This window comes from Senegalimassilia anaerobia JC110 (assembly GCF_000236865.1).
In the GTDB taxonomy this organism is placed as follows: Bacteria; Actinomycetota; Coriobacteriia; order Coriobacteriales; family Eggerthellaceae; genus Senegalimassilia; species Senegalimassilia anaerobia.
In genome coordinates this window covers 378212-435882 of the sequence record NZ_HE611015.1, presented here as the reverse complement: position 1 = coordinate 435882, position 57671 = coordinate 378212, and the positions used below count along the sequence as shown (strand labels likewise).

General features: G+C 63.8%; 49 protein-coding genes and 1 pseudogene (1 of these 50 cut by a window edge). 43 read left to right on the top strand and 7 right to left on the bottom strand.

Features of this window, described 5'->3' with window-relative positions; translation table 11 throughout:
* The 7 genes from SFHG_RS05195 to SFHG_RS05165 all read left to right on the top strand — a co-directional run.
* Positions 1–23 carry the end of an ABC transporter ATP-binding protein gene (locus SFHG_RS05195; protein WP_042434586.1) on the top strand. The gene continues 2143 nt to the left of window position 1, outside the view, so only the last 23 of its 2166 coding nucleotides appear in the window; its start codon lies off the left edge, out of view; its stop codon occupies positions 21–23.
* The gene (locus SFHG_RS05190) at positions 20–1885 is read left to right on the top strand and encodes an ABC transporter ATP-binding protein (RefSeq protein WP_042434583.1); all 1866 of its coding nucleotides are present in this window, start codon (positions 20–22) and stop codon (positions 1883–1885) included. Before SFHG_RS05195 ends, SFHG_RS05190 begins: the two co-directional genes overlap by 4 nt.
* Positions 1886–1936: 51 nt before the next feature.
* A complete protein-coding gene (locus SFHG_RS05185; protein ID WP_052297810.1) occupies positions 1937–2650 on the top strand; it encodes an HAD family hydrolase in 714 nt (237 codons plus the stop codon).
* Between the two features lie 282 nt (positions 2651–2932).
* A complete protein-coding gene (locus SFHG_RS05180; protein ID WP_042434580.1) occupies positions 2933–4495 on the top strand; it encodes an ATP-binding protein in 1563 nt (520 codons plus the stop codon).
* Positions 4495–5016 carry an RrF2 family transcriptional regulator gene (locus tag SFHG_RS05175; RefSeq protein ID WP_042434577.1) on the top strand — a complete coding sequence of 174 codons (522 nt, stop codon included), beginning with the start codon at positions 4495–4497 and terminating at the stop codon, positions 5014–5016. Before SFHG_RS05180 ends, SFHG_RS05175 begins: the two co-directional genes overlap by 1 nt.
* A gap of 2 nt (positions 5017–5018) precedes the next feature.
* Positions 5019–5912: an adenine glycosylase gene (locus tag SFHG_RS05170; RefSeq protein ID WP_316244715.1), complete on the top strand. Its 894-nt coding sequence runs from the start codon at positions 5019–5021 to the stop codon at positions 5910–5912.
* Between the two features lie 125 nt (positions 5913–6037).
* Positions 6038–6640, top strand: a complete 603-nt coding sequence (locus SFHG_RS05165; protein ID WP_202898104.1) for a manganese efflux pump MntP — start codon at positions 6038–6040, stop codon at positions 6638–6640.
* Between the two features lie 188 nt (positions 6641–6828).
* Here the strand turns inward: SFHG_RS05165 and pheA are convergent, their stop codons facing one another.
* The gene (pheA, locus tag SFHG_RS05160; protein ID WP_042434574.1) at positions 6829–7683 is read right to left on the bottom strand and encodes a prephenate dehydratase; all 855 of its coding nucleotides are present in this window, start codon (positions 7681–7683) and stop codon (positions 6829–6831) included.
* A 369-nt stretch (positions 7684–8052) separates the two neighbouring features.
* Here pheA and SFHG_RS05155 point away from each other — a divergent pair, with 369 nt between their 5' ends.
* From SFHG_RS05155 to SFHG_RS05135, 5 genes are all read left to right on the top strand, one after another.
* Positions 8053–9315, top strand: a complete 1263-nt coding sequence (locus SFHG_RS05155; protein ID WP_238318273.1) for a hydrogenase small subunit — start codon at positions 8053–8055, stop codon at positions 9313–9315.
* A 3-nt stretch (positions 9316–9318) separates the two neighbouring features.
* Entirely contained in the window at positions 9319–10965 is a 1647-nt protein-coding gene (locus SFHG_RS05150; protein WP_042434570.1) for a nickel-dependent hydrogenase large subunit, read from the top strand.
* Between the two features lies 1 nt (position 10966).
* Positions 10967–11665, top strand: a complete 699-nt coding sequence (locus SFHG_RS05145) for a cytochrome b/b6 domain-containing protein (protein WP_042434567.1) — start codon at positions 10967–10969, stop codon at positions 11663–11665.
* Positions 11666–11756: 91 nt separating this feature from the next.
* On the top strand, positions 11757–12296 hold the full coding sequence (locus tag SFHG_RS05140) for a hypothetical protein (protein ID WP_202898103.1): 540 nt from the start codon (positions 11757–11759) through the stop codon (positions 12294–12296).
* 3 nt (positions 12297–12299) lie between these two features.
* Entirely contained in the window at positions 12300–12875 is a 576-nt protein-coding gene (locus SFHG_RS05135; RefSeq protein WP_081468943.1) for a hydrogenase maturation protease, read from the top strand.
* 292 nt (positions 12876–13167) lie between these two features.
* Here SFHG_RS05135 and nth read toward each other — a convergent pair whose 3' ends face one another.
* Complete coding sequence (gene nth / locus SFHG_RS05130; protein ID WP_042434561.1) at positions 13168–13827, bottom strand: endonuclease III; 660 nt, start codon at positions 13825–13827, stop codon at positions 13168–13170.
* 428 nt (positions 13828–14255) lie between these two features.
* Here nth and mfd point away from each other — a divergent pair, with 428 nt between their 5' ends.
* Positions 14256–17801, top strand: a complete 3546-nt coding sequence (gene mfd / locus SFHG_RS05125) for a transcription-repair coupling factor (RefSeq protein ID WP_202898102.1) — start codon at positions 14256–14258, stop codon at positions 17799–17801.
* 119 nt (positions 17802–17920) lie between these two features.
* On the opposite strand, the gene SFHG_RS05120 is transcribed toward mfd, so the two are convergent.
* On the bottom strand, positions 17921–19924 hold the full coding sequence (locus SFHG_RS05120) for an NAD(P)H-hydrate epimerase (RefSeq protein ID WP_042434558.1): 2004 nt from the start codon (positions 19922–19924) through the stop codon (positions 17921–17923).
* A gap of 133 nt (positions 19925–20057) precedes the next feature.
* A complete protein-coding gene (locus SFHG_RS05115) occupies positions 20058–20528 on the bottom strand; it encodes a methylated-DNA--[protein]-cysteine S-methyltransferase (protein ID WP_042434555.1) in 471 nt (156 codons plus the stop codon).
* Between the two features lie 122 nt (positions 20529–20650).
* Between SFHG_RS05115 and rpe the strand changes: the two genes are divergently transcribed.
* From rpe to SFHG_RS05090, 5 genes are all read left to right on the top strand, one after another.
* The gene (gene rpe / locus SFHG_RS05110; RefSeq protein ID WP_042434552.1) at positions 20651–21355 is read left to right on the top strand and encodes a ribulose-phosphate 3-epimerase; all 705 of its coding nucleotides are present in this window, start codon (positions 20651–20653) and stop codon (positions 21353–21355) included.
* Between the two features lie 7 nt (positions 21356–21362).
* Positions 21363–22571: a cysteine desulfurase family protein gene (locus SFHG_RS05105; protein WP_202898100.1), complete on the top strand. Its 1209-nt coding sequence runs from the start codon at positions 21363–21365 to the stop codon at positions 22569–22571.
* Between the two features lie 198 nt (positions 22572–22769).
* Positions 22770–23582, top strand: coding sequence for a histidinol-phosphatase HisJ family protein (locus SFHG_RS05100; RefSeq protein WP_042434549.1), 813 nt, complete (start codon positions 22770–22772; stop codon positions 23580–23582).
* A 100-nt stretch (positions 23583–23682) separates the two neighbouring features.
* Positions 23683–24603: a Nif3-like dinuclear metal center hexameric protein gene (locus SFHG_RS05095; protein WP_081468969.1), complete on the top strand. Its 921-nt coding sequence runs from the start codon at positions 23683–23685 to the stop codon at positions 24601–24603.
* A 65-nt stretch (positions 24604–24668) separates the two neighbouring features.
* Positions 24669–25394, top strand: a complete 726-nt coding sequence (locus tag SFHG_RS05090) for a zinc ribbon domain-containing protein (RefSeq protein ID WP_042434545.1) — start codon at positions 24669–24671, stop codon at positions 25392–25394.
* 88 nt (positions 25395–25482) lie between these two features.
* Here SFHG_RS05090 and rpmB read toward each other — a convergent pair whose 3' ends face one another.
* The gene (rpmB, locus tag SFHG_RS05085; RefSeq protein WP_042434542.1) at positions 25483–25674 is read right to left on the bottom strand and encodes a 50S ribosomal protein L28; all 192 of its coding nucleotides are present in this window, start codon (positions 25672–25674) and stop codon (positions 25483–25485) included.
* 217 nt (positions 25675–25891) lie between these two features.
* Here rpmB and SFHG_RS05080 point away from each other — a divergent pair, with 217 nt between their 5' ends.
* The 24 genes and pseudogenes from SFHG_RS05080 (at position 25892) to ppdK (ending at position 52884) form a co-directional block, all read left to right on the top strand.
* Positions 25892–26239 (top strand): Asp23/Gls24 family envelope stress response protein, encoded by a 348-nt coding sequence (locus tag SFHG_RS05080; protein ID WP_042434539.1) that lies wholly within the window; start codon positions 25892–25894, stop codon positions 26237–26239.
* Between the two features lie 50 nt (positions 26240–26289).
* Positions 26290–27921 carry a DAK2 domain-containing protein gene (locus tag SFHG_RS05075; protein WP_042434536.1) on the top strand — a complete coding sequence of 544 codons (1632 nt, stop codon included), beginning with the start codon at positions 26290–26292 and terminating at the stop codon, positions 27919–27921.
* 9 nt (positions 27922–27930) lie between these two features.
* Positions 27931–30102: an ATP-dependent DNA helicase RecG gene (gene recG / locus SFHG_RS05070; protein WP_042434533.1), complete on the top strand. Its 2172-nt coding sequence runs from the start codon at positions 27931–27933 to the stop codon at positions 30100–30102.
* Positions 30103–30156: 54 nt separating this feature from the next.
* Complete coding sequence (rsmD, locus tag SFHG_RS05065; RefSeq protein WP_042434530.1) at positions 30157–30756, top strand: 16S rRNA (guanine(966)-N(2))-methyltransferase RsmD; 600 nt, start codon at positions 30157–30159, stop codon at positions 30754–30756.
* A gap of 14 nt (positions 30757–30770) precedes the next feature.
* Entirely contained in the window at positions 30771–31256 is a 486-nt protein-coding gene (gene coaD / locus SFHG_RS05060) for a pantetheine-phosphate adenylyltransferase (RefSeq protein ID WP_042434527.1), read from the top strand.
* 299 nt (positions 31257–31555) lie between these two features.
* Positions 31556–32032 carry an ATP synthase subunit B family protein gene (locus SFHG_RS05055; protein ID WP_042434524.1) on the top strand — a complete coding sequence of 159 codons (477 nt, stop codon included), beginning with the start codon at positions 31556–31558 and terminating at the stop codon, positions 32030–32032.
* Positions 32032–32592 carry a YceD family protein gene (locus SFHG_RS05050; protein WP_042434521.1) on the top strand — a complete coding sequence of 187 codons (561 nt, stop codon included), beginning with the start codon at positions 32032–32034 and terminating at the stop codon, positions 32590–32592. Before SFHG_RS05055 ends, SFHG_RS05050 begins: the two co-directional genes overlap by 1 nt.
* 153 nt (positions 32593–32745) lie before the next feature.
* On the top strand, positions 32746–32925 hold the full coding sequence (gene rpmF, locus SFHG_RS05045) for a 50S ribosomal protein L32 (RefSeq protein WP_042434518.1): 180 nt from the start codon (positions 32746–32748) through the stop codon (positions 32923–32925).
* Positions 32926–33050: 125 nt separating this feature from the next.
* The gene (gene plsX, locus SFHG_RS05040; RefSeq protein ID WP_042434515.1) at positions 33051–34064 is read left to right on the top strand and encodes a phosphate acyltransferase PlsX; all 1014 of its coding nucleotides are present in this window, start codon (positions 33051–33053) and stop codon (positions 34062–34064) included.
* Positions 34065–34141: 77 nt separating this feature from the next.
* Positions 34142–34987, top strand: a complete 846-nt coding sequence (gene rnc, locus SFHG_RS05035) for a ribonuclease III (protein ID WP_042434513.1) — start codon at positions 34142–34144, stop codon at positions 34985–34987.
* Positions 34988–34990: 3 nt separating this feature from the next.
* Positions 34991–38560, top strand: coding sequence for a chromosome segregation protein SMC (gene smc / locus SFHG_RS05030; RefSeq protein ID WP_042434511.1), 3570 nt, complete (start codon positions 34991–34993; stop codon positions 38558–38560).
* Positions 38561–38902: 342 nt separating this feature from the next.
* Entirely contained in the window at positions 38903–39826 is a 924-nt protein-coding gene (ftsY, locus tag SFHG_RS05025; RefSeq protein WP_042434509.1) for a signal recognition particle-docking protein FtsY, read from the top strand.
* A gap of 5 nt (positions 39827–39831) precedes the next feature.
* A complete protein-coding gene (locus SFHG_RS05020) occupies positions 39832–40839 on the top strand; it encodes an MBL fold metallo-hydrolase (RefSeq protein WP_042434507.1) in 1008 nt (335 codons plus the stop codon).
* A gap of 123 nt (positions 40840–40962) precedes the next feature.
* Positions 40963–42375, top strand: coding sequence for a signal recognition particle protein (gene ffh / locus SFHG_RS05015; RefSeq protein ID WP_042434504.1), 1413 nt, complete (start codon positions 40963–40965; stop codon positions 42373–42375).
* Between the two features lie 280 nt (positions 42376–42655).
* Positions 42656–43162 (top strand): GNAT family N-acetyltransferase, encoded by a 507-nt coding sequence (locus SFHG_RS05010; protein ID WP_042434501.1) that lies wholly within the window; start codon positions 42656–42658, stop codon positions 43160–43162.
* 221 nt (positions 43163–43383) lie between these two features.
* A pseudogene (gene rpsP / locus SFHG_RS05005) lies at positions 43384–43623 on the top strand (30S ribosomal protein S16); the annotation flags it as partial.
* Positions 43624–43630: 7 nt separating this feature from the next.
* Entirely contained in the window at positions 43631–43885 is a 255-nt protein-coding gene (locus SFHG_RS05000; protein WP_042434496.1) for a KH domain-containing protein, read from the top strand.
* 158 nt (positions 43886–44043) lie between these two features.
* On the top strand, positions 44044–44406 hold the full coding sequence (locus SFHG_RS04995) for a ribosome maturation factor RimM (protein ID WP_148514758.1): 363 nt from the start codon (positions 44044–44046) through the stop codon (positions 44404–44406).
* Between the two features lie 15 nt (positions 44407–44421).
* Positions 44422–45303, top strand: a complete 882-nt coding sequence (trmD, locus tag SFHG_RS04990) for a tRNA (guanosine(37)-N1)-methyltransferase TrmD (protein ID WP_042434490.1) — start codon at positions 44422–44424, stop codon at positions 45301–45303.
* 84 nt (positions 45304–45387) lie between these two features.
* Positions 45388–45954 (top strand): signal peptidase I, encoded by a 567-nt coding sequence (gene lepB, locus SFHG_RS04985; protein ID WP_042434487.1) that lies wholly within the window; start codon positions 45388–45390, stop codon positions 45952–45954.
* 65 nt (positions 45955–46019) lie between these two features.
* Positions 46020–46970: a glycine--tRNA ligase subunit alpha gene (gene glyQ, locus SFHG_RS04980; protein WP_042434484.1), complete on the top strand. Its 951-nt coding sequence runs from the start codon at positions 46020–46022 to the stop codon at positions 46968–46970.
* A gap of 2 nt (positions 46971–46972) precedes the next feature.
* Positions 46973–49060 carry a glycine--tRNA ligase subunit beta gene (gene glyS, locus SFHG_RS04975; protein WP_042434481.1) on the top strand — a complete coding sequence of 696 codons (2088 nt, stop codon included), beginning with the start codon at positions 46973–46975 and terminating at the stop codon, positions 49058–49060.
* 156 nt (positions 49061–49216) lie between these two features.
* Positions 49217–50110, top strand: coding sequence for a pyruvate, water dikinase regulatory protein (locus SFHG_RS04970; protein ID WP_042434477.1), 894 nt, complete (start codon positions 49217–49219; stop codon positions 50108–50110).
* A gap of 47 nt (positions 50111–50157) precedes the next feature.
* Positions 50158–52884: a pyruvate, phosphate dikinase gene (gene ppdK / locus SFHG_RS04965; RefSeq protein WP_042434474.1), complete on the top strand. Its 2727-nt coding sequence runs from the start codon at positions 50158–50160 to the stop codon at positions 52882–52884.
* Between the two features lie 341 nt (positions 52885–53225).
* On the opposite strand, the gene SFHG_RS04955 is transcribed toward ppdK, so the two are convergent.
* Both SFHG_RS04955 and SFHG_RS04950 read right to left on the bottom strand, forming a co-directional pair.
* Positions 53226–53912 (bottom strand): cytochrome c3 family protein, encoded by a 687-nt coding sequence (locus SFHG_RS04955; protein ID WP_042434469.1) that lies wholly within the window; start codon positions 53910–53912, stop codon positions 53226–53228.
* Between the two features lie 142 nt (positions 53913–54054).
* Complete coding sequence (locus SFHG_RS04950; protein ID WP_042434466.1) at positions 54055–55707, bottom strand: FAD-binding protein; 1653 nt, start codon at positions 55705–55707, stop codon at positions 54055–54057.
* A gap of 643 nt (positions 55708–56350) precedes the next feature.
* On the opposite strand from SFHG_RS04950, the gene SFHG_RS04945 reads away from it, so the two are divergent.
* The gene (locus tag SFHG_RS04945; RefSeq protein ID WP_202898099.1) at positions 56351–57559 is read left to right on the top strand and encodes a response regulator transcription factor; all 1209 of its coding nucleotides are present in this window, start codon (positions 56351–56353) and stop codon (positions 57557–57559) included.
* Positions 57560–57671 lie beyond the last annotated feature (112 nt).

Sequence of the window (57671 nt, the reverse complement as noted above, 5' to 3'; positions counted from 1 at the left end):
TGAAAGGAGGTGATGCGAGATGAGCGCGAACAACGAGGATCTGAAGAAGGTCACGCAGCGCCGCCGGCCGCACGGGCCGGGCGCGCGCATGATGCCCGGTGAGAAGGCCAAGGACTTCAAGGGCTCCATCGGCAAGCTCGTGCGTTTCATGGGCCAGTTCAAGGCGGCGCTCGTGCTCGCCATCATCTTCGCCATCGGGTCGGCGGCGTTCAACATCGTGGGCCCGAAGGTGCTCTCGCAGGCCACCACGGAGCTGTTCGAGGGCTTGGTGGCGAAGGTGGGCGGCACCGGCGGCATCGACTTCGACGCCATCGCCGGAATCATCGCGGCGACGCTGGTGCTGTACCTGGTCAGCGCGGCGTGCAGCTTCGTGCAAGGCTGGATGATGACGAGCGTCTCGCAGCGCACCTGCTACGGGCTGCGCGGCGCCATCGCCGAGAAGATCGACCGCATGCCCGTGGGGTACTTCGAGCGCAACTCCACCGGCGACACGCTCTCGCGCATCACCAACGACGTGGACACGCTCGGCCAAAGCCTGAACCAGGGCGTGACGCAGCTCATCACCTCGGCAACCACCATCGTGGGCGTGGTGATCATGATGCTGACCATCAACCCGCTGCTCACGGGCATCACCGTGCTCATCCTGCCCGTGTCCTTGGCGCTCATCTTCACCGTGGTGAAGGCCTCGCAGAAGCACTTCAGGGCCCAGCAGGCCATGCTCGGCGCCATCAACGGCCAGGTTGAGGAGACGTTTTCCGGCCATGCCATCGTGCGCGCGTTCAATCGCGAGCAGGCGGTTGCCGAGACGTTCGGCAAGACCAATGCGAAACTCTATGAAAGCGCTTGGAAATCGCAGTTCCTGTCGGGCTTGATGCAGCCCATCATGAACTTTGTGGGCAACCTGGGCTACGTGGGCGTTGCGCTGGCGGGCAGCGTGCTGGCCGTGCAGGGCGTCATCACCGTCGGCGACATCCAGGCGTTCATCCAGTACGTGAAGAACTTCACGCAGCCCATCACGCAGCTGTCGCAGGTGGGCAACGTGCTGCAGCAGATGGCCGCGGCCGCCGAGCGCATCTTCGCCTTCCTGGAGGAGCCTGAGCTTGAGGTGGAGAAGCCCACGGCCAAGGCCGCCGACGTGGATTGCGACGTGGAGTTCGATCACGTGCGCTTCGGCTACGATTCCGAAAAGCCCGTCATCGGCGACTTCTCCGCTAAGGTACGCCAGGGCCAGACCGTGGCGCTGGTGGGCCCCACCGGCGCGGGCAAGACCACCATGGTCAAGCTGCTCATGCGCTTCTACGATGTTGACGCGGGCGCCATTCGCCTGGGCGGCACCGACATCCGCGAGTTCTCGCGCACCGACGTGCGCAACCAGTTCGGCATGGTGCTGCAGGACACGTGGCTGTTCAACGGCACGGTGCGCGATAACATCGCCTACGGCAAGCTCGACGCCACCGACGCCGAGGTGGAGGCAGCGGCGCGCGCGGCGTACGTGCACCATTTCATCACCACGTTGCCGCACGGCTACGACACGGTGATCAACGAGGACGCCAGCAACATCAGCGCAGGTCAGCGCCAGCTGCTCACCATTGCCCGCGCCATCTTGGCCGACAGGCGCATGCTCATCTTGGACGAGGCCACCTCAAGCGTTGACACGCGCACCGAGGAGCGCATCCAGAAGGCCATGGACAACCTGATGGAGGGTCGCACATCGTTCGTGATCGCGCATCGGCTGTCCACCATCAAAAACGCCGACCTTATCTGCGTGTTACAGCATGGCGACATCGTCGAGCAGGGCACGCACGAGGAGCTTCTCTCCCTTGGCGGCGTGTACGCTGAACTGTATAATTCTCAGTTCGAGGAAGACGGCGTCGAAGACGAGTAGCGTGCAGAGGGGCGCGCGGCTCGGCTCGGCTTGGGACGAAGGCGCGCGCACATGATCGCACAATCAGAGGCAATGCAGACGGCAAGCCGCAACGGGGAGGGCCCGGTGCGGCTTGCCGCGTTCGATTTCGACGGCACTTCGCTTGACGGCAACTCGCCCGTCATGCTGGTGAAGCATCTTGCAAAGCTTCACATGCTCAACCCCACGGTGCTGTTGCGCATCGGGCTGTGGGCCGCGGCGTACAAGCTGCGCCTGCCGCAGAACGAGGCGTGGGTGCGCGGGCTGGTGTTCCGCGCCTTCGCCGGCAAGCCCAAGGCCGAGGTGGACGCCTTCCTTCATGATTTCTATGACGAATGCGTGGCCCCGCATGTGCGCGAGCAGGCCAGGCGGGCTATGGATGCGTGGCACGAGCAGGGCGTTACGGTGATATGCGTATCGGCCACCTTCGAGCCCATCATCGAGCGCGCCATGCGGGACCTGCCCTTCGATTACCAGATTTCCACGCGCATGAAGGTGAACTATGACGGCACGTACGCTTGCGAGGTGGACGGCGTGCCGGTGGAAGGCGACCGCAAGATGATCGAGCTGCGCCGTTTCGCCAACGCGAAGTGGGGCGAAGGCGGCTGGGAGCTGGCAGCGTCCTATGGCGACCATCACTCCGATCGCGCCCTGCTCGCCGGCGCCAAGCAGGGGTTCGCCGTATGCCCCGACCGCCCGCTTGGGCGCACCGCCCGCGAACGCGGCTATCAGGTGCTCGAGTGGTAAACGCCCTTAGGCGTTTTCCTTGGAATTGCCCGTAGCGCTTGGGCGGGGTGCCGCCGTTCGCGTTTTACGGGTGATGGGGGCATCGCGGCGCGCTGGAGAACCGGCTTCTATCGGCGTGTTCTGCCGATGAGGCCGTCGTTGAGTCTTCGGGTGGCGGGATCGCCTTAGCTAACCCGGGTGACAGGTTTGTTTCGATTTTTTTGCTTGCGGCCGCATTGCAGCCGCTTCCGGTAAAATGATACCGAACTATAGCTATTTTGACACTTGAAGGAGGTTGGGTCGATGTTTGATAACGACATGAACGATATGCCCAGCCGAAGCGATGAGCCGTCCAGCTCCGTTTCCGGATACCTGAACAGCGCTGAACAGGCTGCTGAGCAGGGGAACCTTATGCTGGCGCTGCATCTGTACCTGGCGGCGTTCGAGCGCGGTCAGGCAGCCGAGGGCGCTGTGCCCTCCGAAGCCGCCATTGCCGGCCTGAAGCGCGCATGGCGTCTGGCGTGCACCTTGAAGGAGCGTAGCATCGCCGAATATGTGTTCGAGCGCATGGAGCCGTACCTGTCCAGCGACGAGGTGGCCGCCTGCGCGGACCAGCTTCAGGAGCTGGCCCTTGCCAAGCTCGAGGAGTTCGGGCTGTCTCGCGACGAGCTTGAGGACATGACCGACATGATCTCGCAGGACATGATGGGCGAGGGCGGACCGCGCATGCTGCGCGTGGAACACCTCACGGCTCCGGGCGTGCCCGGAGGCGCCGGCAAGCCCGAAGGCGACGCGGCTGCAAATGCCGTGGCCCCGACGGCCGGCGTGGATGCCGCGGGGGAGCGGCCCGTGGCCGCCGGCCCGGCGCCGTCTGAAAAGCCGCAGACGCCCGCGGGAAAGCCCGCGCCTGCGCCGGCTGCCGCGCAGCCCGTGCTCGCTCCCATCGAGCATCTCACCTATAAAGAGCTCGTGGGCTTTGACGAGGCGGTGCGCTCGGTGCGCTCGCTCGGCCTCGGCATGCAGAAGGATCCCGAGTTCCAGCAGCTTGTTCGCCAGCTCAACGTGCGCCACGGCCTCGATCGCATGCCCGCGTGCGACGCGCTGCTCATCCGCAGCCCAGCACGTGAGGACGCCAACCAGTTCATGATGGCCACTTGCGGCGAGCTGGGGCTTCCGGTGCTGCGCATGCGCATGGAGGAGAACATGCAGGGCATGCCCGTGCTGTGCGTCATGGCCCAGGCTGACCGCCAGCCCAAGCTCAACCAGGCTCGCAACGCCTTCGAGGAGCCGGCGGTGCTCGTCATCGAGGACATCGACCTGTGGGCGGCGCCCGCCTTCGATCAACCCGAGGATATCGGCGGGCTGATCATGTCCACGCTTTCGCGCGGCGCGCGCGAGGCGGTCAACCTCATCCGCTCCTCGGCCGACGACCCTGATGTGTTCGTGCTGTGCACTTCGGCGCTCGGTAACGACGTGGACCCGTATTTCTTCGATCTGCTGGGACCGGTCTCGGCGGTGGACATCGATTATCCCACCGAGAAGGAACGTGCCGACATCTGGATGGAGATCGCCCGCGAGCATCCGTCCGTGCGCGGCGTCGACCGCGATCAGCTGGTCAGGTTCTCGCAGGGCATGCCGCGTTTCGATATGCACATGGCGGCGCGTGAGGCCATCGAGGAAGCATATAAGGACAGCCTCACCAAGCGGCGCTACATTCCGGTGACTACGGACAACCTGTTCGATAAGCTGGCTGCATATCAGCCGCTCGATTCGCCGGAGTACAAGGCGCTCGAGCAAGCGGTGGTCGATGACTTTAGGAGGGAGCTCGACCATTTGGACGACCTGTTGAAGGGGGACGGGCAGTAATGGATATCACGCGACGTTGCGATTACGCGCTTCGCATCCTGGAGGCCGCATACGAAAGCGGCGACTCGTACGTGTCGGTCGCCGACATCTCCGAGCAGGAGGACATCCCGTACGCGTTTGCGCGCAGCATCCAGCACGACCTGGTGAAAGGCGGGCTTATCAAGACGGTGCGCGGCGCGCGCGGCGGCCTTGCGCTCGATTGCGACCCGGCTCAGATCACGCTGCTCGAGGTGCTCGAGGCGGTGCAGGGGCCTGTCAGCGTCTCGCTGTGCGCGGTGGACGCCGAGTATTGCAAGCGTCGCGGAGGGTGCTCGTACAACAAGTTGTGGATGGGCGCGGACAGCCTGCTGAACAGCTATTTCGACTCCATCACGCTCAAGGAGCTCATGGAGCAGGGTGGCCGGCACCCCGTCATCAGGAAGGCCATCGATTCGGCGCCTCCTACGGCCCGCATGTCCTGCCCGGTGGACGCGTGCGGCGGCTGCGGCGCGCAACCCGCTATCGGGGAAGCGCAGTCGTAGGCGTGGCGCGCAAAAGCATAGCCGATCTTGCGGCGTCCGCGGTTTGGCCCGCGGGCGCCGCCATGTCTCAGGACGAGTTTTGCCGCTACGTGCTCTCTGAGGGGCAGCGACTCTATCGCGACCTGCCGTGGCGCGGCATCGATGACGCCTACGGCGTGCTGGTGAGCGAGGTCATGCTCCAGCAAACGCAGGTCAAGCGCGTGCTGGGGCGGTGGGAGCGCTGGATGGGCATGTTCCCTTCCCCTGATGCGCTGGCTGCCGCGGCGCCCGCCGATGTGCTTGCCGAATGGCAGGGGCTCGGCTATAACCGCCGCGCCTTGGCGCTCAAGCGTGCGGCCGAGGAATGCTCGCAGCGCTTCGGCGGGCGCCTGCCCGAAACGGTGGAGCAGCTGCAGGAGCTGCCGGGCATCGGGCCGGCAACGGCGGCCGGCGTCACCTCGTTCGCCCGCAACCTTCCCGCTATCTATATCGAGACGAACGTTCGCACCGTGTTCATCCACACGCTGTTCCCCGATTGCGAAGCGGTTTCGGATAAGCAGCTTGAGCCTTTGGTGGCGGCCTGCTGTCCCGAAGCGGGCCAGGTTCGCCGGTGGTATTACGCGCTGTTGGATGTTGGTGCGGATCTGAAGTCGCAGGTGGGAAACGCCTCGCGGCGCAGCGCGCATTACACGCGTCAGTCGGCGTTCGAGGGGTCGCGCCGCCAGAAGCGAGCATGCCTGGTGCGCATCGTGCTGGCATGCCCGGGCATCGCCGTCGAGCAGGCGGCGGTGCGCTTGGACGCCGAGGAGCGCGCAGCCGGAAGGGAAGCGGTCGACCCGCAGCTGTTCGCCGGCATCTGCGCCGACCTGGAGCGGGAAGGCTTCTTCCGCCAGGAGGACGGGCGCCTGTTCCCATAAAGAACAGCGGCCCGCAAATTCCGGACGCATAACGCCACGTCCCCGAAGTGTCCGAATCGTGACACTTCGGGGACGTGGCGTTATGCGTCCGTTCGGGGGTGCGGGTTCATGCGCCCGATGGGGGTATGGTTCAAGACGAGAGGATCATCGTGGGGTTCGTTGAGTTGTTCCTGATCGGCGTGGGGCTTTCCATGGACGCCTTCGCCGTTTCCGTTTGCAAAGGGCTTGGTATGAGCCGCCTGAACATAAGGCAGGCAACCATCATCTCGCTGTTCTTCGGCGGGTTTCAGGCGCTTATGCCCCTTATCGGCTGGGCCCTGGGCAGTCAGCTTGCCGACCTTATCACGCCCATCGACCACTGGATCGCGTTCGCGCTGCTGGCGTTCGTGGGCGGCAAGATGCTGTGGGATGCGTTCCATGAGGACGACGAACAGGGCGAAGAAGCGCAAGACGCCAGGCTCGACCTCAAGGAGCTGATCATGCTGGCCATAGCCACCAGCATCGACGCGCTTGCCGTGGGCATCACCTTCGCGTTTCTGCAGGTGGCCATCGTGCCGAGCGTTGCCATCATCGGCGTGGTCACCTTTGTGCTCAGCTTCGTAGGCGTTGCCGCCGGCCATTTTTTCGGCGTGCGCTTCGAGAAGTCCGCAACCATCGCGGGCGGCGCGGTGCTCATCCTCATCGGCGTGAAAACGCTGCTTGAGCATCTTGGCGTCATCGCCCTTTAAACGGCGAAGCGGCCGCTCCTTGGGGCGGGTGCTTCGTTTCGCTGCATATATATAGGTGCGCGCAAGACCTTGAGCCTCGTTCGTATAGGCGCCCGCGCCCCGTTCGCCGCTTTCATCGTGAACGGCGAACGGGGCGCGGGCTGCTTTCCACTTCGGCTCCATCCCGTTCGCGCAGCGCTTCCGGGGCGCTATTCCACCGGATAGCTGCCGAGCACCTTCACCTCGCGCAGCTTCAAGCGCAGGCAGTTCAGGGCGGTTTGCACCTCAAGGTCCTGCGTGGAGCCTTCGATGTCCACGAAGAACATGTAATCGCCGAGCGCCTGCTTGGTGGGGCGGCTTTGAATCTTGACCAGGTTGATGCCGGCGTAGGCGAATTCGGATAAGATCATGAGCAGCGCGCCGGGGCGGTCGGCCTGCAGGAACAGGGCCAGCGACGTCTTGAACTTGCTGCCCGTCAGCACCGGGACATGGCCCTGGCGACCGATGAGCGCAAACGACGTCTGGTTGCCGAAGTGATCCTCAATGCCCGTTTCGGCCACGCGTGCCCCGTAGAGCTGGGCGGCGAAGGCGTTGCCGATGCCGGCGACGGACTTGTCGGACGCCGCGCGTCGCGCGCTGTCGGCGGTGGACGCAACCGTAACGGTGGGGATGCCGTGGAGGTTGTCGTTGAGATAGCGGCGGCACTGGGCCAGGCCCTGCGGGTGGCTGGCAACCGTTTTCACGTCGTTCAGGGCGGCCTCGGGATGCATGATCAGGCAATGATGGATGTCAAGCACATGCTCGCCCAAGATGGTGGCGCTCGAACGGAACGCGAAATTGTCGAGCGTGGCGGTCACCGGCCCCTCAAGCGCGTTCTCCGTGGCCACTACGCCGTACTCGCATTTCCCGCGGTCCACGCAGTCGAACACCTCGGACAGCGAAGGGCATTCGATCAGCTGCGGGTCGTCTATGCCTAAACGTTTGGCGAATGCGCGCGCAGCCTCGTCGTGGTAGGTTCCGGCGGGGCCCAGGTAAGCGAACGCGGATGGGGGTTCAGCGGTCATGCGAAGCTCCTTCATGCAGATTTATTCATTTATCTTGCGAAGATATGATAACGGTTCTGTATAAAAAAGCGCGAGTGATAACATAACGAACAGGAGTGGAGACGACTGGGGATGGAAGTCTGCGATTTCATCCCCAATCGGCGAAGGCGCGTGCGCGCGTTTCACGACGGAAGGCCCGGGTTCTGCAAGCCCCGCGCTTTCCGTCGCGTTGCGTGCGGCGCCATCCAGGCTGCAAGCTCGATCGCCGGCACAAGCCGAGCATTGGCCGCGCGCTCTTTGCGTATCTTTGCTCCATATGCAAAAGGGCCTGGAAACAGGTCAGACGAGATACACCTGTAAGGAGGTGTGCGTATGGAAGGAGAGGCCGCAATGTCCGCGTTCGCGAACATGCTCGAGGCCAGGGGGGTCACGCGTCGCGACTTCATGAAGTTGTGCGGTACCGTGGCCGCTGCTGCCGGGCTGTCCCAGTTGACGGTCCCGCAGGTAGCCCAGGCTCTCGAGACGTCCGTCATCGGCGCCACGAAGGGTAACCTCTACCCGGTCATCTGGGTCGAAGGCGCATCCTGCACCGGCTGCACCGAGTCGTTCGCCCAGGCTCAGACGCCCAACGCCGCAGAGGTGGTGTTGGACATGATCTCCCTGAACTACTCCGAGACGTTGTCCGCTGCAGCGGGCTACTCCATGGAGGAGGCCAAGGAGCAGACCATCGAGGCCGGCGACTACATCCTCATCTACGAAGGCGCAATTCAGGAGAAGTGGGGCGGCAACGCCCTGCGCGTGGCCGGCAAGCCCGGCACCGAGCACCTGATCGAGGCCGCAAAGAACGCCAACGCCGTGGTCGCGCTGGGTTCCTGCGCCGTCAACGGCGGTTGGATGGGCGCAAAGCCCAACGTCACCGATGCCATGGGCGTGCAGCAGTACCTTAAGAAGGCCGGCATCAACGTGCCCGTCGTCAACGTCCCCGGCTGCCCGGCCAACCCCGAGTGGCTCACCAGCGTGCTCGTCGACGTCGTGCTCATGAAGCTCAAGCCCGCCGATCTGGACCTCAACTCCGAGGGCAAGCCGGCCGGCATCTTCAATCAGACCATCCATGACAACTGCGAGCGTCGCGGCCACTTCGAGAACGGCGAGTTCGTTTACGAATTCGGTTCCGAAGAGGAGAAGAAGGGCTACTGCCTGTATCCGCTCGGCTGCCGCGGTCCCCAGACCAAGTCCAACTGCGGCGTGGTCATGTGGAACGACCGTCGCAGCTGGTGCGTCCAGGCCGGCGCCCCCTGCATCGGCTGCTGCGAGGCAAACCCCAACGACCCGGGCCAGAACTGGGTCGAGGTCAACACCCCGTTCCTGAAGCGTCACCGCAGCCTGCATATCGGCGATTGGGACGTGCAGCCCACCACCATCGCCGTGGGCGTGACCGGCCTTCTGGCCGCAGCGCTCGTGGTGCACGGCTTCGGCATGAAGGCCACCGGCCGTATGGACGGCGGCGCGGACTTCGAGAAGAAGCGCGCCTGGGATGCCAAGCACCCCGAGAAGTCCGTGGGCACCTACGAGGTGTCCGAGGCCGAGCGCCAGAAGATGTACAAGGAAGACACCGGTCACGACGACCCCAATGCAACCAAGGAAGGGAGGTAAGCCATGACGCGTTCCGTAATCGATCCCGTAACCCGTATCGAGGGCCATCTGCGCGTTGAGATGGAAGTCGAGAACGGCAAGGTATCCGACGCCTGGGTATCTGGTGGCTGCTTCCGCGGCATCGAGCTGGTCGTTGAGAACCGCACGCCCGAGGACGCTGCCCAGATCGTGCAGCGTATCTGCGGCGTTTGCCCCGTGTCTCACGCCCACGCCAGCTCCATCGCTGCCGAGAAGGCTTATGGCATCACCATCTCCAACAACGCCCGCATCATCCGCAACATCCTCGAAGGCGCCCAGTTCCTGCACAGCCACATTCTGTGGTTCTACAACCTGGCCGGCCTTGACTACGTCAACCCGCTAAACGCGCTGAAGGCCGACCCGGCCGACGCCATGGACCTGGCTCGTGCGGCTGGCACTTCCATGAACAGCGATTTCGTCGCCTTGAAGGAGCATCTGTCCCAGTTCGCTGAGAACGGCCAGCTGTCCATCTTCAGCGGTAACTGGTTCGATGCCGAGGACGGCACCGGCTTCAAGCTGCCGCCCGAGCTCGATCTTATCTGCACGGCCCACTACCTGGAGGCTCTGGGCATGCAGGCCAAGGCTTCTCAGATCAGCGCCCTGCTGGGCGGCAAGATGCCGCATGTCATGACCCTGCGTCCGGGCGGCACGGCCTTCGTGCCCACCGACCAGAAGCTTGATGACCTGAAGCTGCTCGTCGACGAGCTGTACAACTGGGTCGAGGCGACCATGATCCCCGACGTGCTGGCTATCGCCCCGTACTATGCTGATGCTTTCGGGTACGGCAAGGGCCCGGGTCGCTACATCGCTTGGGGTGTCTTCGAGCGCGAGGACTTCAAGATGTCCAACCGCTACCTGCCCTCCGGCGTGCTCGACGAGAACCTCAACCTCTCCGAGCCTGACGAGAAGGCCATCGCCGAGTGGGTCGGCCGTTCCTGGTACAAGGGCTCCGAGACCTATCAGGCGCCGAACTTCACCACCGAGCCGGAGTACACCGACTACAACGTGAACGATCGCTACACGTGGGTGAAGTGCCCGACCTACAACGGCAACTCCATGGAGGCCACCAGCCTTTCCCGTGTCCTGGCAGCTTACAAGCGCAACGTGCCGTTCATCAAGGAGCACGTGGATGCGTTCCTCAAGGCCCTTGGCCATGAGGGCGACCTGTCCGTGGCCCAGTCCACGCTCGGCCGTACCGCCATCCGCCAGATTGAAACGCTCTACATCGCCACTTGCATGAAGGAGTGGGTCGATGAGCTGATCGAGGCCGTGAAGTCCGGCGACTCCGAGTACTTCCGCGCTCCTGAGACCAACACCGGCGACGGGTCCGGCTTCTGGGAGGCGCCGCGCGGTGCTCTCTATCACAGCGAGTCGGTCAAGGACGGCAAGATCCAGGGTTATCAGATCATCATCCCGTCCACGTGGAACCTGGCTCCGAAGAACGAGAAGGGCCAGCACGGTCCGCTCGAGGAGGCTCTGATCGGCGTGCCGGTGGGCGATATCGAGAAGCCCATCAACGCGCTGCGCACGGTACACTCCTTCGATCCCTGCACGGCCTGCTCGGTTCATATCTCCGAGCCTGCCACGGGCAAGCGTTTCGAAACCGTCACGAGCCCTTGGGGGGTGAAGTAACATGGCGCATCTGGCACACTATCGTGAAGCTCATCCGATGCCGTTCGTGATCACGCACTGGATTAACCTTGTTGCCATGGTTCTGCTGATTTTCACCGGCTTTTATATTCACTACCCCTTCTTCTGGGGTTTTGAGTCCATGGCCCGCGGTCTGCACGTGTTCTTCGGCTTTGTGCTGTTCATCAACTGCATCTGCCGTTTGATCATGGCCTTCATCGTGAAGTCCTCGCCGACCGGCGGTACCCGCAAACAGGTTACCGACTACAAGACGTGGCTTCCGCAGAAGGATAACCTGCATCAGGGTCCGCAGTGGATCAAGTACTATCTGTTCTTCAAGAAGGATCACCCGCTGTCCGCTAAGCTGGGCGTTCCGCAGAAGATCAGCTATCTGTTCATCCCCGTGCTCATCATTCTGATGTTCTACACGGGCCTGGCTCTGTGGGTTCCCACCTCTGAGATCCCGTTTTTCGCAGCGGGCACGTCTCTGGTGGGCGGCATCATGAGCATGCGCATCATCCACTACTTCATGATGTTCGTGTTCATCTGCTTCATGTTCATCCACATCTACCTGGCCAACGTTGAGGGTATCGCTCCTACGCTGCTCATGTTCTTCCATAAGGAGCATGGCGGTCTGGTCTACGATCCCGATATCCACAACATCATCGGCGAGGATGACATGGGTCACGGCAAGCAGCACTAGTTTTTAGCTATCTGCATCTGCCCTTGCAGCTGATTTGAAAGCCCGATCGCTTCGGCGGTCGGGCTTTTTTGCATCTTGAGGTAACGGGCTCGTGCATGGAATCCTGTGGCGATTTTTGCCTTGCGCCGTCAATGCGCTGACGTGTGGGTACAATTATCTGAAACCTTATTGTGTGTCATATCCCCTGATAGATTGGTTATGTATGGCTGAGCTAACCAAAGAGCAGATCGCCTGCGAAGAGAAGTTCCTTGAAGGTATTCCCCGTTGGAACATCGGGGCGCTGTTCTTGCCCCCTATTTGGGGTCCGGCTCATGGCTTTTGGGCTACCATCTTGTTCTATCCTTTGTGGCTGGTTGCCGATAATCTGTTCTATGCTGCGTATTCGGAACGCACGTCGCTTGCGATTGCGTTTGCCGTGATTATCGGTTTTGTGCTGGTTGCGGTCACGTTCTTGTTCTCTCGGCTGAGCCAGCCCTTTGCAGCGCATCGTGCGGTAGCTCGAGGCGTTTCCAAGGAAACGTACGTGCGTCGTGAACGTATTTGGGCTGTGGTTTGCGTTGTGATCGGGCTTGCGATGCTCGGCTTCGCTACGTGGTACAACTTGATGATCCGTCCGGGTATGGAGGGTTAAAGCATGGCTTGCGAAGAGGATAGCTGGGGTTTGCGCGAGTATGTCGCCAGCAATGTGGCTGTTCCCGAGGAATTGCGCCCGCAGCGTGTGGCAGTCCTTTGCGTTGGCAATCGATTGATGCTCGACGATGGTGTCGGGCCTGCCGTCTATGACGAGCTTACGGCGTCGTATGACATTCCGGATAACGTTGAGCTGTTGGACCTTGGTTGCTTGTCGCTTGCCATGATCGATCGTGTACGAGAATTCGACGTGATTCTGACCGTCGATGCAGTTGATGATTCCGGTCAGCCTGCTGGCACGGTGCTTCGTTATGCGCCCGATGCGATGGCGCGCCATGTCGGCATCACGGCAAGTCTGCATGATCTGAAGCTGATCGACTTGTTCGATTCCGCTGCTTTATTGGGATATCAAGCTGAGGGCCTTTGTCTGGGTATGCAGGTGGAAAACGCTTCTCCTGCCGAAGCGACCGAAGGGCTTACCCGGCCTGTGCATGATGCGTTGCCGCTGCTGGTAGACGTTGTGGTCGGCGAATTGGCACGATTGGGGTTCCCGCTATCTCGGAAGGCTTCAATAGAGTAGTCTGTTGAAGCCTATTTGGTTTTGGCTCGTAATATCGTAGGTTTCTGGGCGTCCCCCACATTATTGGGGGACGCCCATTTTCGTTCTGAGCATAACGACTCAAATTGGCCGGCGGGTGAAGCTATTCGTTAAACGGAATCACGTGCTCAAGTGATTGCTGCTCGCGACAGCTTTCGGCCTGCAAAGAATCGTCCATATCTGCATGCGTGCGCGACAATTCATGGAGTTTGATGCGAAGGACAATTCGTTCACTTATGGCGTTACAGGGTTTTAGGCGCCTCAACAAACTCGTTCATTTTCCGCTGTTCGGGCAAAGATCGCTTAAGAAACACTCTGCGCATTTTGGACGACGAGCGATGCAGATTTGCCTTCCGAACAGCACCCATTGGTGATTGATCGGCCCCCAATACTGCCTCGGATAGAGTTTGAGAAGCGCATCCTCGGTCTTCTGGGGCGTATCCGCTGAGGGTCCTACCAGCTTCAGCTTGTGCGCGATACGGAACACGTGCGTATCCACCGCAATGCCCTCCACAATGCCGAAGGCTTCATTGAGCACTACGTTGGCAGTTTTGCGCCCTACGCCGGGTAGTTTTTGAATCAATGTCATATCTTGCGGGATTTCCCCGCCGAAGTCGCTGATCACCATTCGAGCGCATTTCACGCAGTTCGCGGCTTTCGCATGGTGAAAGCCGATGGTGCGGATAATCTCCTCTACTTCGTTTACATCGGCATTGGCTAGTGCTTGCGGCGTCGGGTAACGTTCCCATAATGCTGGCGTGACTTTATTAACACCCTTGTCGGTGGTTTGCGCCGACAGCAATACCGCTATAGTCAGTTTGAAGGGGTCGCCCCAATAATGCAGCGCGCACTCAGCGGCTGGAAAGTGCTCATCCATTCTCTGGGCGATGGCTATCGCGCGTTCCCTTTTTTCCTTCATCAACTCGCGCGGCATAGGCGATCCTTCCGATTCCAGGTCATTACAACAGCAGTATATCGAATGATGTTGTACGCAGCTTTTTCGCTGCAAAATCGTTATGTTATCTGGATATATAAATAACGTCGAAGAATACAGATAACACATAGGAAGCTCCGAATAAGAGCAGATGAAACAAGAATTCAACGTGCGTTCTTCTTTTGATATCAAACCTACCTGTTCGGGCGTTCGGCGCGGTTGTCTGGCCGGTTCTTCGGCTCCGTGTAACGGCTTTGTTCGTTCTGATGGAAGGCTGCCGCGAAGGTTCGGAATACGAACAGATGTTGCTGTTTACGTGTGGCTTAGGCTTGGCGTCTCGAGCGATGAAGAAGGTGCGTGATACACTTTTCACCTTGAAAACGCGCAGCTTCATCGAAAGAAAGCTGCGCAAGCAGGCCCGGACGCGTATGGCAGTATCCGGGCTGGCCGATGGTGATGGGGGAATGCAGCGTATGCTTATCGATTCTCTGCGCTTCGCGCTCGAGCGCTCGGAATGCTTGGATGGGTTTTGGTCCAATCTCGATGCCGGCAACGATGGCACGTTAGGCATCGCGAACAGCGCACGGCCGTTCATGGTCGCCGCGCGATTCTCGCATAAGCCGCAGACCACGTTTGCGGTGGTGGCTGGCGAGGATGCGGCGGTGTCGTTCGCCCGCAGCTTGTCGGCCTATCTGGGCGAGGACAAGGTGCTGCGCTTCCCCGAGCGCGCCGATCTGCCGTTCGACAAGAAACACGCGGATCTTGCCACCGTTGCTCGGCGTATGGAGGCGGCGCATGCGCTGCAGACCGGACGGCAGGTGGTCGTGGTCGCAAGCGCGCGGGCGTTGCTGCGCACCTTGCCGCCGGTCAATGCCAACGCGTCGACGCCGCTGTCTTTCATCTGCGGCCAGGAGCTGGCCGACATGCCGGGCGCGCAGGCTGCGGGCATCCAGGATTTCGACGGTCTTATCCATGCTCTGGAATCGCGCGGGTTCTCCAACACCGGCGAGCTTGATGGCCCCGGCACGTTTTGCACGCGCGGCGGCACCGTGGATGTGTACCCGGGAAACCTGAGCTTCCCCGTTCGCCTTGACTTCTTCGGCGACGAGTTGGACGAGATCCGCCGCATCGTGCCGTCAACGGGCCAAACCATCTCCAGCCTGCAAAACGTCGATATCTATCCCGTCGTCGAGTTCTCCTGCAGCAAATCGGGTCTGGCACGTGCGCGCAAGAAGCTTGCGGCTTCGGCCGGCTCGAATCCGGCGCTGCGCGGCGTTTCCGAGCATTTGGAGAACGCCGAGGGCGGTTTGCGCTTCGAAGGAAGCGACGTGCTGCTGCCGTACCTCTACGATAAGCCGGTCACGCTCGGCGCCTATCTGCGCCGTGACGCGCTGTCGGTGCTTATCGAGCCGCGAAGCCTGTTCGATGACATGATGCACGCCAGTGAAGAGCTGGAAGCGAAGGCCAAGGGAACCAACATCGCCCTTGAGGGCCTGTTCTGCCCGGCGCCGCAGGTCAGCTTCGGCGAGTGCCAGCGTGCAACGTACGTGTCCATCATGCGCGTGGGCGGGAACGTTGACGTGGAGCTGCCGGTGAAACGCGTCGAGGCGGCAGGGCATCCCGATAAGCTGTTCGGTCGTCTGCGCACGCTCGTCGACGATGGCTACACGGTGGTGTTCAGCGCCCCGAACCGTCGAAGCCGCGCCGATATGATGCTCGCCTTCGTCGATCACGGCCTTCCCATCCAGGAATGGCTCGATGCCGAGGAAAACCCCGATGATACCGACGGGCAGAAGAAGCGCCGCCTGCGCCGCGGGGTCGTCAACGTCGTTGACGTGGACATCCCGTTGGGAATGATCATCCCGAAGGCGAAGCTTGGCATGGTCAGCGTGTCCGACACCCAAGGGGCCTCCACCGCGCGTCCTAGCCGCCATATCGACATCACCGAGATCACGTTCCCGTATAAGCCGGGCGATTACGTTGTGCACGCGCAGCACGGCATTGCGCACTTCAAGGAGCTGGTGCGTCGCGAGATCGACGGCACGGCACGCGATTACCTGCTGCTCGAATACGCCGAAGGCGACAAGCTGTTCGTGCCGGTCGAGCAACTCGACCGCGTCACGCGCTACGTTGGCCCCGAGGGCTCCACGCCGCGATGCACCCGCCTGAACACGGCCGACTGGTCGCGCGCCATGAAGAAGGCGAGCGCGGCCACCAAAAAACTCGCGTTCGACCTGGTTGACGTGTACGCACGCCGAGCCAGCGCGCAAGGGTACGCGTTCGGACCCGACACGCCGGCGCAGATCGAGATGGAGGAGGCGTTTCCGTATCGGGAAACCCCCGATCAGCTGGCCGCCATCGCCGACGTGAAGGCCGACATGCGCAGCGCCAAGCCCATGGATCGCCTGGTGTGCGGCGACGTCGGCTTCGGGAAAACCGAGGTGGCGCTGCGCGCCGCCTTCGCCGCTACGCAGGATAAGAAGCAGGTTATGGTGCTGTGCCCGACCACCATCTTGGCGCAGCAGCATTTTACGAACTTCAAGGACCGCTTCGAGCCGTTCGGCGTGACCGTCGAGGTGCTCAGCCGCTTCCGCACGCCGCAGCAGCAGGCTGCGGCGCTCAAGGGTTTCGCGGACGGCAGCGTGGATGTGCTCGTAGGCACGCATCGCCTGCTGTCGCGCGATGTGAACCCCCATGACCTGGGCTTGGTGATCATCGACGAGGAGCAGCGCTTCGGCGTGGGCCACAAGGAGCAGATGAAGAACCTTCGCGAGAGTATCGACGTGCTCACGCTTTCGGCAACGCCGATCCCGCGCACCATGCAGATGTCGCTGTCGGGCGTGCGCGACATGAGCCTCATCCTCACGCCGCCTGACGATCGACGCCCCGTTGAGGTTCACGTCGGCGAGTGGGATCCCGACGTGGTCAGCGCCGCCATCAGGCGCGAGCTTGCCCGAGGCGGGCAGGTGTACTACGTCTCCAACCGCGTCCGGTCCATCGAGGAAGCGGTGAGACGCGTACAGGCCGCAGCCGGGGAGGCGCGTGTGGGCGTGGCGCACGGGCAGATGGACAAGGACTCGCTGGAGAAGGTGATGGAGGAGTTTTCCGCCGGACAGCTCGATGTGCTGGTGGCAACCACCATCATCGAGTCCGGCATCGACAACCCGCACACGAACACGCTCATCATCGAGGATTCGCAGCGTTTGGGCCTGGCGCAGATGTATCAGCTGAAGGGGCGCGTGGGCCGCGGCTCCACCCAGGCGTACGCGTTTTTCATGTTCCCCGAACACGTCAACCTCACCGAGGAGGCGCAGGCGCGCCTGACGGCGCTGGACGAGCACACGGACTTGGGAAGCGGCATGCGCATCGCCATGCGCGACCTTGAGATTCGCGGCGCCGGCAGCCTTATGGGTGCCGAGCAGTCCGGTAACATGTCCGCGGTGGGTTTCGATCTGTTCGCGCAGATGCTCGGCGCGGCCGTGAACGCGACGCGCGAAGGCGACCTGAAGGTCGCCGAGGGGCTGCCGCCGGCGCTGTCCGATATCACGGTGAACCTGCCGGGCCGCACGTATCTGTCCGAGGAATACGTGCCCGAAGCCGACGAGCGGGTGCTGTGGTATCGCAAGATCGCAAGCGCTGCAACCGTCGGCGCCGTGGAGGACATCTACAACGATTTGGCGGGCAAGCGTCCCGATATGCCTCAGGAGGCGCAGAACCTGTTCGAGAAGGCGCGCATCAAGGCGTTCGCCAACGAACATCACATCAAAACGGTGTCGGTGGTGGCCGGCAAGCTGGTGGTGGAGCCCATCGACATCCCGCGCGACAAGATGGTGCCCGTGCGTCGCGCCGGCGGCCGCTATCTGTCGGACAAGCGCAAGCTGCAGCTGCCGCTGAAGTATTTCCGCCTTACGGAAAAGGACGACCTCTTCGGCCCCGTGGCGAAGTTCCTGCGGGAAATGCACGGCGAGGAGTAGCGTTCAGGGCGCGTAGGAAGCGAAGAGGAGAGACAGCTAGGCAAGTGTGCCGAAGCATCGACTCGCTTTACCGTCAGGTGGGATCGGCTTCGCGCGTCCTGCCACATGGCGCCCCCCGATTATGTCATAGCGTCAAGGTAGCGCTCGACGTCATCGACGAGGGGCGCAAGCCGCACGACGCCGGTCATGGGGGCGGCCTTGCGGGCAAGCAGGCCTGGCTTGTACACGATCATGGTGACGGTCTCATCGGCATAGATGCGGGGCAGGGCGGCATCGCCGGTTTGCGCCGAAACGCCGGAGGGGACATCGGCTGCTATGGTGAACGGCGCGTCCTTCGCCTTGCCAGCCGCCTTCGCATGAGCCGGCGTGCGCTTGCCGGTCTGCGCGCGGTGCCCGCCGCCTATCCGCTTGCGGGCGAGCTTGCCGTGGAATCGCCGGCGGTTCGCAAGCTGTATCCAGGTTGCGTACGGTTCGCGCACCTGCATGCCGGAGAAGCCCGTGCCAAGGATGGCGTCGACCACGCCGCTAGCGCGATCGAGCTCGTGGGACAGCTCTTCAGGCGTTGGCGCGACCAGCACCGAAAGTGGCCATCCGTGCGCTTCGGCGGCGGTAACCGCCTCGAGCGCAGCCGTGCGCGCAGGCTCGGCGGAAAGTTGCTCGGGCGGTCGCGGGCACGCAAGCGCAACGGGCCATCCCGCTTGCGCGAGCGCACGTCCGCATACCCAGCCGTCGCCGCCGTTGTTCCCGCTTCCCGTTAGGATCAAGATCGGCGCCGGGTCGGGAACCCAAGAACGCATTTGGTCGGCTATGGCGCATCCGGCGCGCTCCATCAGCGCCCCAAGCGAAGTTCCGCAAGCCGCGATGCGCTGCTCCAGCTCGGCAACCTTGCTCACATCGAGCACGTGCGTGCGCTCGCGAATCTGTTTGATGCCATCTTCGGTCATGATGCGGGTATCGCTGATAAGGCCGTTGAGCATGATGAACGGCGCCCGCCCGCGCCAGGCCCGCCATGCGCGCACGGCGAGCGTGGCCGCCCATGCGAGCACGCCAGCACACCATATAAGGGTCAAGGCCGTCTTATCGTGCACGCACAGCGACGCGAGCGCGCGCAGCTCGGCGGGAGTGGTAGGGATATCGTCTACGCCTGCGACCAGCCCGAACGCCCATGCGGGCAGCAGCACGATGGCGAACAAGGTGGCGTAGCGGCAGACGATCTGCCCGCCGGATGCCGGCGCGGCATCGGGTCGAACGATGCGCAGGCGCAGCAGCTTTTGGGCGGGCGTCTGTCCGCGTGTGATCACGGGGAACAAGGCGAACACCGCGGCGATGGCCGCGCATTCGCATGTCCAGAACGTGGCGTGCTCGATACCGAAGCCGGCAAGCAGCCGGCTTCCGTTCACAGCGTGCACGGCGAAATAGCCGCACCCGGCAAGCGCTTGCGAAAGCGCAAGGTCGAGTCCGAACGTCAGCGCGCGCCGCGTGGCGGATGCGGTCGTTCCGCGCTCGGCGGCCTGCCGTGCGGCAACGCGGACATCGGGTAACACGCGCATGATCGGCCCGGCAAGCCAGAACCCGACCATGCATCCCAGCGTGTTCGTCATCAAATCGTCCACATCGAAGAGCCTATACGGGTGCTCGTAGATGCCCCAGATGCCGGTGAGCTGCGTCGTCTCGAACGACAGCGTCACGCAAAAGCCTATCAGGAGCGTCTGCCACCAAGGTCGGTGGAAGTAGTAGCGCAGGTACGCGCCGAGCGGCACTAGCAGCAGCACATTGAAAAACGCCTCGTACATATACGGGTCGCAGATGGCGGCGAGCCAGGTGGAGGGATCGTCGAGGCGTGCGGTGGTTTCGGCCAGAAACGAGCGCACGAACTGGAATGGGATAAGCTGCGGCGTCTGAGCGTACGCGACCACCGCCGTGCGATCGGCAGGCAGCGGCAACAGCACCAGAAAGTATGCGCACATCAGGTAGAACACGAACGAGTACATCGCCGCGGCATGAAGCCACGGAACGCTCCCCACCTTGCGATACTTGTAGATGAGAAACGGGGCGGTGATCAGCGCCGCTATCAGCGGGAACAGCAATACCGCCGTGGTTATGGGCATCACGAATTTCGACATGTCCGCGATCTCCTTTCGTCGCCGCTGCCGATGATGATCTGCGAGCCGGCGGCTTCCTTTACTATTCGCGGTCTGCGCGATGCCGAAGCGGCCGGCAAGCTCGTCGCCTTTGTCCCGGCAGGTCGCTTCGGAATCAGCGGCTTTGCTCGAGCTTGAGCAAAGCTCCGCGCACGCGCGCGGGCTTGCCCTCTCCCCAGGGCTGGCCGTTGGCGCGCACCAGCCTATGCAGCGGCACCGCGATGGCGAACGGGCAGGCCCGCGCCGCCGCGCCCACTGCCCGATGCGCGCCGGCATGCCCGATGCGGCAGGCGATATCGGCCGCCGTCGCGGTTTGCGCGTAGGGAATGTCGGCCACCGCTTCCCACACCTGCTGTTGAAACGGTGTGCCGCAGGGGCTCAGCGGCAGGGAGAACGACGTGCGCTTGCCGGCCAGATACTCCTGCACCTGCGTCGCGGCCTTGTTCGTCAGCTCGCTCGGCGCGCAAACGCCCGCGAGCGGGGCTTTTCCCAAAGCGATGCGCGTGATGGCCCGTCCGTTCGCCGCCACGGTGATGGGGCCGGCGGGGGTGAAGTAGCTGTAATATGTCGGGCGATTGCCGTCCATAAAGCCCCTTTCCTCGTTCTTGTCAGCATTATATGCCCGCCGCGCCCGCGCCGCCGCCGCCTTGGCGCAGGTGCGGTAGAATATGCACATAACCTATGAGCTTGGAAGGGAAGGGGCCAAACGTGTTCCAACCGGTTAAAATCGCGCCGTCCATCCTGTCGGCGGACTTCATGAACCTCCAGCGCGACATCGAGGCCATTCAGGCCGGCGGCGCCGGCTACGTCCACGTCGACGTCATGGACGGCCATTTCGTGCCGAACCTCACCATGGGCGTGCCCGTGGTCAAGCAGCTGAAGAAGATCACCGACATGCCGCTCGACGTGCATCTCATGATCTCGAACCCGCTTGAGCAGCTGCCGTGGTTCCTCGAGGCGGGCGCCGATATCGTCACCGTGCACGCAGAGGCCGCCGCGGGCTATCAGCTTGAGCGCGCCGTCGAGATGATCCATGCCGCCGGCGCCAAGGCCGCCGCATCCGTTAAGCCCCATACCCCCGTCGAGGTGCTCGCCCCGGTCATGGCGCAGCTCGACATGGTGCTCATCATGTCCGTCGAGCCGGGCTTCTCCGGCCAAAGCTACATCGAGGGCTCCGAGCGCAAGGTTGCGCGCACGGTCGAGCTTGCCCGCGCGGTGGGCGCGGCGCCGCTCATCGAGGTCGATGGCGGCATCGGCGTGAAAACCGCCCCGCTCGTGGCCGCCGCCGGCGCCGATGTGCTCGTGTGCGGCTCGGCCGTGTGCGGCGCCGAAGACCCTGCGGCTGCCATCGCGCAGGTCGCGCAGGCTGCAGAGGCGGCGCGCGTCGCCGCGCTGGCATCCAAGGAGGCGTAGGCGTCCCATGGTGGCGAAGGTCCCGGAAAACTACGTATACCTTGATTACGCGGCAACGGCCCCGCTTTGCGAGGAAGCTGCTCAGGCTATGGCGCCTTACATGGTGCCCGGCCGTGCCAACATCGCCTTCGGCGGCAACGCCAACAGCCTGCACATCCCCGGCCGTGCGGCGTTCTCCGCGCTCGAGGATGCTCGTCGCGCCATCGCGCACGCTTTAGGCGCCACGCGTCCCGACGAGGTGGTTCTCACCAGCGGCGCCACCGAGGCCGACAACGCCGCCATCATCGGGCTGGCGCAGGCGGCAGCCCATGCCCGACGCCTCGGCGGCGCGGGCGGCGCCCAGCCGCACGTGGTGGTCAGCGCCATCGAGCACGATGCGGTCCTGGCCCCGGCCAAGCGCCTCGAGCAGATGGGCTTCTCGGTCACGCGCGTGCAGCCAGATCGCAACGGCTTCATAACCGTAGCCGCGCTTGAGCAGGTTATGCGCCCCGAAACGGTGCTCGTCAGCGTCATGGCGGCGAACTCCGAGGTCGGTTCGGTGCAGCCTGTGGCCGAGCTTGCCCGCACGGCGCACGCCGCAGGCGCGCTGTTCCACACCGACGCCACGCAGGCGCTTGGCAAGGTGCCCGTCAACGTGGTTGATTGGGGCTGCGACGCCGCATCGTTTTCCGCTCACAAGGTGGGCGGCCCGAAGGGCGTCGGCGCGCTGTACGTGAAAAGCCGCACCCCCTTCGATGCATGTATGCTCGGAGGCGGCCAGGAGGCGGGTCGTCGCAGTGGCACGCAGAACGTCTGCGGCGCGGCGGGTTTCGCCGCCGCCATCCAGGTCGCTCAGGAAAAGCAGGCCGATGAGCAGGCGCGTCTGGGTGCCCTTCGCGACAAGCTCTACACTGCGCTTGCCGAAAAGCCCGGCGTCCGTCCCACGGTCCAGGTAGCGCCTGGCTCGCAGGACTACCTGCCCAACATCGTGCACGTGCTCGTCGACGCGCTCGAAAGCGAGACGCTCATCCTGCGCTTCGACATGCGTGGTTTCGGCGTCTCGGGCGGATCGGCGTGCAGCTCGCATTCGCTTGAGCCCAGCCACGTGCTGCGCGCTATCGGCATCGATGCGGACGCCGCGCACGGGGCGCTGCGCATCTCCATGGGCCGCTACACCACCGCCGAGGACGTGCAGGCGTTTCTGGACGCCATCGACTCGGTTTTGAATTGGGAATAGGGAATCGCTCGGGGCTGCCGGAAGGCGGCCCCGACTAGGTTTGCCCCGCCGTCGGTCTGCTGCGCGCAGCGGTTTTCACCGTCGCGCATCGCTTGCGGCATGAGACCGTCGCGGAAGCTTCACCCTGCTTGGCGAACCTGCCGGCCCGAGCATCCGCCGCATCGCGTCGGCAGGTTTTGCATAATGAAAGGAGCCCGCATGGAACTGGTAACCATGCACACGCATACGAACTACACCGGCCACGGCCACGGCACCGTTGCCGAGCTGGTGGACGCCGCCGAGGCCGCCAAGCTCGGCGCCATCGCCGTCACCGAGCATTACCCCATGTCGGCGGCCATGGATCCCGACAACGTGGTCTCCATGGCGTGGGATCGCCTGCCTGATTATCTCATCGACGTCGCGGCCGCGGCCGCCGCTCATCCCGAGATGCAGGTCATCCCCGGCTGCGAGATCGACTGGCTCGGCGCGCAGGAGGACCGCGACTTCTCGGCGTTCGATTTCTCCAACTTCATCCACGTGCTCGGCAGCGTGCACTATCTTGACGGATGGGCCTTCGACGACCCGGCTCAGGAGGCGCGCTGGCACGACGTGGGCGTCGATTCGGTATGGCGTCGCTACTTCGAGGTGTGGTGCCAGGCCGCCAGCTGCACTGACATGCCCTTCACGTGCATGGCGCACCCCGATCTGGTGAAGAAGTTCGGTTATCGTCCCAGCTTCAACCCCCAGCCGCTCTACGATGAGGCGGCCGAGGCCGTGCAATCGAGCGGCCGCATGGTGGAGGTGAACACCTCGGGCCTCACGTACGCGTGCGCCGAGCTGTTCCCCGCGCCCGACCTTCTGCGCACGTTCTGCCGCGCGGGCATTCCGTGTTCCATCGGCACCGATGCGCATGACCCGGCCGTGGTCGACTGCAACCTCATGCCCGGGCTCGCGGCCATGTACGAGGCGGGCTACCGCTGCGTTACGGTTCCCACCTCAACGGGTGACCGGCGTCAGATTGCGCTAGAGTAAAGGCGGCAAAGTCCCTGTCGAAGCGGCAGGGCATACGGCCGGGGCATGCGGCCCGGGCCGTTCCAAGGGAAGCCTCATCACATGGAAGGACTTGATGGACATGGCTTCGAAGAAGATCAAGATCGAAGGCTCGAAGGACAAGGCGACGCAGGGCGAGGGCAAACCTGAGCTTTTGCGCGTGGAGGTCGGCGGCTTGCGCACCAAAAGCTTCCAGCTCTCGGTGGGCGCGCTCGAACAGGCGCTTCTGGCCGAGTTTCCGGCAGCGGATGCCGAGGAGTGGGATCGCACGGGCCTTCTGGTGGGCGATCCGGCGGCGCCGGTGCGGGCGGTTGCCGTGGCGCTTGACCCCACGGTGAGCGCCATCGATGCGGCAGCCGATGCGGGCGCGAACGTGCTCGTCACGCATCACCCGGCTTATCTGACGCCGCCCACGTCGTTTCAGCCGGCTTCGTCGCCGGCGCTGAACTCCGGCGCCGTGGTGTATCGCGCCATTCAGCGGGGCGTTGCGCTCATGAACTTCCATACCGCCCTCGACGTTTCCGCCCGCGCTCAGCGCATGCTGCCCGGCATGCTGGGGCTGTCGCTGCGCGGGGTGGTGGAGCCGAAGGCTGGCTGCGTCGAGAAGGGCTACGGCCAGCTGTGCGCTCCCGCCGAGAAGATGACGCTCGGCCAGCTTGCCGCGCGTTGCACCAGCGTGTTCGGCCGCGCACCGCGCGTGTGGGGGAGCTTCGACCGTGCGGTGCGGGCTGTCGTCACCTGCACGGGATCGGCGGGCCCCACGGGCCGCGCCGCGCTTGCCGCCGGAGCTGACGTGCTTGTTGCCGGCGAGGTCAAATACCATGACGCGCTCGACCTGTCTCAGGCGGGCATGGCGGTGATCGACCTGGGGCACGATACCTCCGAGCTGCCGTTTTGCGGCGTGCTCGCCGCCAGCGTGCGCGATGCGGGGGTGCCCGATGAGCTGGTCGCCGTCGTGTCGCAGCGCGACAGGTGGTCTTATCCCGAGGCAGTGCGCGTGTAACTTGCAAACCGCGCCCCGCGCCGCGGTGCGGCTGCACGCGGGGCGCCCGAACGAAAAGGATTCGCATGAGGATCGATTCCGAGGTTTTGGCCGCGTTTTTGCATATGCAGGAACTCGATGTGCAGATCATCCGCGCCGAGAAGCAGCTCCAGGAACTGCCCGAGCGCAAGGCCGTCGCCGATGCCATGGCGAAGAGGCGCGCCGTCGCCGCCAAGGCGGAACAGGTGGAGAAGCTTGCGGCCAAGGCAGAGGACAAGCTCGCGCGCATCACCGAGGAGGATGACGGCCTGGCCGGCAAGGCCCGCCGCATCCAGGACGAGATCGAGCAGGCGCAAGGCGATTTCCGCACCGTCGATGCGCGCACCAAGGAGCTGACGGGCGTTCAGGAGCGCCGGGATGCCCTCGAGGAGGACATGCGCGCCGTCGATGCCGAGCTGGAGAAGATCAAGGCGGTGCGCGCCCAGATCGCCGCAGCCATGGAGCAGATCGAGGGCGTTGAGCGCAATGCCGGCGCCGCGTTTGCGCAGAAAGGCGGCGAGCTGAAGCAGCGTATAGCCGACATGCAGGCCAAACGCAAGGCCATGGCTCGGCGCGTGCCCGCCGACGACATGAAGCTCTACGAGCGCACGGCCGCAGCCACCGCCGGCGTGCCTTTGGCCCTGCTTGTGGAGGAGCGCTGCGGCGCATGCCGCACGCCCATCGAGCATGGGCGCGTGGTCGACATGCGCTCCCAGGGCAACGTGGCCACATGCCCCAACTGCGGCCGCCTGCTCATCCTGCAGGCGCATTAGGGTGCTGCTTCGCTCCCTGAACGTAAGAAGGCCCCCGCTCACAGAGCAGGGGCCTTCGATTTCCCTTATGGGATATTCCGCGAAGGTGTTACGCGCGGGTGACCTTGCCGGCCTTCATGCACTTGGTGCAGACGTTGGCCTTGCGGACATGGCCCTTGGCGTCCTTGATGGTGACCTTCTGGATGTTGGGACGGAACCAACGGTTCGTCACGCGGTGGGAATGGCTGACGTTACGACCGGCAACGGGGCCCTTACCGCAGATTTCGCAAACTTTAGACATTATTCATCACTCCATGTACCTAGGTTGCATGTATCGGCGCGAACGCCGCTCTTGCACAAAAAGCCCTCCAACTATACCACACGTACTTGCAGCATCACAAGATTATTTCGTGTTTATGCCTTGCATGCGCCATGCATGCATACCGTCTGCACAATTGCATGCGCTATACTGCCAGCAGAAGTTTCGAGCCCGCATATGCGAGCCAGAAAGGAACGCCATGAACGATACCATTCCCGGCAACCTCCATGTTGCCAACGATGTCCTGGCCGACATGGTCGGCAACGCCGCGCTCGAGTGCTACGGCGTCGTCGGCATGGCCGCACCTTCCGCTGCCGACGGGATCGCCAAGATCCTGCCCGCCAGCCGCCTGCGCCGCGGCGTGACGGTCACCGCCACCGACGCCGGCGTGCACGTGGCGCTGTACGTCGTCATCGAGTACGGCACCAATATCAACACGGTGTCCCAGAACCTGGTCGACCAGGTCACGTTCGTCTTGAAGGAGTATGCGCGCGTCCCGCTGGACGGGGTTGAAGTGCATGTGCAGGGCGTGAAGGTCCGCAAGTAGCGCGCGCCCAAGCGCCTTGCCGCCTGCCCCAATGAAGGAGAATCCCATCAATGTCTAGTACCTATACCAGCAACGACCTGGTCAACGCAATCGCGGCCGCCAGCAAAAACCTCAGCGCGCGCAAAGACGAGGTCAACCGTCTCAACGTCTTCCCCGTGCCCGATGGCGACACCGGCACGAACATGTCGCTGACGTTGGAATCCGTCGTTGCAAGCCTGGCCAAGCTGCCCATCGGCGCTTCCGCCGCCGAGATCCGCAAGGCCATCACCACCGGCGCGCTCATGGGCGCGCGCGGCAACTCCGGCGTCATCACCTCGCAGATCCTGCGCGGTCTGTGCGAAGGCTCCAACGGCTTCGACGCCGTTAGCGCCGAGTCCATCGAGTCCGCCCTGGCAAAGGCCCAGGACGTGGCGTTCCACGCGGTGCGCAAGCCCGTCGAGGGCACCATCCTCACCGTGCTGAAGGACTCCGCTGCCGCCGCCAAGTATGCCCGCAAGAAGAAGATGTCGGCCGATGAGGCGCTGTCCCACGTCGTCGAGCAGGCGTATGCCAGCGTGCAGCGCACGCCCGAGCTGCTTCCCGTGCTGAAGGAGAACGGCGTGGTGGACTCCGGTGGCTACGGCCTTGCCATCCTCATCGACGGCTTCGTGGCCGCCCTCACGGGCAAGGAGGGCCCGCTCGTCGACGAGCTGGCCTTTGCGCGCGACGCCGCTCCGAAGGTCGAGATCGAGCAGATCAACGACTGGGAGGGCAGCGAGTTCACCTACTGCAACGAGTTCCTGGTGGATTCCGACGTGCTCGACAAGGCCGAGGCGCTGGACTTCCTGGCAACCATGGGCGACTGCGAGCTGTGCGTGGGCGAGACGCCGAAGTTCAAGGTGCACGTTCACTCCAACACGCCCGACAAGGTGCTGGCGTACTTCCTCGAGCGCGGCCAGATTTCCGAGGTGTTCATCCACAACATGAAGCTGCAGTCCGAGGAGCGCACCGAGAAGCTCGAGGCCGAGCAGCACGCCGAGCGCAAGCCGCTCGGGTTCGTGGCCGTCGCCGCCGGCAAGGGCAACGCCAAGATCTTGGAGTCGCTCGGCGTCGACGTCGTCGTCTCCGGCGGTCAGACCATGAACCCCTCCACGAAGGACCTGCTCGATGCCGCCGCCAAGGTCAACGCCGACGCGGTTATCTTCCTTCCGAACAACAAGAACATCATCATGGCCGCCCAGTCCGCCTGCGAGCTGTCCGACATCCCGGCGGGCGTCGTGCCCACCAAGTCCGTGCCGCAGGCCTTCGCCGCCATGTTCGGCGTGGACGGCGAGGCATCCCTCGAGGATAACGTCGAGGCCATGACCGAGGCGTTCGCCGACGTCAAGACCGGCGAGGTCACCACCGCCATCAAGGATTCCAAGGACGCCGAGGGCAACGCCATCGCCGACGGCGACGTCATCGGCATCGCCGACGGCGCCATCCATGCTGTGGGCCACAGCGTTTCCGACGTCGTCATGGGCCTGCTCGAGCACATGGAGGCCGACGATTGCGACACCTGCACGCTGCTCGCCGGCGAGGATCTCTCCGACGAGGACTTCCAGGCGCTGCAGGAGCGCATCGAGCAAGCCTACGAGGATCTGGAGATCGACGCGCACCGCGGCGATCAGCCCCTGTATCCCATCGTCTTCTCCGTGGAGTAGGGCGGCAACGTGGCCGATAGGCTCGCAGCAACATTAGCCTTAGATGAACCCGCGTCGCGCGTGAAGCTGGTCAGCCCGGCTCGCGCGCAGGCGCTTGCGGGTTTGGGCGTGCGCACGGTCCGCGACCTGCTCACGCACTTTCCCCGACGCTACATAGACCTGTCGAAGCGCGAGACCGTTGCCGGCGCGCGCATCGGCGGGTCGTGCACTATCCAGGGGTCGGTCCACGAGGTCAAGCTCAAGCGCCCGCGCCCCAACCTCACGCTCGTCGAGATCGCGGTGGTGGACGCAACCGGCGTGCTCATGGTCACATGCTTTCGTCAGCCTTGGCTGAAAGACCAGCTCAAACCCGGCATGGGCATCGCCGTTGCAGGCAAGGTGGAGTTCGACTACGGCTTCAAGCGCATGGTGAACCCCTATATCGAGCAGCTCGGCGACGGCCAGATGGCCGAGGGCATGATCATCCCCGTGCATCCCGCATGCGAGAAGATCTCGGCCGCGTGGATGCGCCGTTTGGTGGGAAACGCGCTCGATGCCGTGCAAGGCTGCTACGATCCGCTGCCGCTCGATCTGCGCGTGCGGTATCGGCTCATGGCCCGCGGCGCCGCGCTGTCGTGCATCCATTTCCCGCATACCATGGAAGAGGTCGCCGAAGCGCGCCGCCGCCTGGTGTACGAGGAGCTGCTGCTGCTCGAACTCGCGCTCATGTCGCAGGCCGCGCAGCGCGCCGCCGGCGCGCAGCCGACGGCGCATGTGGTGGATGGCCCGTGCTCGGCGGCGCTCGACTGTGTCATGCCGTTCACCCTTACCGAGGAACAGCAGCAGGCTCGTGCGGATATCCTCGAGCGCATGGCGGCGCCCGAGGCGGCCAACCACATGCTGCTCGGCGACGTGGGCACGGGCAAAACCGCCGTCGCGGGCTTCGCCCTTGCCGCGGTGGCAGACACGGGCGCCCAGGCGGCGCTCATGGCGCCCACCGAGGTGCTTGCGCGCCAGCATGCCGCGTCGCTGGGGAAGTGGTTCGATGAAGTGGGCGTCACCTGGGGCCTGCTCACCGGCTCCACGCCCGATGACGAGCGCGCCCGTCTGCTCGAAGGAGCCGCCGATGGCGGCATCTGCGTGCTCATCGGCACGCACGCCCTGCTCGAGCCCGACGTGCGCTTCAAGCGCCTCACGCTCGCGGTCATCGACGAGCAGCAGCGCTTCGGCGTGGAGCAGCGCGCGGTGCTGCTCTCCAAGGGCAAGGCCCCCGATGCGCTTTACCTAACCGCCACGCCCATTCCCCGCACGCTCGCGCTCGCCGTGTTCGGCGATATGACGCTGTCCTACATCAAGCACCGCCCCAACGACTCTGCCCGCCGCACCACGCACGTCGTGTCGAAGGCCGACCAGGGCAGGGCATACGATGCGGCGCGCGAGGCGCTTGCGCGCGGCGAGCAGGTGTACGTGGTCTGCCCCCTTATCGGGCAGGATGCCGAAGCGCGCGACAAGCGGGCCGGCGGCCGGGGTAGGGAAGCCGACGAGGAGGCCTACGAGTTCGCGTCCATCAGCATCGAGTCGGACGCCGATTTCGCCGGCGATAACGTCACCGCGGCAACCAAGGAGGCGTCCTACCTGCAGCAGACGGTGTTCGTCGATTGGCATGTGGAGTTGCTGCACGGGCGTATGAAGCCCGCCGACAAGGACGCCGTCATGGGCCGGTTCCGCGACAACGAGACGCAGGTGCTCGTGGCGACCACCGTCATCGAGGTGGGCGTGGACGTGCCCAACGCCACGGTCATGATCGTCATGGACGCCGACCGTTTCGGGCTCTCGCAGCTCCATCAGCTGCGCGGGCGCGTGGGCCGCGGCGAGAAGCCGGCGCAGGTGTTTTTGGTCTCCACCTCGAAATCCGAGCAGTCCCTGGCGCGCCTTGCCGCCATGGAGCGCACCGATGACGGTTTCGAGCTGGCGAAATACGACTTGTCGCTTCGCCGCGAGGGCGACATCCTGGGTAACCGGCAAAGCGGGGCGAGCGCGCTGAAGCTCGTCAACGTCGTGCGCGACGAGCGGGTCATCCAGGCCGCGCACGCCGATGCCGCCGCCATCATGGCGGCCGACCCCGGGCTTGTCGAGCCCGATCATCAGGCGCTCGCGTTCGAGCTCCGCCGCACGTTTCCCGAGCAGGCGCCCGCAAGATAGCCGATACGTTTCGAACCGCGCCCTACGACGGCGCGGTTCCAGAAAGAGGTAGGTATGAGGATCATCGCAGGTCAGTTCCGCGGTCGAACGCTGGCCGCACCGAAGGGCGACGGCACCCGCCCCACCACCGACCGCGTGCGCGAGTCGCTCATGAGCGCCGTGTTCAGCCAGCGCGGCGGCTTCGAGGACGCCGTGGTGCTCGACGCGTTCGCCGGGTCGGGCGCGCTCGGCCTGGAGGCCCTGTCGCGCGGCGCAGCTCGCGCGGTATTCTACGAGTGCGCCCCCGAGGCGGCGAAGGTCGTGCAGAGAAACGTGGCGAATCTGGGCCTCGAGCCGGCGCGTGCCACCGTCACGCGCGCCGACGTCATCGAGCGCGCCCCGCAGTTCGCCCGCCCGCCGTTCGACCTGATCTTCCTGGATCCGCCCTATGCCTACGACGCCATGGCGGTGCTGGGCATGGCGGCGGGTTTGGTGGAGCGCGGCGTGGCCGCCCCCGACGCCATCGTGGTCTACGAGCATTCGCTTGCCGGCAACGATGCGTCCGCCCTGGCCGCCGCCGAGCTGGGCTTCGAGCTTGCATCCCGCAAGAAGTACGGCGATACTACCGTGGACGTGCTGCGCGCCGGCGAGCGCGCCGCGTCCGATAACGACTAAGAAGGAGCAGCGTCATGAAACGCGCATTGACCCCCGGTACGTTCGACCCCATCACCTCGGGGCATCTCGACGTCATCGCCCGCGCCTCCCAACTGGTGGACGAGGTGGTGGTCGCCGTCGCCGATTCCCAGAAGAAAGGCCCTCTGTTCACGCTCGAGGAGCGCGTCGAGCTGGTCCGTCAGGCCACCGCGCATCTGTCCAACGTGCGCGTGGAGCCCTTCAAGGGCCTGCTCGTCGATTTCGCCAAGGAGCTTGACGCCACTGTGGTGGTCAAGGGCCTGCGAGCCATCACCGACTTCGAGTACGAGTTCCAGATGACGGCCATGAACTACCAGCTCTCCCCGCAGCTCGAAACGCTGTTCATCATGTCCCCGCCGCAGTACATGTACCTGTCCAGCTCCATCGTGCGCGAGATCTCGAAGATGGGCGGGGATATCCAGCAGTTCGTGCCCCCGTGCGTCTACGAGGCGCTCAAGAAGAAGTACGCGAACCTGCAGTAGAGCGGATGCCTCTGCCGGCTCTTTCGCCGGCGGGCGAAGATCTGCCGTGGCGCCGTCCCGCGTAGGGGCGTTGCCGCCCGTCCGGATTCGGGTAGGCGATATGCTTGCCTCCGTCGCGCGCTTGTGCAGGTTGGATGCGCCCCGCCCGTGCTTGGGCGGGGCGCATCGTATGTGCATGCTTTGTTCTTCAGGCGCAAGCGGCGGGCGGCATGCTATTATGCTTATCTGCATGCGTGGCCTTATGCCCGTGTGCCTAAACGCAGTTTTCAAACGCAGCAAGCCTGGGTGGAAGGATCATCATGGACGAAACAGGGGTTCTGGGGCTTTTGGAAGAGCTCTCGATTCTGCTTGAGGACTCTAAGCCGGTGTTCGGCAAGGGCAACCTGCGCCAGGTGGATATCGCTGCAGCTTTCGAGATCATGGATGAGATCCGCGACACGTTCCCCAGCGAGTTCTCGCAGTCGCGCCAGATCGTGCGCGAGCGTCAAAGCCTGCTCGATGATGCCGAGGCCGAGGCCAACCGCATGATCGAGGATGCGCGCAGCCAGGCGATGACCATCGCCTCCGAGCAGGAGATCGTGCGCATCTCCCAGCAGCAGGCCGACCAGCTGGTCGCCGATGCGCGCGAGCTCGAGCGCCAGACGCGCGCCGGTGCGGAAGATTACGCAGACGAGGTGTTCGGCCACGTCGAGCAAAGCCTTGATACGCTGCTCAACAACGTGCGCCGTTGCCGCGATCGCCTCAACGCCAACGCCATGGCGCAGGGTCGCCAATAATGGATGCCGTGAAGTTCGAGGTCCCGCCGGAGCTCTTCGTTACCACGGAGAGCTCCTCTTTTGCAGGGCAGCTTGCCTTAGGGACGCTTGAGGCGGGCCCCGATACCTATACGTTCTCGCAGCCCGTTGACTGGAACGTCACCGTCACCAACACCGGAGACGCGCTTCTGGTCATGGGCAGCGCCCGCGGCACGGCAACGGTCGCGTGCGCGCGCTGCCTAGATGACTTCCAGGTGGACCTCAACGGGGAAGTGGAAGGCTACTTCCTGCTCTCCGAGGACGGTCCGGCTCCTGAGGACATGGACGACGACGAGTTCGAGGTGCTCGGCGCTGACAAGATCCTCGATTTGGAGCCGCTCATCATCGCCGCGCTTCTGGTTGAGGCTCCGCTCGTGCCTCTGTGCCGAGAGGACTGCGCTGGTTTGTGCGCGCAGTGCGGCGCCAACCTCAATGAGGGGCCGTGCGCATGCTCCGCTCAGCCCGATGACGGCCTGCCGCGCATGTCCGACGGTCGCGTCAGCCCCTTCGCCGCGTTGAAGGACCTTGATCTGGGCGAGTAGCTGCCCGGATTATGGAACCTGCATGGGTTTGTGTGCGCCTGGCGAACAGGCACTTGCATGCACAGGAACACTTTGGTAGTATATCGCTTCGCGTGTTTACCAAGCGAACGAGCGAGCGCCACGCGCGCCCGACATAAAGCAAGGAGATAGATCATGGCAGTACCTAAGCAAAAAATGGGCCGCGCCCGCACTCATGCACGTCGTAGCGCTAACGACAAGATCGCAGCCCCTTCCCGTTCCGTGTGCCCGCAGTGCGGCGAGGCTAAGCTTCCCCACCGCGTGTGCCCGAACTGCGGCTTCTACAAGAACCGCGAGGTCATCGAGACGGAGTAACGCCGTCACAGCGTGCAATTGCAACTTGAAGCCTCTCTGCGGCGCCATTGGCGCAGAGAGGCTTTCTTGCGTTTAGCAGCGCCGTCCGCTCGGCGCGCAACGCCTGCTAGGGAAAGGGTGTCAACATGACAGACAACGTCACCATCGCAGTGGATGCCATGGGCGGCGACAACGCCCCCGAGGTCGTGCTCGAAGGCGTGGCGGCGGCGCTTGCCGCCGATGAGGGCCTTACCGTCATCTTGTGCGGCCCCGCCGACGTGGTCGAGCCGTTCGCCGCGCAGCATGCCCGCTGTCGTGCGCAGGTTGCCGCCGAGGTCATCGATATGGCCGAGCATCCCGCGCAGGCCGTGCGCAAGAAGAAGGACAGCTCCATCGTGGTGGGCTGCCGTTTGGTCAAGGATGGCCAGGCCCAAGGTTTCTTCTCCGCCGGTTCCACGGGCGCCTGCCTGGCCGCTGCAACGCTGGTCATGGGCCGCATCAAGGGCATCTCGCGCCCGTGCCTGGCAACGGTTGTGCCCAGCCCCGTCCGCCCCATCGTGCTGTGCGACGTCGGCGCCAACGCCGATTGCAAGCCCGAGTACCTGGTGCAGTTCGCCCAGATGGGCAGCGTGTACGCGCAGAAGATCTTAGGCTACGAGTCGCCCAAGGCCGCGCTTCTCAACATCGGCGAGGAGGACACCAAGGGCAACGCGCTTGCCCAGGAGGCCCACCAGCTCATGGCCAAACGCCTGACCAATTTCGCCGGGAACTGCGAGGGGCGCGATGTGCTGGGTGCGCAGTACGAAGTGGTGGTCACCGATGGGTTCACCGGCAACGTATGCCTGAAGACCATCGAGGGCGCTTCGAAGGTGCTGTTCGGCGCCATCAAGGACGCCATGATGTCCACTACGAAGGGCAAGATCGGCGCCCTGTGCGTCAAAGACGGCCTGAAGGGCTTGAAAAGCCAGGTGTCGCCCGATACCTACGGTGGCGCCCCGCTGCTCGGCGTGAAGGGTGCCTGTATCGTCGGGCACGGAAGCTCGGGCGCGGTGGCCATTGAAAACGGCGTGCTCACCACGGCGCGCGTGGTGCGTCAGGGCGTTTCTGAAATAATTCAGCACATGGCCCAGGCCGGAAACGGCTCGGATACAATCAAGTAACACTATGTGGACCAGCCGCTCTATGCGGTATGGTCGTATCATCATCGATTCTCATTCATATCGGTTTCGGAGGTTGCATGACCTTTACAGAAGAACAAGCCTCAAAACTGCAAAGGGCGGAGGAGGTGCTGGGCTACTCGTTTTCCAACAAGCAGCTCATTTTGTCCGCCATTACGCATCCATCGGCCACCGAAGGCCGTGCGGTGAAGTATTCCTACGAGCGCCTGGAGTTTCTGGGCGACTCCATCTTGGGCGCCATCGTCGCCGACGTCGCCTTCGAGCGCTTCCATGAGCTCGACGAAGGCGGCTTGACGCGCATCAAGGTGGCGCTCGTGTCGGGCGCAAGCCTGTCCGATGTGGCGTCGGGCCTTGGTTTCGCCGACATCATCGTGTTCGGCTCCTCGGAGACGGGCACGGGCAAGCGCGGCCTGCACTCGGCGCTCGAAAACGTCTACGAGGCCGTGGTGGCCGCGTTGTACCTGGACGGCGGCGTGGAGGCGGCGCGCGATTTCATCTACCGCACGCTTATCCCTCGCATGTCCGAGGACATGGCGCTCGAGCCGGAAAACCCTAAAAGCGCGCTGCAGGAGCGCCTGCAGGAAGACGGCATCACGCCCACCTATAAGCTGGTGGAAACGCAGGGCCCGCCGCATGACCGCACCTTCGTGGCCCAGGTGTTCGCAGGCAATCAGGGCCTGGCGCGCGGAACGGGCCGTACGAAGAAGGAAGCGGAAAGCCAGGCGGCGAAATCCACGCTGTCGCGTCTCGGCGAGTTTTTCGGTTTGGGCATGGACGAGCAGGCCCGCGCCGAGAAGGCCGCCGCGGCCAAGCAGGCCAAGGCCGACAAGGCTGCGGCCCGTGCCGAGGAGAAGGCGCGCAAGAAGCATGAGCGCGAGCTGCATAAGAGCATGAAACAGGGCTAGCGCATGTACTTGAAGTCGCTCGTGCTCAAGGGCTTCAAGTCGTTCGCCGACAGAAGCGCGCTTTCCTTGGAGCCGGGCATCACCGCCGTGGTGGGCCCGAACGGCTCCGGCAAATCCAATATCTCCGATGCCGTGCTGTGGGTGCTTGGCGAGCGCAACGCCAAGCACTTGCGTGGTCAGGCTATGGAAGACGTCATCTTCGCAGGCTCGTCGGCCCGAAAGGCCACGGGCCTTGCCGAGGTTGAGCTGGTGCTCGACAACTCCGACGGCAAGCTGCCGGTCGACTTCGACGAGGTTTCCATCACGCGCCGCATGTATCGAAGCGGCGAAAGCGAGTATCTCATCAACGGCAGCGTCGCGCGCCGCATGGACGTGCTCGACATCCTGCACGATTCCGGTTTGGGCACCGGCACGCATTCGATCATCGGCCAGGGCAGCCTGGACTCCATCCTGCAATCCAAGCCCGAGGACCGCCGCGCGCTCATCGAGGAGGCCGCCGGCGTGCTCAAGCACAAGCAGCGCAAGGCGAAAAGCGAACGCAAGCTTGCCGCCATGGACGCCACGCTCGCCCGTGTGCGCGATGTGGCGGGCGAGGTGGGCCGTCAGCTCGGCCCGCTCGAGCGCAAGGCGAAGAAGGCCCGCGCCTACCAGGAGCTTTCCGGGCAGCTTACCGACGTCAGCTTGGCGCTGGCCGTGGACGACCTGCGCTGCCTGCGCCAAAGCTGGGATGCGGCGTGCGCCGGCGAGCATCAGCTGGTGGAAGACCTTCAAGCCCGTCATCAGGACATCTCCACGGCCGAAGCCGCCGCCGAGGCGTTGCAGGAGCAGATCCGCAAGCAAACCGAGAATGCGGGCGACCTGTCGCGCAGCTATCAGCGCGCATCTTCGGCCGTCGAGCGCTTCGACGGCGCCGTGCTGCTGTTGCATGAGAAGCGCCGCGGCGCACAGGGCCTCGAGGCCGATGTGCGCGTGAAGCTGGAGTCGGGCCGCGCCAAGCGCGCCGAGGCCGTTGCCGAGCGCGAGCAGGCGTCGGCGCAGCTTGAGGCGGTGCGCCGCGATCTTGCTGCCGCGCAGGCCGCCGTCGAACGCCTGGATGCCTCCCGTCGGGAGAACGCCCAGGCCCGTCGCAGCGTGGAAGACGAGCTCGATCAGCTCAAGCGCCAGGGCCGCGCCGATGACCGCGCATCCGAGGATGCGCGGCGCCGTTTATCCCAGACGCAGGAGGCGCTGGCCAACGGCTTGGCGCACGCCAAGCTGGTCGAGGGGCGCGCCAAGGAGCTCGAGCTGGCGCTCGGCCAGGCAGAGGAGCAGGCCCAAAAGCTCGAGGACGCTCGTGCTTCCGCTCAGCGTTCGCTCGATGCTTCCCAGCAGGCCGAATCGCAGGCGCGCGGCGCCGTCGCCGCCGCCATCAAGGAGCGCGATGCCGCCCGTGCCGCGCTTGACGAGGCTCATCGCCAGGTCGCCTCGCTCGAAAGCCGCATTTCCGCGCTCGAGGAGGTTGAGCGCGCATCGGCCGCAGCCGGGCCTGCCCGCGCATGGCTCATCGAGCATGCGCGCATATCCGGCCAACGGCTCGAGCCGCTGGCCCGCGCCGTGCGTGCACCGCAGGGCTTCGAGGCGCTTGTCGAGCATCTGCTTTCCGGCGATGCCGAGGCGCTCATGGCCCCTTCGGTCGATGCGGCGGCGGGCCTTGCGGGCAGCGTGCTGGAAAGCGGCCGCGACGGCCAGGTGTCGCTGCTTCCCGCCGGCGGCATGCGCTCCAGCGCCCCCGCGCGCCAAGCCGCGCAGGCCTGCGGCGGCACGGCGCTTGTGGACATGTTGGAATACCCTGAGCAGGCCGCGCCCACGGTGGAGGCCCTGCTCGGCGACGTGGTGATATGCGATACCTTCGAAGCGGCGCGTCAGGCTCAGGCCGTCCGCGTGCGGGAAGGCGCGGTCGCCCCTGTGCGCTTCGTGTCGGCCGATGGATGCATCGCCTGGCCCAGCGGCAAGCTCACGGTGGGAACGGTGGACGCCGGTGCCGAGGGCGCCTTGGCCCGTGCGCGACAGCTCGATGAGCTGCGCGCATCGCTTTGCGTCGCATCCGAGCAGCACAAGGAAGCCGAACAGACGGAGCGCCATGCCGAGGAGGCGTTGCGCGCCGCTCAGGCCGAAAGCTTGCAGCTCTCCCAGCAGCTGGCCGAGCGCCGAGGCGCTGCGCAGGCGGCGTCGGCCGAGGCAAAGCGCGCCGCCGATGCGCTCGCGTCCACGCGCCGCGAGTTCGCCGATGTGGAGCGCCAGCGCCAGCAGGCGGATAAGACGGTCGCCGAGGCGCGCCCCAACGTCGACAAGCTTGAGGCGCTGCTGGCCGAGCTTGCGCAAGCGGCCCAAGCCCGTGCCGTGCGCACCGAGGAGCTTGAAGCCAAGGTGGTGCCGCTTCGCAAGGAGGCGGCGCAGCTGCGCGACGGCCTTTCGGAGGCCAAGCTCTCGGCTGCCACGCTGCGCGAGCGCGATACCTATACCGCGCGAATCGTGGATGCCCGCGGCCGCGACGTGGCCGCGGTGGACGCCGCCGAGGACGAGCTGAAAAACCAGCTGGCGCGCAAGATCGTAGCGCAGCGCCGCATCGCGCCGCTTCTGGCGGTGTTCGAGGAGCTCACCGCAAGCGCCCGTCGCTGGACGCACGATCTTGAGCAGCGGGCCCAACAGGCGCAAGATTCCTCTGCCGGGCTGCATGCGCAGGTCACCGCCGCGCGCGAGCAGGCCAAGGCCGCCCATGACGCCTACGACGACGTCAACGCGCGCCTGTCGGCCGCCCGTGTGGAGAAGGGCAGGCTGGAGGTGCGCGTCGACGCTGCCGTCAACTCCATCGTGCAGGATATGGGCGTGCCGCTTGAGACGGCGCTCGCGTTGCCCGAGCTTGACGACCGCGGCGCCGCCGAGGAGAACGCGTTCAAGCTGCGTCGCCGCATCGCCAACATGGGCGCCATCAACCCCGATGCCGCCCAGGAGTACGAGCAGCTGCGCAGCCGCTACGATTATCTGGCGGCCCAGCTGGCAGACCTCGACGGCGCGCGCCGCAGCCTTGCCAAGATCGTCCGCGTCATCGATGCGCGCATGAAAGACGATTTCGTGAGCACGTTCAATGCGGTCAACGACAACTTCCGCAGCATCTTCGCCACCTTGTTCCCGGGCGGCTCGGCCGAACTCATCCTCACCGACCCCGACGACCTGGAGAACACCGGCGTGGAGGTCAGCGCGCAGCCGGCGGGCAAGCGCATCACGAAGATGATGCTCATGTCCGGCGGCGAGAAGTCGCTCACGGCGCTGGCGCTGCTGTTCGCGGTCTACCGCATCCGCAGCGCGCCGTTCTACATCCTCGACGAGGTTGAGGCGGCGCTCGACGACAGCAACCTGCGCAGGCTCACGGCGTATCTGCAGTCCATCCGCAACGACACGCAGCTCATCATGATCACGCACCAGCGGCGCACCATGGAAATGTCCGACGTGCTGTTCGGCGTGTCCATGCAATCCGACGGCGTCACCAAGGTGATCAGCCAGAAGCTCGATCACGCCCTGAAGTACGCGGAATAGGGGAAGCGGCCAGCCGGCCGCTTTCTATGCTACGTTGCGGGTTCTGGTGTGAGCGGGTTTGCGGGTATACGGGAAATCCCGGTTGCGGCCGTTGGTGACGCCGGGAACCGGAGGAGCCTTCCGGATGGCGGCAAGGTATCTGGAAGCGTGCCGGTTGTAACCGGTTACCGCTCTATCTTCCCCGTGTAATTCTTGTTCGCCTGCTGCCTGGGATGCCTTGCCCTCGGTGGCGGGGTATACTTCTTCCCGAAAGAAACACGCGGTGCAATCGGCGCTCCGTTGGGAAACGATGCCGAAAGGCGCTGCACAACATGCGACGGTTTGCGACACAAGGGGAGCAACATGGGATTTTTCGACCGCATCAGCCAGGGGCTGCAACGTTCTCGCGACAAGTTCAAGGAGGAGATGAACGTCCTCCTCGACCGCGGTCCCGACCTTGACGAGGAGTTCTGGGACGGCTTGGAGGAAACGCTCATCCTGGCCGATATCGGCGGAGCGGCGGCGTGCGACATCGTTGAGAACCTGCGCGACCAGGCCACGCGCAAGGCGCTTCCCGATGCCTATGCCGTGCTCGACATGCTCAACGACCAGATCGCCGATACGTTCACGCAAGGCGGCCAGGAGATCCTCGGCGGCGACCCGGCGTGCGTGCTGTTCGTGGGCATCAACGGCACGGGCAAGACCACCACGGTGGGCAAGCTTTCCAAGGAAGCGCACGACGCCGGCCGCAAGGTCATCCTGGGCAGCGCCGACACGTTCCGCGCCGCCGCAATCGAGCAGCTCGAGGTGTGGGCGAACCGTGCCGACGTCGAGATGGTCACGCGCGAGCGCGGCGCCGACCCGGCAAGCGTGTGCTACGACACCATCGAGCGCGCCGAGGCCGAAGATGCCGACCTGGTGCTCATCGACACCGCCGGGCGCCTGCACACCTCGGCAGATCTTATGCGCGAGCTGGCGAAGGTCGTCAACGTGGTGCGCAAGCGTTCGAAGCTGCCCGTCTACACCGTGCTCGTCATCGACGCCACCACCGGCCAGAACGGCCTGCAGCAGGCGCGCGAGTTCAACCGCGAGCTCGAGCTGGACGCGCTCATCGTCACGAAGCTCGACGGCACGGCCAAGGGCGGCATCGCGCTTGCCGTCAGCCACGAGCTTGAGCTGCCCATCATCAAGATTGGCGTGGGCGAGGGCCTTGACGACCTGCGCGATTTCGACGCCCATGATTTCGCACGCGCTCTTGTCGGCGCGTTCGATCAGCGTCAAGCGTAACCGCCATGGATACCTCGGCTTGCATCGAGCAGGTGTTCCACGCGCCCGACGTGTATCTTGTGCAGGTGCCCTTCGAGAACATCTCCACCTCCGCCACCAATTGCTACGTCATTATGGATGGCGGCGAGGCGCTCGTGGTGGATACCGGTGCGCCTTCCGATGAGGGTGCGAAGGTGCTGTCGGACGCACTCGATGAGCTGGGCGTGGACCGCGGCCGCGCCAAGTGGTTCCTCACGCATTTCCACCTGGACCATGCCGGCCTGATCGACCGTGTGGTCCCCGAGGGCGCGCCGCTGTTCGTGGGCGGCGTCGAGCTGGGCGAGGCGCGCGTCACGCGCACCGGCGTGTTCCTCGATGCGCTCACGCGGACGTATCGCCAGCAGGGCGTGGCTCTGTCCGATGCCACCACGGCCGCGCGCTTGGGCGTCGAGCAGCCCCTGTTCGACCCGCAGCGCCTGCGGACGGCCTTCGTGCGCGGCGGCGACACGGTTACGGTGGGCCGCTACGGGCTGCAGGTCGTGGAAACGCCCGGCCACACGCCCGGGCATCTGTCGCTGTTCGAGCCGCAAAGCCGCATCTTGTTCGGCGGCGACCATGCGCTGTTCGTCATCAGCCCCTCCATCGCGCTGTTCCCGCGCGAAGGCGACGGGCTGCAGGCGTATCTTGACAGCATCAAGCGCGTGCAGAACCTGCATATCTCGCAGCTGTTCCATTCGCACGGCCCCATCCGCCCCGATTTCGAGCAGCGCCTCGATTGGCTGGCCCAGCATCACCTGAAGCGACTCGACGAGGTGTGCGGCATCGTCGCGCGCAACCCGCGCTTGTCGGGTTACCAGATCATCCGCGCTATCAGGTGGAACGTGCCCTTCGACGACTGGGAGGACATCCCCATCATGCAGCGCTACATCATGCTCACCCAGGGCATCGTCTATCTCAAGCACCTCGTAGCAGACGGAAGCATCAAGGCGAAAACCTACGGCGACGGCATCCAGCTCTACGAATCCGTGCGCTAATCGCTCGAAGCGGGCCCTTATGGGCTCGCTTCGCTGTTTTGCCGGCCGAAGGTTTCCGCCCGCCGCCCTTCGGCTATAATCCAAAAGATTGTAAGCATACGTGACACGCAAGAAGAGGCGCTCATGTTCGATAACCTTTCCGATCGCCTGCAAGGCATCTTCTCGGGCCTGCGCGGCAAGGGCCGCCTGACCGAGGACGACATCAACTCCGCCATGCGCGAGGTGCGCATGGCCATGCTCGAAGCCGACGTCAACTTCAAGGTGGTCAAGCAGTTCGTGGCGCGCACGAAGGAGCGCTGCCTTGATGCCGAGGTGCTCGACTCCCTGTCCCCGACGCAAAACGTCATCAAGATCGTCACCGACGAGCTCACCGAGCTGCTCGGCCGTACCGATAGCAAGCTGGTGCTCTCCAGCCGCATCCCCAACGTCATCATGCTCGTGGGCCTGCAGGGCTCCGGTAAAACCACTGCGGCCGCCAAGCTGGCGTACCGTCTGAAGCAGGAAGGCCACAGCCCGCTGCTGGCCGCTTGCGACGTCTACCGTCCCGCCGCAGCCGATCAGCTGGAAACGCTCGGCAACGAGATCGGCGTGCGCGTGTTCCGCGGCGACGGCAAGGACCCGGTGGCCATCGCCAAGGGCGGTGTGCAGGACGCCATCGACAACCTGCGCGACGTGGTCATCGTCGACACGGCGGGCCGCTTGCACGTCGACGAGCAGATGATGGAAGAGGCCCAGGCCATCAAGTCGGCCGTCAAGCCCGATCAGATTCTCATGGTCGTCGACGCCATGACTGGCCAGGACGTAGTCAACGTGGCCGCGGCATTCTCCGAACGCGTCGATTTCGACGGCGTCATCATGTCGAAGATGGACGGCGACGCCCGCGGCGGCGGCGCGCTGTCCATCCGCGAGGTCACGGGCAAGCCCATCAAGTTCATCAGCGCCGGCGAGAAGCCCGATTCGCTCGAGGAGTTCCATCCCGACCGCATGGCCCGCCGCATCCTGGGCATGGGCGACATGCTCAGCCTCATCGAGTCGGCGGTGAAGGTCCAGCAGCAGGAAGAGGAGCAGGCCGAGACCGAGCGTCTCATGAAAAGCCAGCTCACGCTCAACGACTTCGTCACCATGAACCGCCAGATCCGCAAGATGGGCGGCGTCTCCAAGCTCATCAGCGCCCTTCCCGGCGGCGACAAGGCGTTGGGCCAGGGCCAGGTCGACGAGGGCGCGCTCGATCGCATGGAGGTCATCATCAACTCCATGACCAAGGCCGAGCGCGAGAAGCCCGACCTGCTCAACGGCAGCCGCCGTGCCCGCATCGCCGCCGGCGCCGGCGTGTCGGTCACTGAGGTCAACCAGCTCATGAAGAAGTTCAATGAGACGAAGAAGATGATGAAGCGCATGATGCCGGCGGTCGAGGAGATGGGCGGCAAGGGCAAGCGCGGCAAGAAGGGCAAGCGCCGCCGCGGCATCCCGGGCATGGGCGGCATGAAGATGTCAGACCTGAAGAAGATCCAGGATATGATGGGCGATATCAAATAGCACCGGTCCGCGTGACGGTTGCTGGAGCCGCTCGACAATGCGGTTGCCGGCACCTCACGAGGCTGCGGCACCCGGCATTCCATCATCGGCTTCGCGGACGTGGCCATAAGGTCCGTGCTTGCGATGCTTCGTCGGAATGCGATGCATCGCCGGCGTCCTTGTCGGGACGCCGGCGCCAGAACCGCTTGCCCCTGCGATAGGCGCAGGGCGTGGCGTAATGTGCGAAACTGATATTTGGCAGGCGCAACAGGGGAGCGCCTGAGAACGAAAGGGGAAACCAATGGAGCTGCAGATCCGTCCGTACACCGCAGACGATATCAAGGCCATGGTGCGCATCTGGAACGAGGTTGTGGAAGCGGGCGATGCGTTCCCGCAGGTCACGCCGCTGACAGAGCAGAACGCCGATGAGTTCTTCTCCGCTCAGACCGCCACCATGGTGGCCGACGTCAACGGCATCATCTTCGGTATGTACATCCTGCATCCCAACGGCATCGGGCGCTGCGCGCACATCGCCAACGCCAGCTTCGCCGTGGCCTCCGCCTCGCGCGGCCTCGGCCTTGGCCGCAAGCTGGTGGAGAACTGCATCGAGACCTGCGGCAAGAAGGGCTTCCGCGGCCTGCAGTTCAACGCCGTGGTCGCTTCCAACGAGGCCGCCCAGCACCTGTACGAGTCCATGGGCTTCACGAAGGTCGGCATGATCCCCGGCGGCTTCATCAACGGCCTCGGCGGCTACGAGGACATGTTCATCTACTACATCGACACGCTCGACACCGCCCAGCCCTGCTGAGGCTGACCGACCGCCCGGTCGGGTTTGGGGCTCAAAGGCTTTCCGGTGCTCGTTGCGGTCCTCCATTTGTCCGCTTTATTCGTGAACACCTGGTGATAACCGAAGCGAAGGCTTGTCAATCGAGGCGTTTCGCCTTATCATAAACAACTGCTGTTTTGCTGCGCGCTTTTTTGCGGGCTGGCAAAGAGGATTCAAGTAAGAACAAGAAGGAGTTACTCTTCATGGTTAAGATTCGCCTGGCCCGTCACGGCGCCAAGAAGCGTCCGTACTACCGTATCGTCGTTGCCGATGCCCGTTGCCCGCGCGACGGCAAGTTCATCGACGACATCGGCCGTTACAACCCGCTGACCGAGCCCGCAATGATCAAGATCGACCTGGAGAAGTGCGACAAGTGGCTGGCCAACGGCGCTCAGCCCACCGACACGGTTGCCGCCCTCATCAAGAAGTTCCGCGAGCAGGCGTAAGCTTATGGCAGCGCAGACCGAGGAAATCGCTGGGCTCGTAGAGTCCGTGATCCGTCCGCTCATCGATAACCCGGACGACTTGGTCATCGATGCGCGCGAAACCGAAGATGGCTCCATCTTCGTCGAGGTTCGTGTCAACGAGGAGGACGCGGGCAAGGTCATCGGCCGTCAGGGCCGTGTGATCAAGGCCATCCGCACGCTTGCGCGTGCCGCGGCTTCTTCCACGAACACCCATGTCGACGTGGAGCTGCTCGATTAATGGGCGCTTGGGTTCGCGTAGCCGAATTCACGAAAGCTAAGCACTTGAAGGGAGGGCTCGTCGCGCGTAGCGTGGCGGGTCTCCCTTTTTTGCTTGAAGAGGGCCTCTTTTGCGCTTTCGTGCCTCCGGTGATCGATGTTCCGCGTCAAGGCACCGTGGTGGAGGTTCGTCCCGAGGCCCGGGGCGGCGCTACGGTGTTCTTCGATACCGTCGTCGATGCCAACCAGGCAGATGCCCTGGTGGGCTGCTATGTTCTTGCACGCCGGGAAGACCTTCCCGATGACGTGCTCGAGCTGCAGGAAGGCGGCATCGAGGGCTTCACGGTGGTGGATGCCGAAGCCGGCACCATCGGCACCGCCGTGGCCATCAACGAAATGCCAGGCCAGCATCTGCTGGAAGTTGCGCGCGCCGGCCATGAAGGCACCGTGCTCATTCCCGTTGTGGACGAGTTTCTCGAAGGGGTGGATGAGCAGACGCGCTGCATATACGTCAACGTGCCGCAAGGCCTGCTCGATCTGTAACCTGTGGAGGTACCCATGATCATCGAAACGTTGTCCACGTTTCCCGATATGTACGAATCCGTCATGGGCGCTTCCATGATGCGCATCGCCCAGGAAAAGGGCATCTTGGATTTCAAGGCGCACGACCTGCGCGATTGGACGCACGACCGCCATCGCACCACCGACGACGAGCCGTATGGCGGCGGCGACGGCCTGGTCATGAAGTGCGCCCCCATCTTCGAAGCCTACGAATCGCTGTGCGGCGCAACGGGCAGCGACTTTGTTTCGGCCCCTGCCGAATCGGCCCAGGGGGAGGGCGCTGCCGCTTCTGCTGAACAGGCGCCTTGCGAAGGCTCCGACTCGGACGCTGCCGAGCAAGCGCTTAGCGACGCCTCCCCAGCCCCTGTCGATCGGGAGGCTTCCAAGCCCTACACCATCTTCCTTGCCCCGCAGGGCCGCCGTTTTGACGACGCGTGCGCCTGCGAGCTTGCCAAGCAGGATCGCCTGCTGTTCATCTGCGGCCACTACGAGGGCATCGACGAGCGAGCCTACACGTTGGCCGACGAGGTCATCTCTTTGGGCGATTACGTGCTCACCAGCGGCGAGCTGGCATCCATGGTGGTCATCGACGCCGTGGTGCGCAAGCTTCCCGGCGTCCTGGGCGCCGAAACGGGCGCCTTGGGCGAAAGCTTCGCCGACGGCTTGCTGGAATACCCGCAGTACACGCGCCCTGCTAACTTCAACGGCATGGAGGTGCCGGCGGTTCTGCTGTCCGGCAACCACGGTGCGGTCGACCGATGGCGCCGCGAGCAAAGCCTCGTGCGCACCTATCGCCTGCGCCCCGACTTGCTCGAGGGCATGGAGCTGCCCGATGCCGACCGGGCATTTCTGCAATCTTTATCGACCGAAGGCCGGTAGCGGCCGCAGCGCGGTATCATAAGCAGCTAAGCGCTTATCGGGCGCCGCTTGCGCGGGCCCTGAAGAAAGGAAACGTACGACATCATGTCCGCAGGTCAGCACGCCACCGGGGAAAAAGGCGGAATACTGCGCTCATTTTTGAGCCTTCTCATCATGATCGCATTCGTCCTGGGGCTTTCCTGGGCGCTGCGCACGTACGTCTTCACCGCTTACGAGATCCCCTCCGGTTCCATGGAGGAGACCATCATGACCGGCGACATGGTGTTCGCCGAGAAGGTCAGCTACTATTTCCGCGACCCGCAACCCGGCGACATCGTCACGTTTTCCGACCCCGAGATCCCGGGCCGCACGCTCATCAAGCGCTGCATAGCCACCGCCGGCCAAACCATTGACATCGACGGCGACGGCTTCCTCTACATCGACGGCGTGGCTCAAACCGAAACCTACACGCATGGCAAGCCCACGCTGCCGCTCACCAATTCCACCATCACCTTCCCGTACACCGTTCCTTCCGGTTACATCTGGGTGATGGGCGACAATCGCACCAACTCACAGGATTCGCGATACTTCGGCGCGGTCCCCACAAGCTCGGTAACGGGCAGGGGCGTGCTGGTATATTGGCCCGTGCCCGACTTCGGCTTGCTGGAGTAGGGGCGCGTCGCCCGACAGTTTTCAAGTAGGCAAGCAAGGACCAGCGGAACCAGACAAGGAGAACCATGTCAACCGAAACCTTCGCCGCGAACGCGACAACGGGATGTGCCGGCTCCCAGCCGCCCACGTTCCAGGACATCGTCATGAACCTGCAGCACTACTGGGCCGCCCAGGGCTGCGTCGTTTTGCAGCCTTACGACGGCGCCGTGGGCGCAGGCACCAACCACACCGCCACCACGCTGCGCTCGTTGGGCCCCGACACGTGGCGCACCTGCTACGTGCAGGGTTGCCGCCGTCCTACCGACGGCCGCTACGGCGAGAACCCCAACCGCCTGCAGTACTACTACCAGTTCCAGGTGCTCATGAAGCCCAGCCCGGACAACATCCAGGACCTGTACCTGGGCAGCCTGCGCGCCATCGGCATCGATCCGGACAAGCATGACGTGCGCTTCGTCGAGGACGACTGGGAGTCGCCCACGCTCGGCGCATGGGGCCTTGGCTGGGAGGTGTGGCTTAACGGCATGGAGGTCACGCAGTTCACCTACTTCCAGCAGGTGGGCGGCTTCGAGTGCGCTCCCGTGCCCGTGGAGATCGCGTACGGCCTTGAGCGCCTGACCATGTACATCCAGGGCGTCGACAGCGTCTACGACATCATCTGGGCCCGCGGCGACGACGGCGTGGAGTTCACCTACGGCGACGTGTACCTGGAGAACGAGCGCGAATTCTCCACGTACAACTTCGAGGTGGGCAACACCGAGTTTCTGTTCGAGGCCTTCAACCAGTACGAGCGCGAGGCCGGCCTGTGCCTGGAGCACAACCTGCCGCTGCCCGCCTATGACTGGGTGCTGAAGTGCTGCCATACGTTCAACCTGCTCGACGCCCGCGGCGTCATCTCCGCAACCGAGCGCATGGCCTACATCCTGCGCGTGCGCTCCATGGTCAAGGAGTGCTGCGCGTCCTACATCGCCACGGTCGTCGGCGACGATCAGGACGATCAGAACGAGAAAGGGGAGTAACCATGGCCGATAAGCACACTCTCGCGTTCGAGATCGGCGTGGAGGAGATCCCCGCGTTCGACCTTGATTCCGCTAACAAGCAGCTGGAGAAGATGGTGCCCGCGGCGTTTGCCGATGCGCGCATCCCCTACGATTCCATCGAGATCCACTCCAGCCCCCGCCGCCTGATCGTCATGGCCTACGGCGTGGCCGACGCCACCGAGGCGCTCGTTGAGGAGTACAAGGGCCCTGCGGCCAAGATCGCCTTCGACGCCGACGGCAACCCCACCAAGGCGGCTATCGGCTTCGCGCGTGGCAAGGGCCTCTCGCCCGAGAGCCTCGAGCGCCGCGAGGTCAACGGCACCGAGTACGTGTTCGCCACCAAGAACATCCCGGCAACGCCCGTGGCCGACTTGCTGCCGGATGTACTGGCGGGCTTCATCACCGCCATCAAGTGGCCCCGCTCCTGCCGCTGGGCCGCATATCGCGAGTACTTCGTTCGCCCGGTGCGCTGGATCGTGGCCATGCTCGACGACGTCGTCCTGCCCGTCAGCTTCGCCGGCGCCGAGTCCTCTAACTTCACCATGGGCCATCGCGTGCTGGCTCCCGGCAAGCACACGGTGGATACCGCCGCGAACCTGCTCGACGTCATCCGCGCCGCCTACGTGATCCCCACGCAGGCCGAGCGCGAGCGCATCATCCGCGAGGGCGTGGCAGCCATCGAGGCCGAAACCGGCTTTACCGCCGACCTTCCCGCGAAGACGCTGCTCGAGGTGGTCAACCTCTCCGAGTACCCGCAGCCGCTCGTCTCCACCTTCGACGAGGAGTTTTTGCAGGTGCCCGAGGAGATCATCGTCGACGCCATGCTCATGCATCAGCGCTACTTCCCGCTCTACGATGCTGCGGGCAAGCTGACGAACAAGTTCATCATCGTCTCCAACGGCAACCCCGAATGCGCCGCCACCATCATCGACGGCAACGAGCGCGTGGTGCGCGCTCGTCTCGACGACGCGAAGTTCTTCTACGAGGAGGACCTCAAGCATCCGCTGGAGTCCTATATCGAGAAGCTCGACAAGGTGGTGTTCCAGGAGTCCCTGGGCACGGTGCGTCAGAAGGCCGTGCGCCTGGAGAAGCTGGCCTGCGCCCTTTCCGCCGACGCCCAGCTTAGCGCCGCCGACGCAGCCGATGCGAAGCGTGCCGCGCGCCTGTGCAAGGCCGACCTGGTCACCAACGCCGTCATCGAGTTCACCAGCGTTCAGGGCGTCATGGGCAGCTACTACGCCGCCGCCTCCGGGGAAACGCCGCAGGTCGCCCAGGCCATCGGCCAGCACTATCAGCCGCGCTTCGCCGGCGATGCGCTGCCCGACACCACGGTGGGCAAGCTGGTCGCCTTGGCTGACAAGCTCGACACCATCTGCGGCCTGTTCGCGGTCGGCCAGGGTCCCACCGGCTCTTCCGACCCGTTCGCGCTGCGCCGTAGCGCCATCGGCATTGTGAACATGCTCGAGACGGGCCTTCCCATCTCGCTTGCCGCCGCCATCGACGAGTCGCTTGCCAGCTTCGCCGCGCAGGGCGTGGCCTTCGACGCTGCCGCCGTACGCGCCGAGGTGGTCGACTTCTTCGTCACCCGCACCAAGGTCATGCTGCGCGACGGTGGCGTCAATGCCGACACCATCGACGCCGTGCTGGCCGCGGGTGTGGAGGAGCCGGCCGTCATCAGCCAGCGCGCCCATGCGCTCGAGGATGCCCGCGCCAACGATGCGGAGACGTTCGACAACCTGGCCACGGCTTACGCCCGTGCGAACAACCTGCGCAAGCCCGAGCTGGGCGAGGACGTGGACGATGCCCTGCTCACCGAACCTGAGCGCGCGCTCGCGGGCGCCGTGGCAACCGCCGAGCAGGCCGTGGCCTCCGCGCTTGCATCCGACGACTTCGCAGCCGCGCTGTCCCAGCTGGCCGCCCTGCGCGCGCCCATCGACGGCTTTTTCGCCGACGTCATGGTCATGGACGAGGATGCGGCCCTGCGCGATAACCGCCTGCGCCTGCTGAACCGCTTCGTGGCCGTGTTCGCCAACGTGGCCGACTTCGGCAAGATGGCGAAGTCCAAGTAGTGCCGGTTACCGTTTTCAACCGGTAGCGAAGGAGAGGCGAGGGCAACCCCGCGCACCCCGTAACGCGAAAGCGTGTACACTTCAAGGGGCGGCGGCCGATACGGCCTGCCGCCCCTTTTCCATACCCGCAAGACACCGTCTGCAAGGAGGACGCCCATGCAAGGCGAGTTCATCGTGCACGAGAACACCACGCCGCTGCCCACCATCCATGTCGTCAGCGACTCGGTGGGGCTTACCGCACAGGCCTTGGCCCGCGCCGCAGCCGCCCAGTTCGGCGTCACGAACCCCAACATCGAGGTGCTTCCCCATGTGCGCTCGTTCGAGGAGGTCAAGCAGTTCATCGCCGAGCACGGCCAGCTGCACAAGCGCCTAAAAGGCGACGAGAACCTGCTCATCTTCTACACGCTCGTCGACGGCGATCTGCGCCGTAGCCTGTCGGATTATTGCGAGAGCCTGCCCAACGTGGTGGCGGTCGACCTTATGACCGACGCCATGAACGCCATCGCCAAGCTGTCGGGGCAGACCCCTTCGAAGCGCCCCGGCGGCCTGCACGTGGCCGACCAGCATTACTTCCGCCGTATCGAGGCCATTGAGTTCACCATCGCCCACGACGACGGCCGCAACCCGCAGGAGATGTCGCAGGCCGACATCGTGCTGCTCGGCGTGTCGCGCTCTTCGAAGACGCCCACCTCCATCTACCTGGCGCAGCAGGGCTACAAGGTCTCCAACATCCCGCTCGACCCGTCCACCGAGCCCCCGAAGGAGGTGTACGAGGTGGATCGCACGCGCCTGTTCGGCTTGATGACCACCGCCGACGTTTTGGTGGGGATCCGGCAGCGTCGCCTGGGCAACGCAGCCGTGGCGGCATCGCAATATGCCGATCCCGAATACGTCTACGAGGACCTCGAACGCGCCCGCGCGCTCATGCGAAAACTGGGGGCCATCGTCATTCACACCGAAAATCGCGCCGTTGAGGAAACCGCTCAAGAGATTTTGCGGTACTACGAACGGGCTCACCCGCAAGGTGCTGATATAGTGATCAGGTCCTGATTGAACTAAGTCCCGTATTCGGACGACCTTACGTTAGGAGTAAGAAAGTGACTGCAGAAGTCAAGCGTGTGTACGCTTTCGGCAAGGACGCCGAGGGCAACAACGTCACCGAGGGCAACACCAATATGAAGGCCATCCTTGGCGGCAAAGGCGCCAACCTGGCCGAAATGGCCAACATCGGCCTGCCGGTGCCTCCGGGATTCACCATCACGTGCCAAACCTGCATGGAGTATGCCAACGCAGACAACACCTGGCCCGAGGGCGCGCTCGACACCATTCACGAGTACCGTCTTGACCTGGAAAAGCGCATCGGCAAGAAGATCGGCGACGCCGAGGACCCGCTGCTGGTCTCCGTGCGCTCCGGCGCTCCCATGTCCATGCCGGGCATGATGGACACGGTTTTGAACCTGGGCCTGAACGATCAGTCCATCAACGGCCTGATCAAGCAGACGGAGAACCCGCGCTTCGCATGGGACTCCTATCGCCGCTTCATCCAGATGTTCTCCAACGTGGTCATGGGCCTGGACGGCGATCTGTTCGAGAACGCCATCAACGTCATGAAGAACAGCCGCAACGCCGCTTCCGACACCGACCTGACCGCAGAGGACCTGCAGGAGCTCGTGGCCGAGTTCAAGAAGATCTTCTCCGAGAACGTCTCCGGCGTCGAGTATCCCAGCCTGCTGGTCGATGGCGTCGTCGCCTTCCCGCAGGACCCCATGGTGCAGCTCAAGCTGGCCATCGAGGCCGTGTTCGGCAGCTGGAACAACCCCCGCGCCGTCCTGTACCGCAAGAAGAACAAGATCGCCGATGACCTGGGCACCGCCGTCAACGTGCAGTCCATGGTGTTCGGCAACAAGGGCAACTCCTCGGCCACCGGCGTCGCGTTCACGCGCAACCCCGCTAACGGCCAGAAGGAGTTCTACGGCGACTACCTGGTCAACGCCCAGGGCGAGGACGTCGTGGCCGGCATCCGCAACACCAGCCCCATCGCCGAGCTGAAGCACGTCGAGGGCCTTGAAGAGGCCGGCAAGCAGCTCGAGGAGATCTTCGTCGTCCTCGAGAACCACTTCCGCGATATGTGCGACATCGAGTTCACCATCGAGCAGGGCAAGCTGTACATGCTGCAGACCCGCGTCGGCAAGCGCACCGCCGCCGCCGCGCTGCACATCGCCATCGAGATGGAGAAGGAGGGCCTCATCTCCAAGGAGGAGGCCGTCATGCGCGTCGAGCCCGAGCAGCTCGACCAGCTGCTGCACCCGCAGTTCGATAAGAACGCCGAGTACGATGTGCTGGCCCGCGGTCTGAACGCCTCCCCGGGCGCTGCCGTCGGCGAGGCCGTGTTCTCCGCCGCCGACGCCGTGGCCGCCGCAGAGGCCGGCCGCAAGTGCGTGCTCGTCCGCTGGGAGACCAACCCCGACGACCTGGCCGGCATGATCGCCGCCGAGGGCATCCTGACCAGCCATGGCGGCAAGACCTCCCATGCTGCCGTTATCGCCCGCGGCATGGGCGCCCCGTGCGTGTGCGGCGTCGAGGCCCTCAAGATCGACGCTGAGAAGAAGCAGGCCGTCGTCTCCGGCACCGATGTCGTCATCAAGGAAGGCGACATGATCTCGCTGGACGGCACCACCGGCATCGTGGTGCTCGGCGCCGTCGAGCTGGTGCTTCCCGAGCTCACCGGCGACCTGGACACCATCCTGGAGTGGGCCGACGAGTTCCGCACCCTGGGTGTGCGCGCCAACGCCGACAACCCCGAGGACGCACAGCTGTCCCGCGACTTCGGTGCGCAGGGCATCGGCCTGTGCCGTACCGAGCACATGTTCCTGGGCGATCGCAAGCAGATCATCCAGACCTTCATCCTCAACGAGGACGAGGATGTCCGCCAGAAGGCCGTCGACCAGCTGTTCGAGGCTCAGACGGGCGATTTCTATGGCATGTTCAAGGCCATGGACGGCCTGCCGGTCATCGTGCGCCTGCTCGATCCGCCGCTGCATGAGTTCCTGGAGAGCCCGCGTGCCCTCGACGTCGAGATCGCCCGCCTCGAGGCCACCGGCGGCGACAAGGGCGTCATCGCCGAGAAGCGCGCCCTCATGGAGCAGATCGACGCCATGGCAGAGGCCAACCCCATGCTGGGTCTTCGCGGCTGCCGCCTGGGCATCGTGTACCCCATCCTCCCTGTGATGCAGGTGCGCGCCATCGCAACCGCCGCTGCCCAGCTGAAGAAGGAGGGCCTGGACCCCAAGCCCGAGATCATGATCCCGCTGGTGTCTGTGGTTCCCGAGCTGGCCAAGCTGCGCGAGGTCGCCGAGCAGACCATCGCCGAGGTTGCCGCCGAGCAGGGCGTCGAGCTGAACATCCAGATCGGCACCATGATCGAGCTGCCGCGTGCGGCCGTTACCGCCGATGAGATCGCCACGAAGGCCGACTTCTTCTCCTTCGGCACCAACGACCTCACCCAGACGACGTTCGGCTTCAGCCGCGACGACGTCGAGGCCGAGTTCATCCCGCAGTACCTGCAGGAGCGCCTGCTGCCCTTCAACCCGTTCGCCACGGTCGACCCCGGCGTTGCCAAGCTGGTGAAGATGGGCGTCGAACTGGGTCACCAGGGCAACCCCGACCTGACCTGCGGCGTGTGCGGCGAGCACGGCGGCGATCCGGACTCCATCCACACATTCAACGCCATCGGCCTTGACTATGTGTCCTGCAGCCCCTACCGCGTGCCGCTGGCCCGTCTGGCCGCCGGCCAGGCTGCCATCGAGGCCAAGAAGGCCCAGTAGGCTAGCGTTTGCGCATTGTTAGCTTCATGAAGGGAGTTCCCGCATGTGGGAGCTCCCTTTTTTGTCAGATGTGAGCAGGGGGGGTTCCGCCTCGAGCAAGAGCATGAAATGCGAAGAGAGCTCCTGATAAGGGAGCTCTCTATTTCTTCCGGCAGGCGCAATTTCTCTTTCTTCCAGCAAGTGTAGGATGTTCCTGCTTCCGGCAAGCGCGAGATGTTCCTGGGAAACGAAGGGAGCTCCCATATGGGAGCTCCCTTCGTTTCGCGATGAGCCGAGCTGTCTTCGTAACATTTTGGCTCACTGGTCGTTCTCAACCATGCGCGTCGTGCTTGGCGGTGGCTTTACTTGACGGCGGATTCTGCGATCTGTTTTCCGGTCTTGTAATCCACCCAGCCCTCCGGCATGCTTGCCGCGGCGTCGTTGTGGCACTGCGTGCACTGCATCACCGATGCGCGATGCGATTTATGGCAATCGCTGCAGTTTGCTTCGCCGTGATGGTTGCTATGCGGGTTGAATGCTTTGTCCGCAGTAGCCTTCATCAAGTCCTCGCGCGTGGATATCTCGGTGCCGCTCGCGGTGACATGGCAGCCGCTTTTCAGGCGGAAGGCGGCTTCGTCGCTTGCGTTCTGCCCGGAATTCTCTTGCAAAGCGGAAATGCTGACTTCAGAAAGCGGGTAGTAATAATCGCCCGTGATAGTCTCGGTCACCTCGCCGATTTGCTGATTGATGCTCGGGACGTGGCACGACAGGCATTCTACGCCGGCTTCTTTATGCGTGACCACCAACATGGCGTTCGAATTCGTTACGTCGTTGCCCCATTTGTCCGTCGCTTGCGCGTTAGGTTGCGCTTCGTACGTTGCAACGTACGTGCTCATGGGCGTGTGGCACACGCCGCAAAAACCCGGCGTGTTGTGCCATGTCCAAAAACCAATGCCCGCCAGCACCACAACCGCAACGACGATACCCGCTATCAGCGGTTTTTTGCTCTTCTTGCTGCACGCGTCCACGCTGTTCGTCGGCGTTTCCATGGTGTGCTCCTTTTGTCTCGGTTCAAATAAGACGCTGAGCGCTCGGAGGGAGTGGAGGGCGCTCAGCTTAGGGGGATGATCCGTTCGGGGGCGTTTCGAGGACGACGAACGCTCCGAAACGCCTATCCGAAGGTCATGGGTTTTACAGTTCGGCCACGTACTTGCCGATCACATAGCCCTGCGTGTGGGCACGGCCAAGGGACAAGCCCGGCATCCACATGGTGTAGTCAACGCCGGCAAAGAAGTTACCGGCAACGTTGCCGATGGCGAACAGACCGGGAATCGGCTCCTCGGTACCGTCCTTGAGCACCTGCATGTGCTTGTCGACGTTCACGCCGGACACGATGGCCGATACGCGCACATGACGATGGATGCCGTAGAACGGCGGGGTGTCGATGGGCGTGAGCCACTTAGCCTGCTTGCCGAAGTCCTCGTCGCTGCCCTTCGCAACCAGCTCGTTGTAGCGCTCGACGGCCTTCTTGAACGCGGCCGCGTCGGTGATGCCCAGCTTCTTGGCAAGCTCGTCAAGGGTATCCGCCTTAAACGTTGCGATCTGCCCCTCGTAAACGCCCTTCTTCTCGCCGGGCTCTTCGGGCATGTACGCCTTGATGGCCTCCTGGTCGAACAGCTTGCCCGGCCAGCTTGCAGCCGTCTCGGTGTAGTTGTTGTCGAAGATCTGGCAATAGTTGCCCTGATCGGCGTCGCTGCGCAGGAAGTTGTTCATAAGCGACATGCCGCAGGTCTCATCGCAGAAGCGCGTGCCGTCCATCTTCACCGCCAAAAACGGCATATCGCACATGGAGCCCGGACCGGCGTCGAAGTCATGGAGCATCTTCGTGTGACCGAGGTCCTCCATCGCGCCGCCGGCCCAAATGGCCATCTTGTGTCCGTCGCCGGTCTTGTTCGTCTGCTTGCGGCCGAGATGCTTCAGATCCGGAAGATAGTAGTTCACCATCTCGTCGTCGTTTTGGTAATCGCCGGCAGCCAGGATAACGCCCTTTTTCGAGTTGAACTGAATGTTGCCCTCGGCACCCTTGGCGATAACGCCCGTGATGCCCGATGCGTCGCCCACGAGCTGTTTCGCCTCGGTGGAGTAGAAGAAGTCGACACCCTGCTTTTCCGCATACTCAGCCAACGCCTTCATGCCTTCGCCGGTGTTGTAGGGCTTCGGGCCAAAGTCGATAGACAAGTAGTTCATCTCGTAGTCGTTGACCTTTGCAATGCCTGACGTCCACTTCTTCGTGGTGTCGGAGACCTGCGCGCCGCATTGTTGTGCCAGGTTGAACAGCCATGTGATGGCCTCGCCGGAGTTCTTCGCCCACAGCTCCACCTGTTCGCGCTTAGCGCGGTAATCATGCTCGGAAATCAGCTTCGACACCACGGCTTCGACGCCGGCGGGATCGGACTTGTCGAGCAGGATGCCCGTTGCGGTGTTGCCTTGCGAGATGGCGGTGCTTTCCTTCTGGATGACGGCGACGCTCGCGCCCGCTTCCTTGGCGGTGATGGCGGCGGGGATGCCTGCAGCACCAGCGCCTACGATCACGACGTCGTAATCCTTCGTGGTTTTCACGTCCTTGATCGGCTCGGGTGCGCTCAGGAAGCTCGGAAGCCCTGCGCGCTCGTGGCCTGCCGCGGTGGTTGCGGCGGTCGAGCCGCCGTTTGCCGCCTTGCCTGAATCGGATGCGCTCGATGCCGCTTTCGGTGCGCAGCCGCCCAGAAGCGATGCTCCCGCGACGCCTGCTGCCGCCAGCCCGCTCATCTTGAGCAGATCGCGACGCGACATTTCCTTGGACATGAGTAACTCCTTTCGGTATGCGAGCCCCGCATTTCGCTTGCATGCTCGATGGGGCAGAGCAACGATCCCTTCGCCCTCCAAAACTCGTTGCTGTGCCCTGCACAATATCTTCACAAACACGTCGATTCATCAGCCTCTTGGGAAATCAAGGGGACTATTTCCATAACCCCTTGAAATAACCCGCTCTTGAACAGGCAATACTCGCGCGACCGTTTCTGAGTGCATTAGCGTTGCGCTTAAACAGTCGTATACAATGAGGGAAGGGAGAGGGGGTTATATGGATGCATAACCCCAATTGCACAAGGTGATGGGGGAGCGTTTTGCACAGTTCGAATGTAGCGGCGCAGAATGTGGCGCCGGCGAAGCCATCAAGCGGCGATCAGGCCCAGGAGAAGAAGACGCACCGTCCTTTGCGGGATGTGCTGGTGCCCATCCCGTTGGCGTTTCTAGGGTTGGGCGTGTACCGCGCCTGGATAGAGATCACCTTTGTGGGGTCGTTCGTCGGCTTCCAGGCTTTTCCGTTTCCATGCGCGACATCTTCGATCTCACCGCCATCGTCGAAATGCTGGCGTGTGTGGCGCTTGCGCGTAGAATCGGCCCGCTGTTCAACAGAGCCCGGGTATATATCCTTTGCGGCAGTTTCATGCTACTGTCAACCGTGCTGCTGTTCGCGTCGAGTTTCATGCCGTCGATCGCGCTGGAGCTTTGCTTTGCGAGTTCGGTCCTCGGTGGTCTTGGCCTGGGCTTGATCATCTTGATCTTCAGCGAACTGTATGGATGCTTGAATCCCATCCGCGTAACGCTGTATTACGCGTCATCCCTGGTGTTCGGTGCGCTGATCGTGTATGTGTACATGGGCTTTAAGATGCCGTGGTTGTTTGCGATGACGGCGTTGCTTCCCGTAGCGGCTCTGTTGTGCGCTCGACGCGCTTTCGGGTTGCTGCCCGAAGGCGAACGGCCGCAGAAAACGTGGGTGAGCGTCTCCGTGCCGTGGAAGATCATGTTGCTCATGGGCTTCTTCGCGTTTTCGTACGGCATCATCGAATCGAGTGCTTACCGTGGCGCGTTCGGGCCGCATTCATCGCCGGGAACGTTCATCGTGGCAGTGCTCGTGGTCATCGGCGTGCTGGTGCGACGCGACAAATTCGATTTCAACGTGCTTTGCCGCATCGCGTTGCCGTTGACGGTGGTTGCGCTGTTCTCCATTTCCGTGTTCGGTTTTGCCGACGACGTGTTCGGCGGGTATTGCGTGGCAGGTGGCTACACCGCGTTTACCATCCTGATCATGGTGTTGTGCTCGAACCTGTGCTATCGCTACGGCGTGTCGGCGATATGGCTGTTCGGTTTGGAGCGCAGCCTTCGTCTGGTGTTCATGTTTCTTGGCCGGTGCGTATACGAATACGGGTCGATGATCGATATCGGTGGTGTGCGCGGCACCACCATCGCCATCGGCATAGCTATCGTCGCCGTGGTCATGGGGACGTTCGTGCTGCTATCTCAAAAGGAGCTGTCCAATAAATGGGGAGCGTCGTTTTTCGATGGTTCAGGGGCTGATGGCCAGGCCGTGCGCAAGCAGGAGATCGTGGATCGCTGCGAGCTTTTAGCGAAGCGGTTCGGGTTGACGTCGCGTGAGACCGAGGTGCTCATGCTTCTGGCGCAACGCAAAACCGTTGGGCAGATCGAGCACGAGCTGTTCATCGCTAACGGTACCGCGAAAGCGCATGTGCGCCATGTGTATCAGAAGTTCGATATCCATTCGCGTGAGGAGCTGTTCGACCTGATCGGCATCGATGGGCTGCAAAGCAACGCGGACGCTCCGGTTGAAGAGCTTGCTGCTGGCAAGCACGCCTGATCGGCGCTGGCGCAAACGGTCGATGGGCCGCAACTGCGTGAGGGTGCTCAGGCGCTCTGCTTCCTCGCGTTGCTGCAGGTCAGCCATCACCATATGGCCTGCCATGGCGATA

Excerpts from the sequence above, each read along its gene's own strand:
- SFHG_RS05190 (WP_042434583.1), top strand. The coding sequence starts at position 20 with ATGAGCGCGAACAACGAGGATCTGAAGAAGGTCACGCAGCGCCGCCGG.
- SFHG_RS05185 (WP_052297810.1), top strand. The coding sequence starts at position 1,937 with ATGATCGCACAATCAGAGGCAATGCAGACGGCAAGCCGCAACGGGGAG.
- SFHG_RS05180 (WP_042434580.1), top strand. The coding sequence starts at position 2,933 with ATGTTTGATAACGACATGAACGATATGCCCAGCCGAAGCGATGAGCCG.
- SFHG_RS05175 (WP_042434577.1), top strand. The coding sequence starts at position 4,495 with ATGGATATCACGCGACGTTGCGATTACGCGCTTCGCATCCTGGAGGCC.
- SFHG_RS05165 (WP_202898104.1), top strand. The coding sequence starts at position 6,038 with ATGGTTCAAGACGAGAGGATCATCGTGGGGTTCGTTGAGTTGTTCCTG.
- pheA (WP_042434574.1), bottom strand. The coding sequence starts at position 7,683 with ATGACCGCTGAACCCCCATCCGCGTTCGCTTACCTGGGCCCCGCCGGA.
- SFHG_RS05155 (WP_238318273.1), top strand. The coding sequence starts at position 8,053 with ATGTCCGCGTTCGCGAACATGCTCGAGGCCAGGGGGGTCACGCGTCGC.
- SFHG_RS05150 (WP_042434570.1), top strand. The coding sequence starts at position 9,319 with ATGACGCGTTCCGTAATCGATCCCGTAACCCGTATCGAGGGCCATCTG.
- SFHG_RS05145 (WP_042434567.1), top strand. The coding sequence starts at position 10,967 with ATGGCGCATCTGGCACACTATCGTGAAGCTCATCCGATGCCGTTCGTG.
- SFHG_RS05135 (WP_081468943.1), top strand. The coding sequence starts at position 12,300 with ATGGCTTGCGAAGAGGATAGCTGGGGTTTGCGCGAGTATGTCGCCAGC.
- nth (WP_042434561.1), bottom strand. The coding sequence starts at position 13,827 with ATGCCGCGCGAGTTGATGAAGGAAAAAAGGGAACGCGCGATAGCCATC.
- mfd (WP_202898102.1), top strand. The coding sequence starts at position 14,256 with ATGGCAGTATCCGGGCTGGCCGATGGTGATGGGGGAATGCAGCGTATG.
- SFHG_RS05120 (WP_042434558.1), bottom strand. The coding sequence starts at position 19,924 with ATGTCGAAATTCGTGATGCCCATAACCACGGCGGTATTGCTGTTCCCG.
- SFHG_RS05115 (WP_042434555.1), bottom strand. The coding sequence starts at position 20,528 with ATGGACGGCAATCGCCCGACATATTACAGCTACTTCACCCCCGCCGGC.
- SFHG_RS05105 (WP_202898100.1), top strand. The coding sequence starts at position 21,363 with ATGGTGGCGAAGGTCCCGGAAAACTACGTATACCTTGATTACGCGGCA.
- SFHG_RS05100 (WP_042434549.1), top strand. The coding sequence starts at position 22,770 with ATGGAACTGGTAACCATGCACACGCATACGAACTACACCGGCCACGGC.
- SFHG_RS05095 (WP_081468969.1), top strand. The coding sequence starts at position 23,683 with ATGGCTTCGAAGAAGATCAAGATCGAAGGCTCGAAGGACAAGGCGACG.
- SFHG_RS05090 (WP_042434545.1), top strand. The coding sequence starts at position 24,669 with ATGAGGATCGATTCCGAGGTTTTGGCCGCGTTTTTGCATATGCAGGAA.
- rpmB (WP_042434542.1), bottom strand. The coding sequence starts at position 25,674 with ATGTCTAAAGTTTGCGAAATCTGCGGTAAGGGCCCCGTTGCCGGTCGT.
- SFHG_RS05080 (WP_042434539.1), top strand. The coding sequence starts at position 25,892 with ATGAACGATACCATTCCCGGCAACCTCCATGTTGCCAACGATGTCCTG.
- SFHG_RS05075 (WP_042434536.1), top strand. The coding sequence starts at position 26,290 with ATGTCTAGTACCTATACCAGCAACGACCTGGTCAACGCAATCGCGGCC.
- rsmD (WP_042434530.1), top strand. The coding sequence starts at position 30,157 with ATGAGGATCATCGCAGGTCAGTTCCGCGGTCGAACGCTGGCCGCACCG.
- coaD (WP_042434527.1), top strand. The coding sequence starts at position 30,771 with ATGAAACGCGCATTGACCCCCGGTACGTTCGACCCCATCACCTCGGGG.
- SFHG_RS05055 (WP_042434524.1), top strand. The coding sequence starts at position 31,556 with ATGGACGAAACAGGGGTTCTGGGGCTTTTGGAAGAGCTCTCGATTCTG.
- SFHG_RS05050 (WP_042434521.1), top strand. The coding sequence starts at position 32,032 with ATGGATGCCGTGAAGTTCGAGGTCCCGCCGGAGCTCTTCGTTACCACG.
- rpmF (WP_042434518.1), top strand. The coding sequence starts at position 32,746 with ATGGCAGTACCTAAGCAAAAAATGGGCCGCGCCCGCACTCATGCACGT.
- plsX (WP_042434515.1), top strand. The coding sequence starts at position 33,051 with ATGACAGACAACGTCACCATCGCAGTGGATGCCATGGGCGGCGACAAC.
- rnc (WP_042434513.1), top strand. The coding sequence starts at position 34,142 with ATGACCTTTACAGAAGAACAAGCCTCAAAACTGCAAAGGGCGGAGGAG.
- smc (WP_042434511.1), top strand. The coding sequence starts at position 34,991 with ATGTACTTGAAGTCGCTCGTGCTCAAGGGCTTCAAGTCGTTCGCCGAC.
- ftsY (WP_042434509.1), top strand. The coding sequence starts at position 38,903 with ATGGGATTTTTCGACCGCATCAGCCAGGGGCTGCAACGTTCTCGCGAC.
- SFHG_RS05020 (WP_042434507.1), top strand. The coding sequence starts at position 39,832 with ATGGATACCTCGGCTTGCATCGAGCAGGTGTTCCACGCGCCCGACGTG.
- ffh (WP_042434504.1), top strand. The coding sequence starts at position 40,963 with ATGTTCGATAACCTTTCCGATCGCCTGCAAGGCATCTTCTCGGGCCTG.
- SFHG_RS05010 (WP_042434501.1), top strand. The coding sequence starts at position 42,656 with ATGGAGCTGCAGATCCGTCCGTACACCGCAGACGATATCAAGGCCATG.
- SFHG_RS05000 (WP_042434496.1), top strand. The coding sequence starts at position 43,631 with ATGGCAGCGCAGACCGAGGAAATCGCTGGGCTCGTAGAGTCCGTGATC.
- trmD (WP_042434490.1), top strand. The coding sequence starts at position 44,422 with ATGATCATCGAAACGTTGTCCACGTTTCCCGATATGTACGAATCCGTC.
- lepB (WP_042434487.1), top strand. The coding sequence starts at position 45,388 with ATGTCCGCAGGTCAGCACGCCACCGGGGAAAAAGGCGGAATACTGCGC.
- glyQ (WP_042434484.1), top strand. The coding sequence starts at position 46,020 with ATGTCAACCGAAACCTTCGCCGCGAACGCGACAACGGGATGTGCCGGC.
- glyS (WP_042434481.1), top strand. The coding sequence starts at position 46,973 with ATGGCCGATAAGCACACTCTCGCGTTCGAGATCGGCGTGGAGGAGATC.
- SFHG_RS04970 (WP_042434477.1), top strand. The coding sequence starts at position 49,217 with ATGCAAGGCGAGTTCATCGTGCACGAGAACACCACGCCGCTGCCCACC.
- SFHG_RS04955 (WP_042434469.1), bottom strand. The coding sequence starts at position 53,912 with ATGGAAACGCCGACGAACAGCGTGGACGCGTGCAGCAAGAAGAGCAAA.
- SFHG_RS04950 (WP_042434466.1), bottom strand. The coding sequence starts at position 55,707 with ATGTCCAAGGAAATGTCGCGTCGCGATCTGCTCAAGATGAGCGGGCTG.
- SFHG_RS04945 (WP_202898099.1), top strand. The coding sequence starts at position 56,351 with ATGCTACTGTCAACCGTGCTGCTGTTCGCGTCGAGTTTCATGCCGTCG.